At 68.0% G+C, this 57,671-nt stretch carries 37 protein-coding genes (2 of these 37 running past the window's edge); 14 read left to right on the top strand and 23 right to left on the bottom strand.

Annotated features, from left to right (window positions below):
• The 12 genes from GH681_RS09630 to GH681_RS09575 form a co-directional block, all read right to left on the bottom strand.
• Positions 1–281, bottom strand: the beginning of a protein-coding gene (locus tag GH681_RS09630; protein WP_194271194.1) for an FAD-binding oxidoreductase. 1,042 nt of this gene lie to the left of the window's left edge; the window shows 281 of its 1,323 coding nt (coding positions 1–281); its start codon is at positions 279–281; its stop codon lies beyond the left edge, outside the window.
• Complete coding sequence (locus GH681_RS09625) at positions 278–1,711, bottom strand: UbiA family prenyltransferase (protein ID WP_153161259.1); 1,434 nt, start codon at positions 1,709–1,711, stop codon at positions 278–280. Before GH681_RS09625 ends, GH681_RS09630 begins: the two co-directional genes overlap by 4 nt.
• 70 nt (positions 1,712–1,781) lie before the next feature.
• Positions 1,782–2,399, bottom strand: coding sequence for an SIS domain-containing protein (locus tag GH681_RS09620; protein ID WP_228111853.1), 618 nt, complete (start codon positions 2,397–2,399; stop codon positions 1,782–1,784).
• On the bottom strand, positions 2,392–3,393 hold the full coding sequence (gene rfaD, locus GH681_RS09615) for an ADP-glyceromanno-heptose 6-epimerase (RefSeq protein WP_153161258.1): 1,002 nt from the start codon (positions 3,391–3,393) through the stop codon (positions 2,392–2,394). The genes GH681_RS09620 and rfaD overlap by 8 nt, the downstream gene beginning before the upstream one ends.
• A gap of 9 nt (positions 3,394–3,402) precedes the next feature.
• Positions 3,403–4,341 (bottom strand): D-glycero-beta-D-manno-heptose-7-phosphate kinase, encoded by a 939-nt coding sequence (rfaE1, locus tag GH681_RS09610; RefSeq protein WP_228111852.1) that lies wholly within the window; start codon positions 4,339–4,341, stop codon positions 3,403–3,405.
• Between the two features lie 63 nt (positions 4,342–4,404).
• Positions 4,405–6,069, bottom strand: coding sequence for a hypothetical protein (locus GH681_RS09605; protein WP_153161256.1), 1,665 nt, complete (start codon positions 6,067–6,069; stop codon positions 4,405–4,407).
• A 58-nt stretch (positions 6,070–6,127) separates the two neighbouring features.
• Positions 6,128–8,836 carry an acyltransferase family protein gene (locus GH681_RS09600; protein ID WP_153161255.1) on the bottom strand — a complete coding sequence of 903 codons (2,709 nt, stop codon included), beginning with the start codon at positions 8,834–8,836 and terminating at the stop codon, positions 6,128–6,130.
• A gap of 99 nt (positions 8,837–8,935) precedes the next feature.
• A complete protein-coding gene (locus GH681_RS09595; RefSeq protein ID WP_153161254.1) occupies positions 8,936–11,632 on the bottom strand; it encodes a glycoside hydrolase family 99-like domain-containing protein in 2,697 nt (898 codons plus the stop codon).
• 46 nt (positions 11,633–11,678) lie between these two features.
• Complete coding sequence (locus tag GH681_RS09590; RefSeq protein ID WP_153161253.1) at positions 11,679–14,378, bottom strand: class I SAM-dependent methyltransferase; 2,700 nt, start codon at positions 14,376–14,378, stop codon at positions 11,679–11,681.
• A 3-nt stretch (positions 14,379–14,381) separates the two neighbouring features.
• Complete coding sequence (locus tag GH681_RS09585) at positions 14,382–15,734, bottom strand: ABC transporter ATP-binding protein (RefSeq protein ID WP_153161252.1); 1,353 nt, start codon at positions 15,732–15,734, stop codon at positions 14,382–14,384.
• Complete coding sequence (locus tag GH681_RS09580; protein WP_153161251.1) at positions 15,724–16,542, bottom strand: ABC transporter permease; 819 nt, start codon at positions 16,540–16,542, stop codon at positions 15,724–15,726. The genes GH681_RS09585 and GH681_RS09580 overlap by 11 nt, the downstream gene beginning before the upstream one ends.
• A 133-nt stretch (positions 16,543–16,675) precedes the next feature.
• Positions 16,676–17,599 carry a glycosyltransferase family 2 protein gene (locus GH681_RS09575; protein WP_153161250.1) on the bottom strand — a complete coding sequence of 308 codons (924 nt, stop codon included), beginning with the start codon at positions 17,597–17,599 and terminating at the stop codon, positions 16,676–16,678.
• Positions 17,600–17,810: 211 nt separating this feature from the next.
• Between GH681_RS09575 and mnmC the strand changes: the two genes are divergently transcribed.
• Together mnmC and GH681_RS24045 are read left to right on the top strand one after the other, a co-directional pair.
• The gene (gene mnmC, locus GH681_RS09570; RefSeq protein ID WP_153161249.1) at positions 17,811–19,724 is read left to right on the top strand and encodes a bifunctional tRNA (5-methylaminomethyl-2-thiouridine)(34)-methyltransferase MnmD/FAD-dependent 5-carboxymethylaminomethyl-2-thiouridine(34) oxidoreductase MnmC; all 1,914 of its coding nucleotides are present in this window, start codon (positions 17,811–17,813) and stop codon (positions 19,722–19,724) included.
• 99 nt (positions 19,725–19,823) lie between these two features.
• On the top strand, positions 19,824–20,642 hold the full coding sequence (locus GH681_RS24045; RefSeq protein WP_153161248.1) for a glycine zipper 2TM domain-containing protein: 819 nt from the start codon (positions 19,824–19,826) through the stop codon (positions 20,640–20,642).
• Positions 20,643–20,738: 96 nt separating this feature from the next.
• On the opposite strand, the gene gltX is transcribed toward GH681_RS24045, so the two are convergent.
• The gene (gene gltX, locus GH681_RS09560) at positions 20,739–22,136 is read right to left on the bottom strand and encodes a glutamate--tRNA ligase (protein WP_153161247.1); all 1,398 of its coding nucleotides are present in this window, start codon (positions 22,134–22,136) and stop codon (positions 20,739–20,741) included.
• A gap of 540 nt (positions 22,137–22,676) precedes the next feature.
• On the opposite strand from gltX, the gene GH681_RS09555 reads away from it, so the two are divergent.
• Together GH681_RS09555 and GH681_RS23645 are read left to right on the top strand one after the other, a co-directional pair.
• Positions 22,677–23,762, top strand: coding sequence for a hypothetical protein (locus GH681_RS09555; RefSeq protein WP_153161246.1), 1,086 nt, complete (start codon positions 22,677–22,679; stop codon positions 23,760–23,762).
• 24 nt (positions 23,763–23,786) lie between these two features.
• A complete protein-coding gene (locus GH681_RS23645; RefSeq protein ID WP_228111851.1) occupies positions 23,787–24,650 on the top strand; it encodes a peptidoglycan-binding protein in 864 nt (287 codons plus the stop codon).
• Positions 24,651–24,736: 86 nt separating this feature from the next.
• Here GH681_RS23645 and GH681_RS09545 read toward each other — a convergent pair whose 3' ends face one another.
• Positions 24,737–25,075, bottom strand: coding sequence for a P-II family nitrogen regulator (locus GH681_RS09545; RefSeq protein WP_153161245.1), 339 nt, complete (start codon positions 25,073–25,075; stop codon positions 24,737–24,739).
• Between the two features lie 91 nt (positions 25,076–25,166).
• Positions 25,167–26,786 (bottom strand): NAD+ synthase, encoded by a 1,620-nt coding sequence (locus tag GH681_RS09540; protein WP_153161244.1) that lies wholly within the window; start codon positions 26,784–26,786, stop codon positions 25,167–25,169.
• Between the two features lie 202 nt (positions 26,787–26,988).
• Between GH681_RS09540 and GH681_RS09535 the strand changes: the two genes are divergently transcribed.
• The 3 genes from GH681_RS09535 (at position 26,989) to GH681_RS09525 (ending at position 29,357) form a co-directional block, all read left to right on the top strand.
• The gene (locus GH681_RS09535) at positions 26,989–27,468 is read left to right on the top strand and encodes a M23 family metallopeptidase (protein WP_194271193.1); all 480 of its coding nucleotides are present in this window, start codon (positions 26,989–26,991) and stop codon (positions 27,466–27,468) included.
• Positions 27,469–27,710: 242 nt separating this feature from the next.
• Entirely contained in the window at positions 27,711–28,154 is a 444-nt protein-coding gene (locus GH681_RS09530) for a hypothetical protein (RefSeq protein WP_153161242.1), read from the top strand.
• Positions 28,155–28,226: 72 nt separating this feature from the next.
• A complete protein-coding gene (locus GH681_RS09525; protein WP_153161241.1) occupies positions 28,227–29,357 on the top strand; it encodes a GNAT family N-acetyltransferase in 1,131 nt (376 codons plus the stop codon).
• Here the strand turns inward: GH681_RS09525 and GH681_RS09520 are convergent, their stop codons facing one another.
• Both GH681_RS09520 and GH681_RS09515 read right to left on the bottom strand, forming a co-directional pair.
• The gene (locus tag GH681_RS09520; RefSeq protein WP_153161240.1) at positions 29,358–30,587 is read right to left on the bottom strand and encodes an MFS transporter; all 1,230 of its coding nucleotides are present in this window, start codon (positions 30,585–30,587) and stop codon (positions 29,358–29,360) included.
• A gap of 64 nt (positions 30,588–30,651) precedes the next feature.
• Positions 30,652–35,364 carry a PAS domain S-box protein gene (locus GH681_RS09515; RefSeq protein WP_153161239.1) on the bottom strand — a complete coding sequence of 1,571 codons (4,713 nt, stop codon included), beginning with the start codon at positions 35,362–35,364 and terminating at the stop codon, positions 30,652–30,654.
• Between the two features lie 301 nt (positions 35,365–35,665).
• On the opposite strand from GH681_RS09515, the gene GH681_RS09510 reads away from it, so the two are divergent.
• Both GH681_RS09510 and fusA read left to right on the top strand, forming a co-directional pair.
• The gene (locus tag GH681_RS09510) at positions 35,666–37,408 is read left to right on the top strand and encodes a SulP family inorganic anion transporter (RefSeq protein ID WP_153161238.1); all 1,743 of its coding nucleotides are present in this window, start codon (positions 35,666–35,668) and stop codon (positions 37,406–37,408) included.
• Between the two features lie 102 nt (positions 37,409–37,510).
• Positions 37,511–39,562, top strand: a complete 2,052-nt coding sequence (fusA, locus tag GH681_RS09505; RefSeq protein ID WP_153161237.1) for an elongation factor G — start codon at positions 37,511–37,513, stop codon at positions 39,560–39,562.
• A 97-nt stretch (positions 39,563–39,659) separates the two neighbouring features.
• Here fusA and GH681_RS09500 read toward each other — a convergent pair whose 3' ends face one another.
• From GH681_RS09500 to crcB, 4 genes are all read right to left on the bottom strand, one after another.
• Complete coding sequence (locus GH681_RS09500; RefSeq protein WP_153161236.1) at positions 39,660–41,387, bottom strand: bifunctional diguanylate cyclase/phosphodiesterase; 1,728 nt, start codon at positions 41,385–41,387, stop codon at positions 39,660–39,662.
• Positions 41,380–44,013 (bottom strand): ATP-binding protein, encoded by a 2,634-nt coding sequence (locus GH681_RS09495; RefSeq protein ID WP_153161235.1) that lies wholly within the window; start codon positions 44,011–44,013, stop codon positions 41,380–41,382. Before GH681_RS09495 ends, GH681_RS09500 begins: the two co-directional genes overlap by 8 nt.
• 549 nt (positions 44,014–44,562) lie before the next feature.
• Complete coding sequence (gene hrpA, locus GH681_RS09490; RefSeq protein WP_153161234.1) at positions 44,563–48,630, bottom strand: ATP-dependent RNA helicase HrpA; 4,068 nt, start codon at positions 48,628–48,630, stop codon at positions 44,563–44,565.
• 26 nt (positions 48,631–48,656) lie between these two features.
• The gene (gene crcB / locus GH681_RS09485) at positions 48,657–49,061 is read right to left on the bottom strand and encodes a fluoride efflux transporter CrcB (protein WP_153161233.1); all 405 of its coding nucleotides are present in this window, start codon (positions 49,059–49,061) and stop codon (positions 48,657–48,659) included.
• A gap of 115 nt (positions 49,062–49,176) precedes the next feature.
• Here crcB and GH681_RS09480 point away from each other — a divergent pair, with 115 nt between their 5' ends.
• From GH681_RS09480 to GH681_RS09460, 5 genes are read left to right on the top strand one after another with little or no spacing between them, the layout of a single operon-like run.
• Positions 49,177–50,721 (top strand): EAL domain-containing protein, encoded by a 1,545-nt coding sequence (locus GH681_RS09480; protein ID WP_194271192.1) that lies wholly within the window; start codon positions 49,177–49,179, stop codon positions 50,719–50,721.
• Positions 50,718–51,032: a hypothetical protein gene (locus GH681_RS09475; protein WP_153161231.1), complete on the top strand. Its 315-nt coding sequence runs from the start codon at positions 50,718–50,720 to the stop codon at positions 51,030–51,032. The genes GH681_RS09480 and GH681_RS09475 overlap by 4 nt, the downstream gene beginning before the upstream one ends.
• Positions 51,029–51,868, top strand: coding sequence for an HDOD domain-containing protein (locus GH681_RS09470; protein ID WP_153161230.1), 840 nt, complete (start codon positions 51,029–51,031; stop codon positions 51,866–51,868). The genes GH681_RS09475 and GH681_RS09470 overlap by 4 nt, the downstream gene beginning before the upstream one ends.
• Positions 51,869–51,874: 6 nt before the next feature.
• Positions 51,875–53,677 (top strand): ATP-binding protein, encoded by a 1,803-nt coding sequence (locus tag GH681_RS09465; RefSeq protein WP_153161229.1) that lies wholly within the window; start codon positions 51,875–51,877, stop codon positions 53,675–53,677.
• The gene (locus GH681_RS09460) at positions 53,674–54,996 is read left to right on the top strand and encodes an HD domain-containing phosphohydrolase (RefSeq protein ID WP_153161228.1); all 1,323 of its coding nucleotides are present in this window, start codon (positions 53,674–53,676) and stop codon (positions 54,994–54,996) included. The genes GH681_RS09465 and GH681_RS09460 overlap by 4 nt, the downstream gene beginning before the upstream one ends.
• Positions 54,997–55,008: 12 nt before the next feature.
• On the opposite strand, the gene GH681_RS09455 is transcribed toward GH681_RS09460, so the two are convergent.
• Together GH681_RS09455 and GH681_RS09450 are read right to left on the bottom strand one after the other, a co-directional pair.
• Positions 55,009–57,156: a bifunctional diguanylate cyclase/phosphodiesterase gene (locus tag GH681_RS09455; RefSeq protein WP_153161227.1), complete on the bottom strand. Its 2,148-nt coding sequence runs from the start codon at positions 57,154–57,156 to the stop codon at positions 55,009–55,011.
• Positions 57,153–57,671 carry the final stretch of a response regulator gene (locus GH681_RS09450; protein ID WP_153161226.1) on the bottom strand. 2,235 nt of this gene lie beyond the right edge of the window, so the window shows 519 of its 2,754 coding nt (coding positions 2,236–2,754); its start codon lies beyond the right edge, outside the window; its stop codon occupies positions 57,153–57,155. Before GH681_RS09450 ends, GH681_RS09455 begins: the two co-directional genes overlap by 4 nt.

Below are 57,671 nucleotides of genomic sequence, written 5' to 3'. Positions count from 1 at the left end.
CGCAGCACTTCGTCGAGCGTCACCCCGGCTTCGGCGCGGATGATGCCGGTCTGCCAGTCGGTGCTGATGAAGCGGTCGAGGGGGCGCAGATGGAGCACCTGATCGCTCGTCGCGAGGCAGCTGTCGCCGTAGCTGCGGCCGTTGCCGAAGGGTAGCAGCGTGCCGTGCTCGGCCGAGACGCGGGCAAGCTCGCCCGGCAGCTCGGACCGCCAGCCGATGCCGTGGCCGGTCTGCGGGAAGCGCGGGTAGCGGCCCCAGGAGCTCAGCTTGCCGATGCTCATCGGGCCATCCAGAAGATCACGCCGAACAGCACGCCAACCACCAGGCTCACCTTGTCCTTGATCGCGAAGACCACCGGGTCGTCGTGCATCTCGCCCCGGTGGGTGAGCATCCAGGTACGCGACACCCAGAACAGCAGCAGCGGGCAGGAGAGCCAGATGAGCTCAGGGTGGCGGTACAAGGAAATGGTGTGCGCATCCTGGATGTACAGGGCCAGCACCATCACCGACAGGTAGCCGGATGCGGCGCCGAGGGACGACAGCATCTCGAGATCGGACGGGTAGTAGCCGCGCCCGCGGGCCTTGGCCTCCTTGCCCTTCTTGCGGGCATCCACCAGCTCGGCGTAGCGCTTGACCAGCGCCAGGCTCAGGAAGATGAACATCGAGAAGGCCAAAATCCAGAAGGTCAGATCGAGCCCGAAGGCAAAGGCGCCGCCGACGATGCGGATGGTGTAGAGCATGCCGAGGGCGATCACATCGACCATCATCACGCGCTTGAGCACCAGCGAATACGCCAGGGTGAGCACGTAGTAGCAGGCCAGGGTGGCGGTGAATTTCCAGGGCAGCAGCCACAGCGCACCGCCAAAGGCGGCAATCAGCAACAGCGGCGCCACCGCCAGCCCGGCAAACACCGACAGCTTCCCGGCGGCGAAGGGCCGGTTGCGCTTGGTGGGGTGATGACGGTCGTCGGGCAGGTCGAGCAGATCGTTCAGCACATACACGCTGGACGCGCACAGGCCAAACACGAAAAAGGTGAGGATGCCCCGCAGCACCAGATCGAGGTGGCCGACCTGATGGGCGGCCAGCAGCGGCGCGAAGACCAGCAGGTTCTTCATCCACTGGTGGAAGCGCAGCGCCTTGGCCCAGGTGAGGAGCACATTGCCGCGGGTGTCGATCACCCGCTCGACATTGCCCTGCCCTTCGGCCAGCCGCACCACCGCCTTCGAGGCATTGACCACCCAGGCCTTGCGCGAATGCTTCCAGACCGGCAGATCGACCGACGAGTTGCCCATGTAGTCGAAGCCCTTGTCGCCATAGTCGGCGATCAGGCGCTCGGCCTTGCGGCGGGACGAGAGGTTTACATCTTCGGTGCCCAGCACCCGGTCGAAGATCTGCAGGTGCTCGGCGATGCGCCGGGCGTAGCTGATGTGGCTGGCGGTGGCGAGGACAACCTGCCGCCCCTTGGCCTTCTCCGCCTCGATGACCGCCAGCACCGCCTTGTTGTAGGGCAGGCAGGTGACGTCGAGGTCCACTTCACTGGCGATGCGCGCCTTCAGCCCGATCTTGCCCCCCGACGCCAGCCAGCCCACCGGCGCCAGCGCCCGCAGCGGATTGGCGCGGACGAAGGCCAGCCCGGCTTCGACCAGCAGGTCGGAGTCGAGCAGCGTGCCGTCGAGGTCGACGCAGAGGGGGATGTTCGCGTCGTCGCTCATCGCATCCCCTCGAAATCCAGCAGGCAATTCAAATGTACGGCTCTCCATACCGGTGCGGCGCCGGGCGCCGTCACGCGTAGTTCCGGGGAAAAAGCTGGCGCTCGACGATCTCGATCAGGATGTGTATCACCTTGATGTGACACTCCTGGACCCGGTCGGCAAACGCGCCAGCGGGCGTGCAGATGTCGAAGTCGCAAATCTGGGCGAGGGGCGAACCCGGCCGGCCGTGCAGGCCGATCACCTGCATGCCCCGGGCCCGCGCGGCCGCCACGGCGTTGAGCACGGAAGGGCTCGAGCCGCTGGTGCTGATGGCGAGCAGGAAATCGCCGGCGCGACCGTGGCCCTCGACGTAGCGGGCGAAGACCCGGTCGTAGCCGTAGTCGTTGCCGACGCAGGTCAGGTGGCCCACATCGCTGATCGCCGCGGCACCGAGGGCCGGGCGATCCTGCCGGTAGCGGCCGGAGAGCTCTTCGGCGAAGTGCATCGCGTCGCACATCGAGCCGCCGTTACCGCACGAATACACCCGCCCGCCAGCGTCCAGCGCCTTGGCCAGCGCCGAGCCGGCCCGGGCCACCGCGGCCACCACGGCCGGGTTGTCGAGCATTGCGTCCAGGGCCTGCCGCGCCTCGCGCAGGCTGGCCATCACCACTGATTCCATGGCTCCCATGTTGCTAGCGGCCTCAGGCATTTCGGGCGCCAAGCCAATCCACGTACTGCGCCACACCGTCTTCGACGGTGGTCATCGGCGCCTCGTAACCGGCGGCCCGCAGACGGGTGAGGTCGGCCTGGGTGAAGGCCTGGTATTTGCCCTTGAGGGCTTCGGGGAAGGCGACGTATTCGAGCACGCCCTGCTCCCGCAGCTCGACCAGCGACAGAGGTGCCTCGCCGGCGGCACGGCGGCAGCCATTGGCGGCCGCCACGGCCACATCATTGAAGCTCTGGGCGCGGCCCGAGCCCAGGTTGAAGATGCCCGACTTGCCCGGGTTGTCGAAGAAGAACAGGTTGACCTTGGCCACGTCGCCGACGAACACGAAGTCGCGCATCTGGCCGCCGTCCGGATAGCCGTGGGAACCCTCGAAGAGCTTCACCTTGCCTTCGGCGCGGAACTGGTTGAAGTTGTGGAAGGCCACCGACGCCATGCGGCCCTTGTGGGATTCCCGCGGGCCATAGACGTTGAAGTAGCGGAAGCCGACGATCTGCGAGGTGGCCCCGGCCGCCAGACGCTGGCGCACGATCTGGTCGAACAGGAACTTCGAGTAGCCATAGACGTTGAGCGGGCCTTCGTACTGGCGCTCCTCCTTGAACACCGTGCTGGCGCCGTAGGTGGCGGCACTGGAGGCATACAGGAACTGCGCGCCCTGGGCCTGGCACCAGTCGAGCAGCGCGAGGGAGTACCGGTAGTTGTTCTCCATCATGTAGCGCCCGTCGGTCTCCATGGTGTCGGAGCACGCGCCCTCATGGAAGATCGCCGAGACCTTGCCGTCGAACTCGCCGGCCTTGAGGCGGGCGAGGAAATCCTGCTTGTCCAGGTAGTCGACGATGTCGCAGTCGATGAGGTTCTTGAACTTGTCGGCCTTGGAGAGGTTGTCCACGGCGATGATCTTCGTCAGCCCGCGCTCGTTGAGGGCCTTGACGATGTTGGCGCCGATGAAGCCGGCTGCGCCGGTAACCACGATATGCATGTTGTTCCCTTACAGGGCCGCCGCGAGTTCTTCCCGCGAGACGACGGCCGTTCCCAGTTTGCCGACGACGATGCCCGCCGCGACGTTTGCCACCCGGATGGCTTCTGCCCAGTCTGCGCCCGACCCCAGCATGGCGCCGAGGGTGGCGATCACCGTATCGCCGGCGCCGGAGACGTCGAACACCTCCCGCGCCTCAGCCTTGTGGCTGACCACCTGATCGGCGGTGAAGAGCGTCATGCCCTCCTCGCTGCGGGTGAGCAGCAGCGCATCAATGCCCAGCTCGGCACGCAGCTTGTGCGACTTGGCGACGAGTTCCGCCTCGGACGACCAGTCGCCAACCACCTCGCGCAGTTCGGCGCGGTTGGGGGTGATGACGGTCGCGCCGGCGTACTTGCTGTAGTCGCCGCCCTTCGGGTCGACCAGCACCGGCTTGCCGGCGGCGCGGGCGATGCGGATCATCTCGCCGATGTGGGCGAGGCCGCCCTTGCCGTAGTCGGACAAAATCACCACATCGCTCTCGGCCACCCGCTGGGCAAACTCGGCGAGCTTGGCCTGGAGGATCTCGTGGGACGGCGTGGTCTCGAAATCGATGCGCAAGAGCTGCTGTTGCCGGCCAATGACCCGCAGCTTGACGATGGTGTCGAACTCCTGGTCTTCCTTGAGGGACGCCTCGATGCCGCCTTCGACGAGCAGCCGACGGAGGATCGACCCCGCCTCGTCGCAGCCGATCACCGACAGCAGGGTGGTCTGCGCGCCCAGGGCCGCCGCATTGCGCGCCACGTTGGCCGCCCCGCCAAGACGCTCCTCGGTGCGCCCCACCTTCACGATGGGCACCGGCGCCTCGGGGGAAATCCGGTTCACCTCGCCAAACCAGTAGCGGTCCAGCATCACGTCGCCAACCACCAGCACCCGGCAGTTGCGCGGCTCAAATTTTGAACAGGTCTGCACCCCTATCCTTTCGAATTGCATACATGCCGGAGTTCCGCATCAGCGGAACCGACCATAGCGTCATTATTTTACAGACTTCCGCGCATCCTCGGCCTTGTGCATGGCCTCGAAGTCCGCCGCGAAATCCTTGAGGTGGGCACTCAGGTAGTGGTCGCCATCCCGCGATGCGCCGTAGGACCACCCCATCAGGCGCTCGGCGAAATCGCCCGCCATCGGGTCAAAAGCCCGGCGCAGGTCGTTGCCGATCTGATACACCCACCAGACTCGGACGATGGCCGCCTTTCGATCCGGATAGCGCTCCTGCCACGCCAGGAGCGTCGGCGGCATGTCGACGTAAGGCTTGACCGCCTCGGGCACCGCGTGAGGATCACCAAACACGCCGAGGCGGTTCGATTCGAGAAACTCGGCATTCCTGCGGACCAGCCCCGCGTCACCGAACAGCAGGCTGGCGAGGACGAAGTCCGGCGCATCACGGAACTTAAGCAGCGTCGCGGCCGACAGGCCCTGGCTGCGCCGCCAGTCGATGCCCTTGAGCACGGCGTCGTAGGTGGATGCGAAGGTGGCCACCACGACCATCGCCGGGAACAGCGCGGCACCGAGCCCGATCAGGCCCCGGCCCGCCACGGCGGCGTCCCGGCGCAGGAAGATCGTCAGCGCGCCGAAGAAGGTCATCAGCGAATAGGCGGTGTAGTGGGGATCGCGGGCTGCGCCAGTGCCGAACTTGGCGCGGCCGATGGCCACCAGCAGCACGAACACCAGCCCGAAGACGATCAGCGCCACCGGCAGCGCGTAGCCCGCCTTGTCCTGGGCGGCCAGCGCCTTGATGAGGGCGAGGCCCACGAAGACCAGCATCACCGCCCCGAAGCCAGCCACGCCCAGCACGCCCACATCGCCCAGGAAGGCGCCGTGGATGCCCACGAAGATGTAGCCGAAGGCACGCATCGAGAATTCACCGCCGCCGCCCGCACCGCCGCCGCCCTTGAGCAGCCAGACGGACACGAAGGCGCCACCGGCCAGCACCGCCGCCACCATCCACAGACGGCTGATGCGGCTGCGGAAGAAGGCGCCGAGCTGATAGCTCTCGCGCACCAGCAGATACACCGCTGCCGCCAGCCACACGATCACCCCCTGGGTGGACGTGAAGCTCGCCAGCAGCGCACTGGCCGCCGCCAGGGCCACCCACTGCCCGGCGCCGGCACGGCCTTCAAGGTTCTTGGCCCGATGCAGGCACGCCAGGGTGATCGCCAGCAGCAGGGTGACCAGGAACCACGCGGTCTGAAACCCCCACAGCAGGTTCTTGTGCTGGGACAGGGAGAACCAGATCAGCGACGACAGGGCCAGCCACAGCGGCCGGCGGTCTTCCGGCACGCTGCGCCACAGCGCGGCGGCCATGATGCCGAAGGCCAGGGCCTGGATCAGCACGCCCGACACCAGCTGCAGCTTTGAATCGAAACCGCTCAGCAGCAGTTGCAGGCTGCCCACCAGGAAGGCGAAGCCGATGAGGTGCTCGTTGTGCTTGCTGAGGGCGAGATCCCACCAGTTCATCCGTCCGGCGTAGATCTCGCGGAAGCGAGCCAGCAGCTCCCATTCATCCCAGAACGGAACATTCACCCCGAAGGCCAGCACGAAGTACAGGCACAGCAGGAAGGCCAGCCCGACAACGGCGCCAGCGCCGACCCATTGTGCACGACCGGGATAAGCGGTCACAGCCAGGTTGTTTTCAGTCATCAATTCACCTCACCACGATTTGCCCGGTGGAAGCCTGCCGGTTCATTCATCAGCACCATCACTTGGCGTCGTGCAGCCGGACGTAAAGGTCTGCATGGGGCCCAAGGATGTCCTTCTCGTACTGGCTGCCAGTCAGCGCGTTGTTGCGTGCAAACATGAGCAGGTTCTTGCCCACGTCCGGCTGGCTCGGCGGGAAAGCCCGCTGCAGGTCGCCGTGGGTCTGGTAGATCCGCCACAGGGCGGTCAGGCCGTCGGCGGTGGCCGGCTCGCGGCTGATCCAGCCAGCGAAGTCGTCCGGCAGCTTCAGCAACGCACGGGCGTCGACCGGCAGCCGGTCGGTACACAGGGGCGCCAGGACGTCACGGTTCTTGGTCAGCAGGAAGAAGCTCCAGTCGGCCAGGCCGCTGGCCGAGGTTTCAAGGTAAGGGTCGTCCTGCTGATCACACGCCACGGCCATGCCGAAGCCCCGGGCGGTGATCTGCTCGTTGAAACGCCCCGTGGCGTACGGAACCGCCATCACCACGCTTGCCACGACACCGGTCTGGGCGAACAAGGCAAGGCCGCGCGCCGCGAGGGATGCGCCCGTCTCGAAATAGCGGGACGCGAGCAGCACGATGCCCGCCAGCACCGGCACCAGCAGCGGCGCTGCGTGGAAACGGTCGAGCGCCCACACGATGCCGAACTTGTAGCGCGCCAGCGTGAAACCGACCGCCATCAGCAAGGCGCCTGCCACCAGCACCACGCCCGCCCGCTCGATCGGCCGGGCTGCCTGCCGACGAACGATGGCGGCCACTGCCAGGCCAAGGGCGACAGCCAGCACCAGCGCGCCGAGCACCCAGGTGCTGCGCGTGCCGCGCACACCGAAGACGCCACCGAACAGCTGCGCGAAGTAAAGGATCAAGCCGCCTACCCCATCGTTCATCAGCCCGCTCACTTCACCGGTGCTGGACGTCAGGTAGGCCGAAACCACCGCGAATGCCATCAGGAAGCCGCCGGCCCGGCCATAACGCCCGGGGCCGCCGAAGAGCAGGAAGTGCAGGCCGGCCAGCACCCACAGGAAACCGCCTTGTCCGGTGGACATCGTGCCCAGCAGGCACACCGCGGCGACCCACGGAACCGCCCGGACACCACGGAATTCCACCAGCGCCACGTTCGCCACCAGGGCCAGGCTGACCATGAACAACCCGAGCTCGAAAGGCCACACCAGGTGGTTCATCTGGATCGGATGCAGGAAGACGACCATCAGCAAGACGGGCGCAACCCATCTCACGAGACGGCTGTTGCTGTCGGACAGCACGAGGGCCGAGAGGAGCAGCCCGCAGGCGGCCGCGATGAGCAGGTTGAGCCCCACCAGCAGGTTGAAGCTGACCCCGAAGACCTTGAAGAGCAGCACCGTGACGAGGGCCTGGAAGCCGACCGGGTGCGGTCCGTTCTTGAGCGTCAGCACGTCACCAATGCCCAGTTCGCCGGTGATGAAGAGCCGACGAAACCAGTCAACGAGGAGGAAATCGTCCGCCTGAGGCCAGTCGAAGGCGCGGGAGATGACCCACGCCAGGAAGACCCCGACCAGCAGGACGGGCAGCGCGAGCGGCTTCCAGTCGAGCCGGAGCGGCAGACGACGCTCATCGACAACCACCGGCTTGCGGACGCGCGGCGGTGCGGCAACGGGCTCTGGCTTGGGCGCGGCAACAGCCGGCACGACCGGCGACGGAGCAGGCTCGGGGAGCACGTCCGCGGGCGCCTCCGCCACCGGCAGGACGGCCTCGACATCGGCAACCGGCGTCTTCAACCGCTCACCGCCGAGCAGCACGCGGCGCAGGTATTCGAGAAGAGGCTGTTCCACGAATCGGTGAACCATCACGCCGACAGCCACCGACGCCCCCACCAGCACCAACAGCGTGAGCGGCCACTGTGCCTTGATCGCCTCAGCGGAGACGTCGTTACGCTTGAGCGTCTCGAGGATGAACTCGATGACAGTGATATGCACGAGATAGACGGAGTAGCTGGCGTCCCCCAGGATCACGGCAAAACGACGACGGAAGAAAGGCGAGCGCTCGTGGGCGAACAGACCGATCACGAGCAGCAGGCTCGGCACGCCCCAGGCAAGCACGCGGTCGATCCCGTTCGAGGTGTAGTTGAGGCTGAAGATGACGAGCGCCGCCACGGCGCTGGCCGTCCCGAGCTTCGGATCGATGACCATCCGGCGCTTCAGGAACAGGTGGGCAAAGATCAGACCAAACACGAACTCGAAGCACAGACGGCTATCGAAATGGACACCCGTCTTGCCCGGCACCGGGATCAGCACCAGCGACACGCAGCACATCACCAGCGCACAGAGGGCGGCGGCGTTCTTTCGGGCAAAGGTGAAGATCGTGCCAAAGACCAGATAGAAGAACAGCTCATAGCCCAGCGTCCAACCCGGGTAGTAGATCGGGTGCCAGCCGGTCCCGAAATCCGGCCACAGCAGCATTGAGCGCCAGAATGTCTCGGACTGGGGCAGGTCGTTCCACTCGAGGAACTTGAAGCCCAGGTAGGCAAAGGTCGCCAGCCAGTACAAGGGCAGAACCCGGATGAAACGCTTGGCGAAGAACGCATAGGGGGTCGTCTTTTCTCCGGTGGAGAAACCGATGACGATCCCGCTGATGATGAAGAACACATCCACGCCGGCCGCACCCACGCTGATCTGGGTGCCCGTAAAGCCGAGGGCGTGGTGGATCACCACGCCCACGCTGGCGATGAACCGGAGGAAGTTGATGGAATAGAACATGGCCGATCCTGTCTCTGCAGTGCCTTCAGGCGACCCCGCCACGTCCGGCTGGGGGCCGTGGCGGGAAACCTCGAACGGGGAAAATGGCGTCCTCGCCGCTCAGCGGCCCAGAGGATGGCCCACCGCTCGGGCAGTCGCCTCCAGATAGGCCCGGCCAAACTTCAGGTCGGGTTCCAGATACGAACCTTCGGCCCACTCGTTCCAGGCGTTCACGAACACCAGCCGCTCCTCGCCGACAAACTTGCGGCGGGCATCTTCATAGCAGTCGCGCATCCAGCGCTCGTAGAGCTCCGGCGTCACGTTGTGGTAGATCGTGGCGCGGTTGCCGTGGCGCGGGGTGTTGTCCCAGGCCAGCATCGGGTCGCGGTAGCGCTTGTACGGAACCGGCGGGCGGTTGCAGTAGTAATCGACGATCTTGCGATAGTCGAAGATGCGGCCGACGAAATCCGGCGACACCTTGAGCGGGCCCAGGTCGTCGAGCTTGAGCTCGTCCGGCAGGATGAAGGTCGGCACCTCGTAGGAGGCGTCGAAGCCGATGGAGTCCGGCGTGGTGAAGGGGTCGTTGCTCTCGCAGCGCAGCAGGTACAGATCGCCGAAGCCGGCCTTGCGGGCTTCGTTGCGCCACAGCTCGGCGGTCATCGCCGGATCGGGGAACAGATCGGTGCGATAGACGATCAACAGCGGCTTGCCGTCGACGCGGATGTAGCGCGGGTCTTCGAAGGCCGGGAAGAGGTTGCGGATGAAGGCGAGGTCGTCTTCCGGGCAGTGGTTCTGCGGGACGATGATCTCCTTCGACATGCCGTCCCAGCGGCGGGTCCAGTTTTCGTTGGCCCAGCAGAAGCAGAAGGGCATGTCCGGCTTGCGGCTGCGCAGCATCTGGTCGAGGGGCTTGTTGAGCAGGCGCCGGCCGTTGAACCAGTAGTAGTAGTAGCAGAAGCCATGGATGCCGTGGGCCTTGGCCAGCTCGGCCTGGTGCTCCATGACTTCCGGCAGGCGCAGGTCGTAGTAGCCGAGCTCGCCCGGCAGGCGCGGCTGGTACTGGCCTTCGTAGAAGGCACCGGACTTGCCCACGTTGCGCCACTCGGTGAAGCCCTTGCCCCAGGCGTGGTCGTTCTCGGGGATCGGGTGGTACTGGGGCAGGTAGAAGGCGATCAGGCGCGGATCGACATCCTGGCTCGCCGTCGGCTTAACAGGGTCAACCACCGAGACGGACGCGACGGGCGCAGCGGCGCCCTCGCCCAGCCCCTTCACCACCGCGTCGCGCACCGGCTCGTAGCCCAGCGCAGCGGCTGGGCCATCGGAGTTGCGGGCGAAGATGATGTTCTTTTCCTTGCCGAAATCGCCGCTGTAGGGGTTGTAGGTCTTGAAGCGCTGGAGCTGGCCGATGAGGATCACCGAGCGGGTGCCCACCGCGTTGGCGAAGTGGCCGGGGCCGCTCTCGACGCCGACGAACAGCGCGGCGCGGCGGATGATCTCGGCGGCCTCCAGCAGCGTCGTGCGGCCGCAGAAATTGTGGTAGCCCTTGGGCACGTCGTGGATGTTCGGCGACAGGCCGATCTCGACCACGTCGTAGCCCATCTCGATGACTTCGAGGGCGAGGCGCTTCCAGTTGGCGAAGTTCCAGTCCTTCTCGTCGGCGTTCGACTTGGTGTGGAAGACCACGTAACGCTCGGGCAGGCCCAGGCCGTCGACGGTGGTGCGGGCCACCTCCGGGATGTAGATGCGCGGCGCGTCGTCGGGCACCTCGAGGCCGGCGCCCTTGGTCATGGCCTGCAGCAGGTTGCCGTGAACAAAATGGGTGTCGCCGGTGATGGTGAGATCACCCTCGGTCTTGTTGAGGGGAATCCGGCAGCTCTGGCAGATGCGGCCGTTCACATGCAGGTCGACGATCTTGTCGAACGCCCCGTGGGAGCGCCACTTGATCCAGTCGGTCAGGCAGTCGACGGCGATGGTGTTGTCGATCTCGGGATGGTTGTCGATCAGCTCGCGGAAGATGTCGCGCACGACCCACGAGATCTCGGCATCCGGGTACTGCTTGCGCAGGTGACGCACCACCGGCTCGCAGGCCACGATGTCGCCGAAGTGCTCGACGAGGCCGATGCCGATGTGCATGCGTTCGCTCTTGCCGGCGCTCTTCATCCGGCCGTGGCCGAAGCTCACCGCCCCGCCGCCGCTGCGCCCTTCGGACTTGCTGCGGCCGATGCCCTGACGGGCGAAGGCCAGCTGGGTGCCCACGTACTGGCGCATCTGGGCGCCGCTCTGGGTGGAGATGAGCTCCTGCACCGCCAGGCGCACCGAGTGCGAGCCCTTCAGGCGCCACAGTTCGGCCACGTCGCGGCCGAAGCGCCAGTACAGGCCCGGGTTCTTGATCGCCCGGCGCACGTAAGGCCGCGCCGCCGAGGCAGCGGCCGCCACCCGCGAGGTGCGCCGCAGCTTGAGGGCGCCAAGACGGAACTTCGCCTCGCAGTTGGTCGGATCGACCCGCAGCGCGCGTAGCGGGTAGTGGAAGAACAGGAACAGGCTGCTGCGCCCGCCCACGGGCAGCGGCATCAGGCAGGTCTTGCTCTCGCTGAAGCCCGAACCGTCGTCCCAGAACAGCTGGGGCCGGCGGGCGTTCTCGATGAACTCGAGTTCAAGCTCGATGTGCACCCAGCCCTGCAGGCCGCCCTGGCCATTGGCTTCGAGATCCACGTAAAGCTGGGGATCGTCACCGACCGACGTCCAGGTGCCCGACGCCTCGTCCTTGACGAGGTCGTTGGTCGGTGTCAGCGGAAGGTTCATCCAGACTTGGGACATTTTGCGACTCTTGAAGAATTGAATGGGGTGATCGGTCGGGCCGCGCTCAGCGCCCACCGGAAGGTTTGGGCGTCAGGCCGAGCGCGGAAGCGGCGCGCCAGACGCGGGAGTTGACCACTTCGGCGTGTCGGCCCTGCCAGACGCGGGTTTCCTCGTCGGCGGCGGCAACAGCCGCCGTGAGCGCGTCGATGTGCGCAGCCTGATCGGCAAGACGCATGTCCCGCTCTGCGGCTGCAACATCCAGGCGGCCGATGCTCGCGTCCCGCTCGGTGATTGCGGCCTCGAGGGTGCGGATCGTTGCGTCCCGCTCGGCCACGAGGCCTTGCAGGAACTCGACGGCCGCCTGCAGTTTCTGGGCCTCGGCGGCACGCTCCACGGCGAGCCGCTGGGTTTCCTCCAGCGCTGCCTGGGTCTGATCGAGCCGGGTCGACAGCGCGGCGGTCTCATCGACGCGGGTTGCGGCAAGCCGCTGGGCATCCTCGAGGGCTGCCTGGGTCTGATCCAGCCGCGCCGCAACGGCAGCGGTTTCGGCGTTGCGGGCGGCCGCCAGCGCCTGGGCTTCTTCCAGCGCCGCCTGGGTGCGATCCAGGCGGCCCGTCAGATCGGCGATCTCGTCGGCCCGCAACCGGGCGAGGTTCTGGATCTCTTCGAGCGCCGCCTGGGTCTGATCGAGCCGGGCGATCAGTTCGTGCTGGTCGCCACCGCGCTGACGGGCCAGCGCCTGGGCGTCGTCGAGGGCGGCCTGCAGATGTTCGACCTGAGCGCCCCGCGCCTCTGCCAGCGACTGGGCCGTGGCGAGGGCCTCGCCGTGACGGTCGAGATCGGCCGAGAGCTGACTGACGCGGGCCTGGAGCTCGCCCAGGGCGCTGCGCAGGGAGCGCTGGGTGACCCCGCCAAGCAGACGTGCAACGGTCATCCGCTCGTCCGGCCGGTGGCTGGTCACCGCGCGGATGGCGTTGCCCAGGCGGGTGGCGCCGTCGGCGATCTCGACGAGATCGTTCATCGCAAAAATGAAGGGCTTGCTGCGGTTGCCGACAAACTCCAGCGCATCGGCCTGCAGGCAGCGGAAGGCGGCATCGAGCCCGGCCTGCCAGCGGGCCACGGCCTGGTCGGCGCGCCCTTCGCGGAAGGCCAGCACACCGGCGCGCAGGGCGGCGTCGGCCTGCTTGGTACCAAGAGTGGGCGTGATGTGCAGCACGTCGGCGTCCACTACCGCCTGATAGGCGGCATCGGCGCCGGCCGCATCGCCTCGGGCTTCGAGGAAGCGCGCGCGCAGGTAATCCAGCGACACGCACCAGCGACGCACGTGGGGGTTGGCGTCGGCGTGGCCGGCGTCGAGATAGGCACCGACCCGGGCGAGCCAGGCGTCGGCAGCCGCGCCTGCCGGGCCGGCGTCTTCGAGAATCCGCCAGCCGGTGACAGTGAGCCCGGCGCCCAGATCGGCGGAGCCAGCGCGGGCGCCGGCCACCACGGCCTGCGCGAGGGCCAGCAGCGCGGATTTGTCGCGGATGCGCCAGGGCAGCTCGACCATCGCGTGGACCAGCCACGGGCGGTCGTAGTGCTCGGCAAAATCGACGAGGTGAGTCTTGCCTTCGAAGCCGGCGTGGATGCTTGCGTCGTAGGGCCGCGGAGTGTCGGCCAGGGGCGACTTGCTGGCGCACACCAGCCACCATTCGCCTTCGGTGGCGGCAGCGGCATCCAGCCCGACGGCGTCGAGCTTGCGGGGCTGGGGGCGCCAGACGCGGTCAGCGCCGGTCTTGCAGCCGCTGGCGGTGAGGCTCCAGGCGGATTCGACCACGAAGTGCGCGGCGAGCTCGTCACGCACCCGCGCCCAGTCGTACACGTGCAGGTGATGGGGGTTCGGGTCTTCACCCGTCTCGTCGGCCCAGTCGTTGGGCACGCTGACGAAGATCCGCCCACCGGGCTTGAGCACGCGGTCGAAGGCCGCCAGCAGGGCTTGCGGGTCGGTCACGTGCTCCAGCGTTTCGAGGGACACCACGAAATCGACGGAGGCGTCCGCCACCTCGTCCAGCGCTTCGGGCAGCGAGCCGCAGCGGAAGTCGACGCGATCACTGGCGTAGTTGCGCCGGGCGAAATCCACGGCCCAGTCGGAGAGATCGATGCCGGTGATCCGCGCCGCCGGCGACAGGCTGGCCAGCACGTGGCTGCCGTAGCCGAGGCCGCAGGCGGCGTCGAGCACGGTGTCGCCCGGACGGACCAGTGTTGCCGCCAGCTGGTAGCGCACCACGTGGGCGTCAGAGCGCACGCCGGCTTCGCGGAGCATGTCGCTGTGCAGGTCACGCTCGCGCTTCGCGCGGTCGGGCGTGTCGCCGTCGGCAAACACCGGCGGCCGGAAATCGAACAGTGCCCAACATTCGGTGTTGCTGGCGTCGAGCCGGGCGTAGCCGAAGAGTTCGGTGGTGGCCGGGTGCTTGATGTAGCCATGGCCGATCATCGCCGCCTCGACCCGTGCCCGCAGTGGCGCGGCGCCGTCGGTGGCGGCATCGCGACACACCACGAAGGCCGGATGGGTGCCGGCATCGGCGGGGATCACCTCGCCACGGACCAGCTCATCGAGCGTGGTGACGATCACCCACGCATCCCGCGGGCCGTCGCTCGGGCAGGCCATGCCGCGGGCGGCGAGGCGTCCGGCGAGCGCAGCAGCATCGCCCGCCAGCCCGACGCGGCACACGCCCAGCGCGTTGAAGACCGCTTCGCCCAGCGAATCAAGGTAATCGGCAGTCATCATCTACTTGGAAAACGCGTAGTTGAGCTGGATGTCGCAGACACCGCCATACCAGCGCTTCAGTCGGTCCATCGCCACGTTGAAGAAGGCTGCTTCGTCCTTCCAGTGCAGCATGCGCTGGTAGCCGGGCATGAACATCTCTTCCTCGCAGACGTAGGCCTGCACCTCGTAAAAACCTTCGCCCAGCAGGCAGCGGAAGCTCATGTCCACGACGAACACCTCGCCCGCCTCGAACTGCTTGTGCCACACGCCCTCGTAACCCGGGTTGCCCTGGGCGGCATTGAGATCAGCCGCGAAGGTGCCACCGGAATACACCTTGACGCCCTCGCGGTTGCGCAGGCGGATGCCGAAGGACAGGCGGGTCTGGGGCTTCACGAAGTGATAGGTGACGCTGACCCGGATCTCGTCGTCGGGGTGCACGGTGCCAAGCGAAGGGCTGCCGTTCACGAAGACATCCACACGCTTGATGTAGGCGTCGAAATCGCCAAAGGAGGATTTGTCCTCCACCACCTCGGGCACCGGCGCCACGGCATCGGCGGATTCGGCCGGCGCTTCGGGCGGCGGCTTGTGGGTGCTGGCGTAGCGGACTTCCTCTTCGTGGAGGCGCCGGCGATATTCGAGGACGATCTCGGACGACGGCCCGATGGCCCGGCAATGGCCGCCATCGAGCAGCACCGAACGGGACGTGAGGGTGCGCACCACTTCCTGGTCGTGGGAGACGAACAGCAGCGTGCCACCACTCGACAGGAAGCGTTCGAGCCGCTGGTAGCAGCGCTTCTGGAACAGCGCGTCGCCCACCGCAAGGGCTTCGTCGACGATCAGGATGTCCGGCTCCAGCTGCACCTGCACCGCAAAGGCGAGACGCACGAACATCCCGCTGGAGTAAGTCTTGACCGGCTGGTCGATGAACTCCCCGATGTCGGCAAAGCCGGCGATGTCGTCGAAGCGGGCCTCGATCTCGGCCTGGCTGAAACCCAGCAGGGCGCCGTTGAGGAAGACGTTCTCGCGGCCGGTGAACTCGTGGTTGAAGCCGGAGCCGAGCTCAAGCAGCGCGGCGATCCGCCCGCGAGTCTCGACCCGCCCTTCCGTGGGCGACAGCACGCCGGTGACGATCTGGAGCAAGGTGCTCTTGCCGCTGCCGTTCTTGCCGACGATGCCCACCGACTCGCCCTTTTCAAGCTCCAGCGAGATGTGGCGCAGGGCCCAGAAGTCGTGGGCGTAGTGCTTCGGGTGCAGGCCCAGCAGGCGATGGGCCTGGGGCAGGATGAACTGCTTGAGGCGGTCCCGCGGATTGGCGTAGGTCTGGTAGCACTTGCCCACGTCGTCGAGGGTCAGGACGACGGATCTAGATGACATCGGCGAACCCCTTCCGCGTCTTCTGGAACCACGCAAAACCCAGCCACGCCACCAGCGTGCTCGCCGTCAGGCTGGCGCCGAGCAGCGCCCAATCGGGCTCGCGCCCCCAGATCAGCACATCCCGGGCACTCTCGATGGCCGGCGTGAGCGGATTGAGGTTGAGCAGCGGACGGAACTCCTCGGGCAGGGCGGTGACCGGAAAGAAGATCGGCGACAGGAACATCAGCGCGGTGGTGAGGATGCCGATCAGCTGCGACACGTCACGCAGGTACACCCCCAGCGAGGCGAGGAACCACGACAGGCCCAGCGTGAGCAGCACCAACGGCAGCAGCACCACGGGAAACAGCAGCGCCGTGATGCCAGGCACCCCGAACAGCGGCACGTAGAACAGCAGCCACACGCCGAGGCTGATGAGCATGTGAAAGACCGATGAGCCCAACGCCACCCACGGCAAGATCTCCAGCGGAAAGATCACCTTCTTGACGTAATTGGCATTGGCGAGGATCAGACCCGGCGCGCGCGTCACGCACTCGGAGAACAGGCCGAACACCAGCATCCCGGTGAACAGCACCAGCGCGAACTCGGTCTTCGAGTCGCTGCCCGCCCCCCAGCGCGCCTTGAACACCACGCTGAAGACGAAGGTGTACACCGCCAGCATGAACACCGGATTGAAGAAGGACCACAGGATGCCGAGCATCGAGCCCCGATAACGGCCGATGACTTCCCGCTTCACCAGCGCGGCAATGAGGGCCCGGTTTCGGACCACGGAGGCGATCAACTCGCCCGGACTGATCGAGAAAGCCCGCATCAGCAGCACGCCTCCGCAGCGCTTCCCGACAACGCGCTATTTACCAAAATCAAACCCACAGCAAGAATCCGTTTTCTTTCTTGTATCGCAGCAGCCCGCATCAGGCCGCGCGTCCCTTCAATTCGTACGGCGCTCAGAGCCGCCCCAGCAGTGCCAGCGCAAACAGGCTGAGGCTTCCGCGCCATGTCTGGCGATACACGCCCGCGCGCAAAAACCCAGCCACACGCGGCACCAGCCACCGGCCGCGCCCCCCCTCGAATGCCGCCAGGCAAGCCCGACTGTCGGGCGTGAGGCTATCGGACAGCCTCGCCAGCGCCCGCAGGTTGCCGTCGTGCCATTTCTGCTGCCCACCGCCCAGTGCCCGGAGCATCCGGCTCGCCATGGCACCCCAGGTGAAATTGCCACCGATGACATTGCCTTCATGCTGACGGTAAGACAGTGATGGGCAGGCATCATACCTGACCACACCGCCACACCCCGAGACGACGAGGTAGATCCACCAATCGTGCACTGCCACATTCACGTCGGCGCCGGCCTTCATCAGAAGGCGCCGCGCGGCCGCATTGAAGACCATCGTGTTGCCCCCCGCAATGCTCTGCACAAGGGCATTGCGGAAGGCCGGCGGCCTTGCAAACAGCGGCGACAGACCCAGCTCGCGGCCATCCCGATCCACCAGCCGGACCCGCCCGCAGTAAAGCGCGGGCACCGACTCCGGCACGGTTTCGAGCCAAGCCAGGGCACGCTCGAGCTTGTCCGCATCCCAGATGTCGTCCTGATCGGCGAAGGCGAAGTAACGCGCGTCGATATCGGCACGGCACGCCAAGTGCAGGAAGTTCGCCACGAACCCACCCTTCGGCCCCGCATCGCACTGCACGCGCCCGGAAAGCGCTCCCGCGTAATCACAGAGCGCATCGCGCATGACAGTCGAGGAGGAATCGTCGGAAATCCAGAGTTTCCAGCCGGTGACGGTCTGGGCAATAATGGATTCGAGTTGGCGCCCGAAGAATTCCGGCCCCTCGTAGGTGCCCATCAGGATGGCCACGTCGGGCCGGGTCATGCCGGCATCCTTTCGCGCAACGTCCGAACGCTCAACCCACCGAAGCAAGCACAAACAACCAACGCCAGAGCCCCCGAGTTCCAGATTCCTCCGGCACTGATGGCCGGCCGCATGCAGCCTTGCAAAAACCTGTCAAATTTATCACGAACCAGCCTGCTGCGGCGCACCAAAAGCGTACCCGCCGCCCGACCCTCCTCCCCAAAGACTGCTCATGTTTCACCCCATCGTCCCCGCCCGGATCGTCCTGACCGACGACAACACACCTTACTCGCCCACCTATGACGACGTCTATCACACCACCTCGGGCGGACTCGGGCAGGCGCGACAGGTCTTCCTGGATGGCAACAGGCTTCCTTTGCGCTGGATCGGGCGCGAGCGCTTCACCATCATCGAGACGGGCTTTGGCCTCGGCCTGAACTTCCTCGCCACCTGGGACGCCTGGCGCAGCGATCCGGCGCATTGCGCGCAGCTCCATTTCGTTTCGGTGGAGAAGCACCCCTTCTGCGCCGACGACCTGGCACGCCTGCACGCTGCCTGGCCCGAACTCGCCCCGCTGGCCGGCGAACTGCACCGCCACTGGCCGGCGCTAACGCCGGGCGTACACCGGCTGCATCTGGACGGCGGACGGGTCGTGCTGACGCTCATTTTTGGCGATGCCGTCGACGCGCTGCCCCAGTTGCACGCGGCAGCCGACGCCTTCTTTCTCGACGGCTTCTCACCCGCGCGCAATCCAGACCTGTGGTCGCCGACCGTGTTTGCCCAGCTCGCCCGACTGGCCGCATCGGGAGCCACGCTGGCAACCTGGTCGGTTAGCGGCAATGTCCGCCGTGGTCTTGAGACCGCCGGCTTCGCGCTGGAGCGGCGCCCGGGCTTTGGCGGCAAGCGCGAGATGCTCACCGGCCACCGCGCGGATGCCCCCGCCGCCGACATGATTCAGCCCCGCCGGGCGCTGGTGATCGGTGCCGGAGTCGCCGGAACATCGGTAGCCGAACGCCTCGCCGCCCGCAGATGGCAGATCACCGTGATCGACGAAGCCGACGGCCCCGGACAGGGCGCCTCGGGCAACCGGGCCGGCGTGTTCCGCCCCCTGCCCAGCCTCGACGACAACCGCCTCGCCCGCATCACCCGGGCCGGATTCCTGTACGGCCGGCATCACCTCGCCCGCCTCGCCGAGGCCGGCCACCCGGTGCGCTGGGCGCCCACCGGCGTGCTCCATCTGGCCCGCGACGACAAGCAGGCCGCCAAGATGCAGGCCGTCGTCGACACCCACCAGTACCCCACCGACTACCTGCGCTTCGCCGATCGGGACGAGGCCTCGCGCCTCGCCAACTGGCCGGTGGCGCAGGGTGGCTGGTGGTTCCCGCAGGGCGGCTGGATCCAGCCGCCGACCCTGTGCGCGGCCAATCTGGCGGCGGGCGGCGACCGCATCACCCCCCTGTTCGGGCGCCGTCTGGCCCGGCTCGAACGGCGCGGCGACGACTGGCTCGCCCTCGACGAATCCGGCGCCGAGATCGCCCGGGCGCCGGTGATGGTGCTCGCCAACGGCGTCGGTATCCGTGCCATCCCCGAAGCCGCCAGCCTGCCCGTTCGGCCGGCCCGCGGCCAGGTATCGCATCTGCCCGCCACGCCCGGCAGCGCGCCGGAGGTCGTGGTGTGCCGGCTGGGCTACGTGAGCCCCGAGGTGGACGGCATCCGCTGCGCCGGCGCCACCTTCATCGCCGACGACGATGGCACCGAACTGCGTGAGGCCGAGCACCGGGAGAACCTCACCAAGCTGGACTTCATCCTGCCCGGCTTCTCCGCCCCCTTCGATCCGGCCAGCCTCGACGGCCGGGTGGGCTTCCGCCCCGCCTCTCCGGATCGCCTGCCGATGGTCGGCGCGGTGCCGGCGGTGGCAAACGCCGAACGGACCACGCCACTGGCCGACATCCCCCGCCAGCCCGGGCTGTTTGCCGCGACCGGCTTTGGCGCCCGCGGGCTGGTGTGGGCAAGTCTGGTGGGCGAGCTGCTGGCCAGCCAGATCAATGGCGATCCGCTGCCCCTGGAGCGGGATCTCGTCGATGCGCTGGACCCGGCCCGCTACCTGCTCAAGCCGCCGCGCCCTGGCGCCGGCAGCGAGGAATAGGCCCCGCGTCATTCCGGATGATTTTGTAAGCGGCCATTGCCGCGGTGCGCCATCCCCGGGCTGCAGCGTTAAGCTGTGAACTCGAACGGAGAACCCACCATGAGCACGACCCCGAACAAACCCGGCCTGCACCCGATGCTGTGGGTGGCCGCCGCATCCGTCACCGCCGTCAGCCTGGCCGGCGTCGCCAAGCTGGCGGGCGTCCTGCCTGATTTCAGCAAGCCCGCCGCGCCCGAAAGCGTGGCGACCGCCCCGGCGCAGCCCATCAAGCCGATCGAGGCGCCCCCGCCCATCGCCGCCGCCGAGCCCGCTCCGGCGCCGGCGCCCGTGGTCGAGACCAAGCCCGAGCCGCCCGCGGCCAAGGCAGAGCACGTCGCGCCCGCCCCGGCCAAGACGGCGCCCCCTAAACCCAAGCCCCATCCCAAGCCAGCCCAGGCCGCCGTCATCGGCGATCCGCCGCCGGCCGACGCAGTGCCTGCACCTCGCGACGCACCGCCGCCGGGTGAACACGCCGGCCGCCGGGTGGCGGATGCGCCTCCTGCGCCGCCCCCCGTCTGCCGCGACTGTGGCGTGATCGAGCACATCGAGGCGATCCAGCAGAAGGGTGAAGGCAGCGGCATCGGCGCGATCGGCGGGGCGATCCTCGGCGGCGTGCTGGGCCATCAGGTGGGTGAAGGCTCCGGCAAGCAGATCGCCCGCATCGGCGGTGCGGTGCTGGGCGGCCTGGCCGGCAACGAGGCCGAGCGCCGCTACCGCACAATCAGCCACTACCAGATCACCGTGAAGCTCGAAGACGGCACCCGCCGGGTGATCGAGCAGCAGAGCGCGCCGGTGTGGCGCGTGGGCGACCCGGTGCGGGTGCGCAACGGCCAGATCGTCGCCGGCGCAGAGCAACCCCGCCGCAGCACGGACTTCTGATCCTCCCCCGGCCAGCTCGCAAAGCGGCCGCCCGAAGTAAAAAGCGCGACCCGAGGGCCGCGCTTTTTACTTGTCGAACGCCTGCCGACGCCGGGCTTACAGCACCCGATCCAGCCGCGCCAGCACCAGCTCGCGGCCCATGGTTTCGAGCACCGCGTCGATGGACGGCGTCTGGGGCTGACCCAGCAGCGCGACACGCAGCGGAATCGCCACCTGGGGCATCTTCATGCCGTGGGCGGTGCAGGTTTCCTTGATCGCGCCGCTCAGCAGCGCCTTCTCCCAGGCCACGTCGGCCAGCTTGCCGCGCAGGGTGGCGAGCGCGGTGCGGGCGGCGTCGGTGAGATGCTGGGCGATGAGCTCGGGCGCCGGGTGCAGGTCGATGTAGAAGGGCTCGGCGGCGTCGGCGAGTTCGACGAGGGTGGACACGCGATCCTTGTACAGGGCGATCAGCGCCTCGAGCGCCGGGCCGGTTTCCGGATCGACACCGCGCTGGGCGAGCCGGCGCGACACATCCGCGGCCAGCCGGGCGTTGTCGGTCTGCTTGATGTAGTGGGCGTTGAGCCACTTGAGCTTTTCGGTGTTGAACTGGGCGGCGGACGGGGTGATGTGGTCCAGGCCGAACCATTCCACCAGCTGCTCGCGGGAGAAGATCTCGTCGTCGCCGTGGCTCCAGCCCAGGCGGGCCAGGTAGTTGATGACGGCTTCGGGCAGGTAGCCGTCGTCGTCGTACTGGGTGACGCTCACCGCGCCGTGGCGCTTGGAGAGCTTCTGGCCGTCGTCGCCGAGGATCATCGACAGGTGGGCGTACTGGGGCACAGTGGCGCCCAGGGCCTTGAGGATGTTGATCTGGCGCGGGGTGTTGTTCACGTGATCGTCGCCGCGGATGACCTGGGTGATGCCCATGTCCCAGTCGTCCACCACCACGCAGAAATTGTAGGTGGGCGTGCCGTCGGCGCGGGCGATGATGAGGTCGTCCATCTCGGCGTTGCCGATCTCGATGCGGCCTTTCACCAGATCGTCCCAGGCGACCACACCGTCAGTCGGGTTCTTGAAGCGGATCACGGGCGACACGCCGGCGGGCGGCTCGGGCAGCTCCTTGCCCGCCTCGGGACGCCAGCGGCCGTCGTAACGGGGCTTCTCGCCGCGGGCGCGCTGGGCCTCCCGCAGGGCGTCGAGCTCTTCGGGCGGCATGTAGCAGGGGTAGGCGGTGCCGGCGGCCAGCATCTGCTGGATGACTTCCTTGTACCGGTCCATCCGCTGCATCTGGTAGAACGGGCCTTCGTCCCAGTTCAGGTCGAGCCAGCTCATGCCGTCGAGGATGGCCTGGACGGCTTCGGGCGTGGAGCGGGCTACGTCGGTGTCCTCGATGCGCAGGATGAAGGTGCCGCCGTGACGACGGGCGTAGGCCCACGAGAACAGCGCCGTGCGCGCCCCCCCGATGTGCAGGTAGCCGGTGGGGCTGGGGGCGAAGCGGGTGCGGACGGTAGAAGCCATGGCGGAGATCCGGGTGAAGACGAAAGCCGCGATTCTATCAAAAGCCCTCACTCGCAGAGGACTCCAGCCCGGCAGACCCGGAACCACGTGCCTCAAAAAATTAGGATGCGATTAGCGTATCCGACATCTATATTCAAAACACCTCACTAATTCCAAACCGCTAGAGGGAGACTCGCAGGATGTACAGGCTTGTGTTACCCCTACTCGTCGCATTTATCACCGCTGGCTGTGCGAGTGTCCGTATTGACTCCCCTTCAGGTGAAGTCCGGCTTGAGCATCGGTGGGGCGTTTTGAGCGTGGTCGTAGACGGGCCTACAACGAGCCATGTCGCCGAAATACAAGGCTTGGGCATCACCTCGACACCGATGGGCTGGAGCGCTGGTATCACGCGGCAGAGCTGGGCTTCCCTCGGGCCGGAATGCAGGCTGGTGATCTGGGTTAGCGAGGCCGAACATCTCGAAGCAGCCAGACGTCTGCAAGCGTCCACCAACGGGGTCTGTGTCGTGAGCCCCAACACCCACTGACAGGAGGAAACACATCATGAACACAGCCCCACGTCTGATCGCACTCTTGCCCGTTCTCGGTCTATGCGCCTGCGCTTCATCGGGAACGCCACTGATCTTCGGCAGTGCCACAACCTTCGGCATGTCAGTCAACGCCACGCCCGACACCCAGGGCTTCGATTTCACGCTCGGATACAAGGACAAGAATCTCGCCATCGTCCCGGTGGCCGTAACGACGGATGGATCGGTTCAGGAGATCACCGCATGGTCCAAGACCTGCAGCGACAAGCGCGATGCGCTTTCTGTCTTCGGCCAGTTCACCAGCAAGGGCGACTGGGCGCTCCTCGGCGGGAGCAGCACCGACGCGACTGCAGCAAAGAGCCAGAAAGGCCATGTCAAGCTCGATCGCTTCTTCGCGACCGGCATCGCGGCGTCGCACTTGGCCAACGGCTATCGGAGGGGCTTGGCAAACACAGTCCCGGCGGACAACGACGAATGTGACAAGAAGGAAACGGCCAACTCAGCCCCTGCGCCGGCCGCAAAGCCCAAGAACACCTCAACAACCGAGCACACCGCCAACAAGCAAACCAACGCCACAAACGAGGGCCAGAAACCGCAGCCACCCTCAGCCCTGGGAAAGCCTCCAGAACAACACCATGTCCGCCGCCTCGTCTATGGCCAGAGCATGACCGTGGGGATCGGCATCAGCGTTCAGACGACAACATCCGAGCAGGGGCCGAACTTCACCATTGGCTACTCGGGTCGCGACATCGCAATCATTCCGACAATGGACTGGAACGCCAGCGGTGGCAGTGCGCGACTCACGGCGCGTGACCAGACCGGCGTCGACGGGCAGTCGACTACAAGCAACGGAGTCGATGGCAAGCCGATGGAAAACCCGGAGGATTCGCGGGAAGTGGACGCGTACTCGGTCTTTGGTCAGTTCAGCGCATCCACCCAGACGCAGTCAATCGACTACGGCCTGAGCCGCTTCTTCTCGACCGGCCTTGCCGCACGCAACCTAGCCGACGGATTTGAGGCGCTCATTGAGCGGCAATTGAAGACCGACAGCGCAACCGCCAAAGCCAAGGACGACAAGAAGCCTGCCGACACCCAAAAGTAGCAATCCACCCTTGAGGAGCGAGCCATGAAAAAACAGAAAACCACGCTGGCCACCGCCGAAAGCAGCGCAGGCTGGCCTAGCCAGGCCGGATGGCCGCAACAACCCGGTTTTCCAAGCCAGCCGAGCTGGCCCAAGAACATCAACAGTACCCTCAGTCCGATCGAAATACCCGTCGCCCTGCAGAAAGACGGTCAGGAGATCACCGGCACTGACATTCTCGAACTCGCCTTCAAGCACGAAGGCGAGCAATACATCCTCGGCGCCCGCGCGCCAATGAGCGACGCCGGCTGGAAGGGGCCGTGGGATTGCGCCGAGTTCGTATCGTGGTGCGTTTACCAGCGGGCGGGCATCCTGTTCGGCACCGAGCCCCGTCACGACCCCCTCCACGCCGACGCCTACACCGGCTACTGGGCGCAACAGGCCAGAGCAGCCGGCATCACGGTGCCGGTCGCCGACGCGCTGGTCACCGCTGGCGCGATCCTGCTGCGCTACCCGCTGCCCGGCGCCATCGGCCACATCGCCTTTTCCGATGGCGCGGGCGGCACGATCGAGGCCCACAGCAGCAAGACTGGCGTGATCCGTGGCACGGCCAGCGGCCGGCGCTGGGACGTGGGGGTGATGATTCCGGGCATCCGCTACTACCGCGGCGACGAGGACATTTCGCCCACACCACCCGCCAAGGTGATCCGCCTAACCCAGCCGCTGACGCGCGCGCCTCGGGTCACGCAGGTCCAGGAACGCCTAAACGTACTTGGCTACGCCGTGGGGCCGGCGGACGGCATCTACGGGCCCCAGACGGCCCATGCGGTGGCACGCTTCCAGGCCGACCAAGGACTCGTCGCCGACGGCGAAGTCGGTCCGACGACTTGGAAGGCGCTCAAGCTCTAGGCTCCGGCGCGCCCTCGCGGGGCGCCGGAAAGCAGAAGGCCCGGTGCATGACCGGGCCTTCTGCCTTGGGCTGATCTGTGTGCAGATCAGATCGCCGATTCGTTGGTCTCACCGGTGCGGATGCGGACGACCTGCTCGACCGGCATCACGAAGATCTTGCCGTCGCCGATCTTGCCGGTGCGGGCGGCCTTGACGATGGCGTCCACGGCCTGCTCGACCACGTCACCGGCAACCACCACCTCGATCTTGATCTTGGGCAGGAAATCCACGACGTATTCGGCGCCGCGGTAGAGCTCGGTGTGACCCTTCTGCCGGCCAAAACCCTTCACTTCGGTGACGGTCAGGCCGGTGATGCCGACTTCGGACAGGGCCTCGCGGACTTCATCCAGCTTGAAGGGCTTGATCACGGCTTCGATTTTTTTCATTGGCGGTCTCCAGGAAACGATTCTGCATTCTAGCCCGAAAGGCCGGCCCGGGGCGTGCCTGGCCGGGCCATCGGGATGCGACGGGGAAGGCTCACGCGTCGCGGTAGCGGGACGTGATCGGGTAACGCCAGTCCTTGCCGAAGCCGCGCTGGGTGACGCGCACCCCCGGCGGCGACTGGCGGCGCTTGTACTCGTTGCGGCGGAGCATCGCCACGGCGCGGTACACGTCCACTTCCGGGTAGCCCTGGGCGACGATCTCGCGGGGCGAGAGGTCGTCTTCCATGTAGGCCGCGATGATGGCGTCGAGCACCTCGTAAGGCGGCAGGGAATCCTGGTCGCACTGGTCGGGCTTGAGCTCGGCCGAAGGCGGACGGGTGAGGATGTTCTCGGGGATCACCGGACCGCCGGGCTGGGCGTTGCGCCAGGCGCACAGGCGATAGACGAAGGTCTTGTAGATGTCCTTGATGACCGCGAAACCACCCGCCATGTCGCCGTAGAGCGTGGCGTAGCCGGTGGCCATCTCGCTCTTGTTGCCGGTGGTGAGCACGATGGCGCCGGTCTTGTTGGAGAGCGCCATCAGGATCATCCCGCGGATGCGCGACTGGAGGTTCTCCTCGGTCGTATCCTCGGGGAGGCCGGCAAACTGCGGCGCCAGCATCGCGGCAAAGGTCTTCATCGCGGGCTCGATGGCGATCTCGTCGTAGCGCACGCCGATGCGGCGGACCATCTCGCGGGAATCGTCCAGGCTCATCTGGGCCGTATAAGGCGACGGCATCATCACCGCGCGCACCTTGTCGGCGCCCAGGGCATCGACGGCGATGGCCAGGGTGAGCGCCGAATCCACGCCACCGGAAAGGCCGATCAGCGCGCCGGGAAAACCGTTCTTGCCCAGATAATCGCGCACGCCGAGCACCAGCGCCTGATACACGTCAGCCTCGACGGGGCGCACGTCCGGCAACCTGCAATCCTGCCAGGCGCCGTCGGCAAAGCGGAGCAGCGAAAGCTCTTCGGCAAACATCGCGCCCTGCCAGGCAAGGCTGCCGTCCTGGTCGAGGGCGAAGGAGCCGCCATCGAAGACCAGTTCGTCCTGCCCGCCCACCAGATTGCAGTAGGCCACCGGCAGGCCGGTGTCGGCGATGCGTTCGCGCAGCACGTCGTAGCGCAGCTGCTGCTTGTTCATGTGGAAGGGCGAGGCGTTGAGCACCAGCAGCAGCTCGGCGCCGGCTTCGCGGGCACCGTCGGCGGCGCCGGCTTCCCACACGTCGGCGCAGATGTTCACGCCGATCTTCACGCCCTTCAGCTCGAACACGCAGGCTTCAGTGCCGGGCTCGAAGTAGCGCTCTTCGTCGAACACCTCGTAGTTGGGCAGGCGATGCTTGAAGTAGGTGTGGGTGATGCGCCCGTCGCGGATCACCGCGGCGGCGTTGTAGCGCTCGCCGCCGTAAAGGGCCGGATAGCCGACCAGCACGGTGATGCCCTGCACCTGGGTGGCGAGGGCCGCCAGCTCATCGGCGCAGGTGTCGATGAAGGCCGGCCGCAGGAGCAGATCCTCGGCCGGGTAGCCGCACAGGGCGAGTTCAGGGGTGAGGACCACATCGGCGCCCGCGGCCTTGGCCCGGGTCACCGCTTCCAGTATCCGGCGCGCATTGCCGGAGATGTCGCCCACGACGGCATTGATCTGGGCGACAGCGACGCAAAGTGGGGTTTTCATGGGGCGACACTATACCGCAGGCGCCCAGTCACGATCCGCCCCGCACGCAGCAGCCAGCGCCCAGGCCCCGCTCGCGCACATCGATCAACGGGCGGATCCCCGCAATCCGGACATGGAATTCGCACGCGATATGACATAAATTGATTGCATGCACTCATCCCGGGGAAAGCCATCCCCGCCATCACTCCAAAAGGAGCAGGACATGACGACGATCTTCTGGCCGCTGCAAAGCAACATCATCCGTCGATGCTCGACCAACAACACCTTCGGCATGGTGCGCAAGTTCGCTGACGGCACGCCCAAACCGCATCAAGGCTGGGATTTTGCGGCCAGAGTCCAGACCCCCGTTTACGCCATCGCCGACGGACGCGTGGCTTTCGTGCGGGACAAAGGCGACTACGGCCTGCAGTTATGCCTCGAGTTCGAGTTCGAGGAGGCCACGCTGTACGCGTTTTATGCCCATTTGTTCAAGGTATTCGTGCGTGAGGACGATGCCGTCAAAGGTAACGATCAAATCGCGGCATCGGGGGAAAGCGGAAACGCCAAGGGGATGCCCGCGAACGACCAGCACCTCCACTTTGAAATCCGCACCAAAGCCCAGGCGGGGCTCGGCCTGGCAAACCGGCTGAGCCCCCTCCGCGTATTTGGTGAATGCCCACTCCACAAAGAGATCGCCGGATGAGCCCGCACTCGATGAATCGCCTTGCCTCCCTGTTAGGCGTGATCATTGCCACAAGCCTTTCCGCGGAAGACGCACGGCCCGACGCTCCGCCTGCGCCCGCCCGTCCCATCACCGCTCCGGCCGCCCGACTAGCACCGGCCGACGCAGTGGGTTTTGATGGCAGCCGCCTAGGCCTAACCGACTGCCGGGTCGCACGCCAAGCAGTTCAAGGCCTGATCCTGGCCATCTGCCGGGATCCGGAGATGGATCGCGGCAAGAACCCGGGGCTGCGCCTGATCGCCGTGCATCACGATCCGAACGGCGAGCACATTCGCTTCCGCAGCCCGTTCGGCGGCGGCGACGCGTACACCGCGAACCTCACCGTCTTCGCCCTACCCCGCTCCGGCAGCCAGGTCATCCTGGTGGATTTCGCTGCCGAGTTTCACTACGGAACACAGGTATTCTTCCTGCGCGAGCACGGCCTGCCGCGTCTGGTCGGCAATATCGACGGCGTGGCGCTCGACGACGACGACGACGCTGCCGCACCGAGCCGCTACGTCAGCGTCCTCGGCACGTCGGCCGGCTTTCAACTGCGCTTCAGCCGCCCGCTGATCAGGCTCGACCGCAATGGACTGCCGGGCAGAGCCCGCCCCACCACCTACCACTACGACATCGGCACGGAGCGCTGGACGCAATCAGGCAACTAAGACGTCTGCAACCCGACGACGGGCCACCATTGGCAACAGTAAGCGCCTGTCTTTACCGACCGCGACACCACGGTGCTCCACGATTTCCGCCTCCACCCCGCCATCGCCGAGATCCCCGCCGATCAGTGGGATGCCCTCGCTGGCGATCAGCCCTGCCTGTCCCACGCCTTTCTGGCGGCGCTGGAAACCAGCGGCTGCGTGGCGCCGGGCACCGGATGGGTGCCGCAGCACGCGGCGCTGTGGGACGGCCCGCGGCTGCTGGCGGCGATGCCGTTGTACCTCAAGCACCATTCCTACGGCGAATACGTGTTCGACTGGGCGTGGGCGGATGCCTACCGACGCCACGGGCTGGATTACTACCCCAAGTGGCTGTCGGCCCTGCCCTTCACGCCGGTGCCGGGCCTGCGGGTGCTGGGGGTGGATGAGGCGAGCCGGCGGACGCTGATCAGCCGGGTGATCGCCCAGGTGCGCGATTCCGGCGCGTCGTCGCTGCACGTGCTGTTCCCCACCGAAGAGGAAACCGGCTGGCTCGCCGAGGCCGGGCTGGAGATCCGTCACGGGGTGCAGTTTCACTGGCAGAACGCCGGCTACCGGGATTTCGACGACTTCCTCGCCCGCCTCGCCCAGCCCAAGCGCAAGAAGATCCGCCAGGAGCGGCGCAAGGTGGCGGATGCGGGGGTGACTTTCCGGGTGCTGCGGGGCGCGGCCATCGGCGCGGACGACTGGGCGTTCTTCCACGCCTGCTACTGCCGCACCTACGCCGAGCACCGCTCGTCGCCCTATCTCACGCTGCGCTTCTTCGAGGATTTCCACCACGCCCGGCCCGAGTCCTGCGTGCTGATGATCGCCGAACGCGTTGGCCAGCCGGTGGCAGCCAGCCTCTTTCTACAGGATGCCGAGGCGCTCTACGGCCGCTACTGGGGCGCGACCGAATTCATCCCCTGCCTGCACTTCGAGGCCTGCTACTACCAGGCCATCGACTACGCGATCCGTCAGGGCCTCGCCCGCTTCGAGGGCGGCGCCCAGGGCGAGCACAAGCTCTCGCGCGGGCTGGAGCCGGTGCGCACGACCTCCGCCCACTGGATCGCCGATCCACGCTTCCGGGATGCTGTTCGGCGCTTTCTGGCCCAGGAACGGGACGGCGTAGATGGCTATCTGGACGAGCTCACCGAGCACCTGCCGTTCAAGCGGCAGGACGGGTGATCAGCGGGCGCCGCAGGCGGCGGGCTGCAGTTTTTCCTCGCGGATTGGCAGATTGACCAGCGCGGCGAGGCCCGCCAGTACCATGTCGGCGTACCACATCCAGTCGTAGTTGCCGGATTCCACCAGCGCGATGCCGCCCAGCCAGGCGCCAAAGAAGGCGCCGATCTGGTGGGACAGCAGCGTGAGCCCGAACAGCGTGCCCAGGTAGCGCAGGCCGAACAGCTTGCCCACCAGCCCGGCGGTGGGCGGCACGGTGGCGAGCCAGGTGAGGCCCAGGCCAATGGCGAAGACGTAGAAGGTCAGGTCGGTCTTGGGAGAGACGAGGTAGATGCCCACCATTGCCGCCCGCGAGCCGTACATCCACACCAGCAGCCACTTCATCCGGTAACGCTGCCCGAGCGCCCCCGCCGACAGGCTGCCGACGATGTTGGCGAGTCCGATCAGCGCCAGCGACAGGGCCGACACGCTGGCCGGCAGGCCGCACAGGTCCACCGCGCCGGGCAGGTGGGTGACGAGGAAGGCGATGTGGAAGCCGCAGGTGAAGAAGCCCGCGTGCAGGCACCAGTAGCTGCGGTCGCGGAAGGCGACGCGCAACTGTTCGGTGAGGCTCATGCTCACCGCCGCGCCGCCCGCCGGGTGCTCGGCCTTGTGACGCAGTGGCCACGACAGCGGAATCGTCAGCAGGGTGACCGCGGCGAGACTGAACAGGGCCGTCACCCAGCCGTAGGCGCCGATCAAAAACTGCGACAGGGGCGCAAAGACAAACTGCCCGAACGACCCGCCGGCGTTGATGAAGCCCGACGCAAACGCCCGCTTGTCAGCCGGCAGGCGCTGGGACACCGCGCCCAGCAGGATCGAGAAGCTGCCCGCCCCGGCGCCAGCGGCCACCAGCAGGCCGACGGTGACGGTGAGCGCGAACTCGCTCTCGACGAAGGGCGTAAGCGCCAGCCCCAGGGCCATCAGCACCGCGCCACCAAACAGCGATCCGGCCGGGCCGTAGCGGTCGGCGATGGCGCCGAATACCGGCTGGGACGCCCCCCACACGAACTGCGACACCGCCATCGCGAAGCTGATGCCGGTGATGCCGATGCCGGTGGCGGTGTTGATCGGCGACACGTAGAGCCCGAGGGACAGACGCACGCCCACGGTCACCATCAGAACCGCAGAGGCGGCCAGGATGAGGGTCCAGTACGACGCTGGCGTCGGCGGATTGGCTTGGGACGAAGTCATCGGAAAACGCGGGGGCTGACGAAAAACGGCCGGCCAGCATCCACCGAAAGCCCGGCCCGGTCAATCAGGGCTTGTGAGCATCCAGGATCGCCCGGGCTGCAACGAAGTCATAGCCTTCAATCGCCTGCTCGAAGCGGCCCATGTCGGCCCCCAGGCGGGCCGCCAGCAGCGCGGCGGAATCGCGCACCATGCGCTGTACGGCCACGTTGCCGTCGGCCAGGAGCGCGTCGATCCGCACCACGGCCTGCTCGACCGCAGCAGGGTCGGGGGCGACGGCCTCGGGCGGCACGTCGGCCGGCAGGGCCCGGATGGCTGCCACGAGGGCGGACTGGGCAAGGGCCACGTCGTCAAGCCGGGCAGTCACCACAGCGAGGTCATGCTCTTCGCGGATCGCGGCTTCCAGCTCCGCGGCCAGCTGCTGGACGCCCACCGCGCCGATCATGCCGGCCACGCCCTTGAGGGAGTGGGCGAGGCGCCGGAGCTCCGGCTGGTTGCCCGCAGCCAGCACGGCGCGGATGCGCTCGGGGTCGTCGACGTGACCGTCGGCAAACTTGTGCAGGAGGCGCAGGTAGTTGGGAATCCGCCCGCGCAGGTTCTTGAGACCGTAGGCCACGTCGAGGCCGGGCACCCGCTCCAGACGGGTGCGGATGTCGGGTTCGGGGCCGTCGGGGGCGGCCGGCGCCGGGGCGAAGGCGGGTTCGGGCGCAGGCGCTGGCTCGGGCTGCGCGGCCGGGCTGGGCGCCGGAGTACGCCGGGGCAGCCACTGGATCAGCGTGGCGTATAGGGCAGCGGGGTCCACCGGCTTGGAGAGGTGGTCATTCATGCCGGCATCCAGGCAGCGCTGGCGATCCTCGCCGAAGGCGTTGGCGGTCATCGCGACGATGGGCACATCCCGGTAACCCGCGCCGCGGATCGTCCGGGTGGCCTCGACGCCGTCCATCACCGGCATCTGCATGTCCATCAGGATCAGGTCGTAGGCGTCCCGGCCGACCTTGGCCACGGCCTCGGCGCCGTTGCAGGCCACATCCACCTTCAGGCCGACGCCTTCGAGGAGCGACAGGGCGACCTCCTGGTTGATCAGGCTGTCTTCCACCAGCAGCACGTGGGCACCCGCGTGATCCCGGGCGATGGCAGTCTCACCGGGGAGTTGATCGAGGGGCATCGCTTCCTGGGCCGAGACCTGATTGAAGCGCGACTGGATCGCGTCGTGAAGATCGGAGAGGCTGACCGGCTTGGCGATCACCCCGCTCGCCCCGCAGGCCCGGGCTTCCTCGCGCTTGCCAGGGCTGTCGCCAACGGTGAGCAGGATGCAGCGGGGCGCCGGGCTGAGCCCCAGCTGACCGATCTGCGCCACGACCATGCTGCCGTCCATGCCCGGCATGCCGTCGTCTACCAGCACCAGATCGTAGGGGTCGCCAGCGGCCACCGCGCTCTTGACCTGCGTCAGCGCGTCGGCGCCGCAATCGGTGCTGGCAACGCGCATCCCCAGGGTGGTGAGCATCGAGCCCAGCACCTGGCGGGATGCGGCCAGGTCGTCCACCACCAGCGCGTGGAGCGCCGGCAGCGGACGGGTGCGCCACACGCTGCTGGCGCCCTTGACGAGGCGGGCGGTGAGCCAGAAGTTGCTGCCCCGGCCGGGTTCGCTATCCACGCCGGCCTGACCGCCCATCAGGCGGGCCAGGTGACTGGTGATCGCCAGCCCCAGCCCGGTGCCACCGAAGCGCCGGGTGGTGGAGCCGTCGGCCTGCTCGAAGGGTTTGAACAGGCGCTGCCGGACTTCCGGCTCGATGCCGATGCCGGTATCGATGACCTCGAAGCGCAGCAGCACCGAATCGTCGTTTTCTTCCTCGATCCGGGCGCTGAGCAGGATCACCCCCTGCTCGGTGAACTTGACCGCGTTACCCAGGTAGTTGAGCAGCATCTGCCCCAGGCGGGTGGCGTCGCCGCGCAGCCGGTCGGGCACGTCGCCCATGTCCACCACCAGCTCGAGCCCCTTCTGGTAGGCCCGGTCGGCCACCAGGGCACAGGCCTTGCGCACCACGTCCTCGAGGCGGAAGTTCACGTCGTCGAGGGTCAGCTTGCCGGCCTCGATCTTCGACAGATCGAGGATGTCGTTGATGATCGTCAGCAGGTGGCCGGCCGCGTCGCTCACCTTCTGCAGGCGAACCTGGGCTTCCTGGTCGGCCACGCTGCGGCGCAGCAGATGGGTCAGGCCGATGATGGCGTTCATCGGGGTACGGATCTCGTGGCTCATGTTGGCGAGGAAGGCACTCTTCGCCCGGTTGGCCGCATCGGACTGCTCCTTTGCCTCTTCGAGTTCGGCGGAACGCTGGGAGAGGATCAGATTCGTCTCTTCGAGCTGGCGGGTGCGCTCGGCGACCCGCTGTTCGAGCTGGTCGTGGTAGCGGGCCAGCTCCGCCTCCACCTGCTTGCGCTCGGTGATGTCCTGCTGGATGCTGAGATAGTGGGTCACCTCGCCGCCGTCCCGGAAGATCGGCGAGACGCGTGCAAACTCCACCCTCTCCTCGCCATTCTTGCGGCGGTTGATGAACTCGCCCTCCCACGGCTGGCCGGCCTTCAGCGCCGCCCACAGCGCGGTGTAGGTTTCGGGCGGCGTGAGGCCGGACTTCACGAAGCCCACCTGGCGCCCGATGGCCTCGTCGCAGGTGTAGCCGCTGGTCCGCTCGAAGGCGCGATTCACGTACTCGATGCAGCCGCGGGTGTCGGTGATGATCACGCTGGCCGGGCTCTGCTCCACCGCCAGCGACAGCTTGACCAGCTGCTCGGCGGCATGGCGCTTCTCGGTGGTGTCGCGCCACACGCCGGCCAGATACTGCCGACCGCGGATCTCGATGGGCCGGTAGCTCAGCTCCACTTCGCGGCAGCTCCCGTCGGCGCAGCGATGCTGGTGATCGACGTTGAGCCCCCCCTTGTGCTCGACGAGGTCACGGATCACGCTCTTCACCTGCTCGGGGGTCAGCGTCGCCTGGATGTCGAGCGCCGTGAGCGCAGCGAAGGCCTCGCGCGAATACCCCAGCCCCTGACAGGCCGCGTCGTTGAACTCGACGAAGCGCAGGGTCTCGGTATCCAGCAGCACGATGCCGTCGGCCGCCTGGCTGACGATGGCGCTGAAGATCTCCTCCCGCTCCCGCAGGGCCTGCTCGTCGTGGCGCAGCTCGGTGATGTCGCGGGCGATGCCGAACACCCCCAGCACCTTGCCGGTCTCGTCATGGAGCGGGCCCTTGGTGGTCTGGAAGATCAGCGTGCCGTGGGCGGTGGTCAGCGCCTCTTCCCAGGTCGCAACCGAATCGGTCTCCATCACCACGCGGTCCTGCCGACGGATGGCGGCGGATTCGGCGGGCGGAAAGAACGTGTCGTCGATCTGCCCCACCAGCCCGGCCGGCGTGGTGCCCATGATCCGGGCCACCTCGCGGTTGGCAAACAGGTAGCGGCCCTCCACATCCTTGGCGAAGATCGCATCGGTGGAGCCGTTGGCGATCGCGTCGAGCAGGCGCAACTCGCGCAGCTGACGGGTCTGGCGTTCATCCCGCTCCCGGGCAATCACCAGCGCCCGGCGCTGGGACAGCAGCACCGCCGCCACGCCGATGCTGAGCAGTGCAAAGCCGGCAGCCAGGGCGATGGACCAGATGTAGCCGCTGGTCGGCGCCTTGATCTCGCTGACGTCGATCTTCACCACCAGCACCCAGTCGGTTCCTGGCACTTCGCGGGCCATGCCGACCACCGGAACGCCCCGGTAATCCTCGGCCTCGATGGGCACCCCCAGCGCCGCCGGCCCGCTGGCGATGCGCGCCGACAGGGTGTCCCGGTCATCGAGGGGCATCTGCTGGCCAAAAGGCGGCGAAGGCGGGTGACGCAGCGGCGAAACCAGCCGCAGCTTGCCGTTCTCCCGCTGAAGCAGCAGGGTTTCGGCCGAGTCGCTGGGCACCGGCCAGCGCTTCAGGCTTTCGTAGAGGAAAACGGCCGGATCGGCCTGCAGGATCACCGCCACCGCGCGGCCGGCTTCAGGCATGCTCAGACGGGCGAGGAAATCCAGGGTCACCGGCACGGAGCCCTGGTCGCCTGGATCACCCAAAAAACGGATCGGCGCAGGCCCATCGGGGCGGGTCGCCACCCGCCGCGCCGCATCCAGCAACTGCGGGGCGGGCACGAGCTCGCCCCCCGTCTTCAGCACCACCTTGCCGTCGGCGTCCACCAGCGCCGCCTGGGCGTAGCGGTACGTGTCGCGGATCGCTTCGATGGCAGACAGCAGCGACGCCTTGGCCCGCCCGTCGTTATCCCGCTGCCACCGGGCAAGCAGCTCCCGCAGCCCTGCGTTGCGCTCGATCACCAGGGCGTCGCTCTGCCGCTCGTTAACCCACATCGCCAGTTGCCCGACCTTCAGGTCGGCAATCGCCTCGATGCGACGGTATTCCTCGGCCCGATGCTGCTTCACGATGAAGAGGACGCTCAGGTAACCCAGCGCGACCACGCCGATGGACAGAAGCACCAGCGGCAGCACCAGTGATCGCCAGCGTGCCAGCCCCGGCAGCGGTTCGGCCGGCGCGACGCCCGCGGCCCCCGACTGCGTGAGCCGCCGCAGCAGGCCCCACAGGAGCAGCGAGGTCACCCCCACGAAAACCCAGCCCTTGACCGTACTGGCCCGGTGGATTGCCTGGGGATCGGACAGCACGCTCGTCACCAGCAGATCCGAGAACAGGATCCACCCCGACGCGAACACCGCGTAGATCAGGACAACCCGGATGATCCGGCTATCCACGGGCGCGCACCCTCGCAGCGGATATCGCGCCAGCGACCTGCGGGCAGACGGCGGCAACATGGGGCAGGTTCGGCATCAGGTGGATCACCGGGAGAGTCATTCCAGTTGCGGGGGTCATGGAGAAGCGGAAATCCGACGTACGCGTCACGTTGATCTGTCGGGTTATCGTCCCGGCAGGTGCCTTTCTTTAACGTGGCACCGAAGGCCGACACGGTCAAGGCATCCGCCCGCGTGACCGGCGCCATGCCAGCACGCTAAACTTTTGGATTCCCGCCGATCCGCCCGAACCGGAACGCCCGCCATGCCCCCTGCCCTGCCCCCGCTGCTGCGCCGTCTGCTGCCCTTTCTCGCCTGGCGCAGCCAGCTCGACGCGGCCACCGTGCGCAACGATCTGGTGGTCGGCTTCACGGTGGCCCTGGTGGCGATCCCCCAGGCCCTGGCCTACGCCCAGCTCGCCGGTCTGCCCGCCTACGTGGGGCTGTACGCCTCCCTGCTGCCGTCCATCGTCGGCGCCCTGTGGGGCTCGTCCGCCCAGCTCAACACCGGCCCGGTGGCCCTCACCAGCCTGCTCACCGCCGCCGCCCTCTCGCCCCTGGCCCTGCCCGGCTCCGAAACCTGGCTGCTGCTGGCCGTCCAACTGGCCTTGCTGGCGGGCATCCTGCAGCTGGCCTTCGGGCTGCTGCGCCTCGCCCACTTCGCCGACCTGCTGTCGCACCCGGTGCTCCACGGCTTCATCAACGCCTGCTCGCTGCTCATCATCACCGCCCAGCTGCCCACCCTGCTGGGCCTGCCCTCGGCGGGGCAGAAGCCCTTCGTCGAGGCGATCGTCGACATCGCGTGCACCATGCCCGACGTGCATCTGCCCTCCGCCGCCCTGGGCGGGCTGGCGGTGGTGCTGCTGCTGGTGCTCCAGCGCTTCAAGGTTGGCGGCCCCGGCGTGCTGGCGGTGGTGGCCGGGCTGGCCGCGGTGGGCTGGCTGACGGATTTCGAAGCCACCGGCGGACGGGTGGTCGGCCGGCTGCCGGAGCAGACCCTCGCCTTCGCCCTGCCCAAGGCCGACTGGGCGCAGATCACCGACCTCCTGCCCTCGGCCTTCGTGCTGGCGCTGGTGAGCTTCATCGAGGCCATGTCGAGCTGCAAGCTGGCCTCGGCGCGCACCGGCCAGCGCTGGGATGGCAACCAGGAGCTCATCGGCCAGGGCCTGGCCAAGCTCACCGCCTCGGTGTGCCAGGCCTATCCGGTAAGCGGATCGTTCGGCCGTTCGGCCTTCCTGCTGGCAGCCGGCGCCCGCACCGGGCTCGCCTCGGTGGTGGGCGCGCTGGTGGTGCTGGGCGCGCTGCTGCTGGTGCCCGAACCCATCGCCCACGTGCCCCGGCCGGTGCTGGCGGCGGTGATCCTCGTCACCCTGGCCAAGCTGCTGTCCGTCGCCCAGCTGCGCGAAGCCTGGCAGGCCGGGCGCGACGACGGGCTGGCCGGCACGGTGGCCTTCGTGGCGACGCTGGCCTTCGCGCCCCACGTGGAGATCGGCATCCTCGCCGGGCTTTTCCTGTCGCTGGCGCTGCTGATCTACCGCAGCATGACGCCACGGGTCGCCCTGCTCGGCCGCCACCCGGACGGCACCTGGCGCGACGCGGCGCGTTTCGGCCTGCCGCCGCCCCACCCGCAGGTGGCGATCCTGCGCTTCGACGGCCCGCTGCACTTCGTCAACGCCGCCACCTTTGAAGACGCCGTGCTCGCCGCCTGCCGCGGGCAGCCGCAGATGGCGGTGCTGGTGCTCTCCTGCGCCGGCATCAACGCCATCGACGCCAGCGGAGTCGAGGCCCTGCGCCGCGTCCGCCGCCAGCTGCTGGCCGATGGCCGCCAGCTTGCCTGCTGCGGCCTCAAGAAGCAGGTCATCGACGTGCTGGAGCGCACCGGCCTGTGGAACGACCTCGCTCCCCACGCCGCCTACCGCACCGAGGACGACGCCCTGCGCGAGTTTCTCCCGGGTCTGAGCAGCGGCGATGCAGCACCCGCCCCCCAGCGCCGCGGCTTCGAGTGGTAGCGCCGCTTTGTTGACCTGGATCGTTGTTCTGCGGGCCTTGCAGGCAGATACTTCCGGAATCTCGTGTTTCGGCTTTCAAAAATAACTGCAAAGGGAGCAAGCATGACACCCACCTCGGTCCGCGACATCCGCAACCTCACCCTCCTCGGCCAGTCCGGCAGCGGCAAGACCACGCTGCTGGAAAAACTGCTGGCCGCCGCAGGTGCCATCAGTGCCGCCGGGTCTGTCGAAAAGGGCGACACCGTCAGCGACTACGATCCGCAGGAAAAAGCCTTCGGTCATTCCCTCAACAGCGCCCTCGCCCACCTGGAATGGGCCGAACACTGGGTCAACGTGCTTGATACCCCGGGCCTGCCCGATTTCCTCGGCCGCGCGCTGGCCACCCTGCCGGCGGTCGAGACCGCGGTGGTGGTCATCAACGCCGCCGCCGGTGTCGAGACCGTCACCCGCAAGGTGATGGACGCCGCCGCCGACAAGTGCCGGATGATCGTCGTCAATCGCATCGACGCCCCGGGCGTCGACTTTGCCGCCCTGATGGAGCGCATCACCGCCACCTTCGGCCGTGAATGCCTGCCGATCAACCTGCCCACCGCCGACGGCAGCCGCGTCATCGACTGCTTCTTCAAGCCCGACTACGACGCCCAGCCGGCCTTCTCCACCGTCCGCGCCGCCCACGACAACATCGTCGACCAGGTGGTCGAGGTCGATGAAGACCTGATGGCCCTCTACCTAGAGCAGGGGGAATCCCTCCAGCCCGAGCAGCTCCACGACCCGTTCGAGATCGCCCTGCGCGAAGGCCACCTGATTCCCGTGTGCTTCACCTCCGCCCGCAGCGGCGCCGGCGTCACCGAGCTCCTCGACATCATGGGCCGTCTGCTGCCCGACCCGACCGAAGGCAACCCGCCGCGCTTCCTGAAGGGTGAAGGCCCGGCCGCCGAAGCGGTCACCGCCACCACCGACGCCGACAAGCACGTCATCGCCCACGTCTTCCAGGTGAGCAACGACCCCTTCCGCGGCAAGCTCGGCCTGTTCCGCATCCACCAGGGCACGGTCACCCCGAGCACCCAGCTGTTCATCGGCGACGCCCGCAAGCCTTTCAAGGTCGGCCACCTGCTGCGCATCCAGGGCAAGACCCAGACCGAGATCGACGTGGGCATTCCCGGCGACATCTGCGCCGTGGCGCGGGTGGACGACATCCACCGGGACGCCGTGCTGCACGACTCCCACGACGAAGACCACTTCCACCTCGCCCCGCCGCGCTACCCGCAGGCCGTGTTCGGCCTCGCGCTGCAGCCCGAGAAGCACGGCGACGAGCAGAAACTCTCCGAAGCCCTGCACCGCCTGCTCGACGAAGACCCCTGCCTCACCGTCGAGCACAACATCCAGGCCAAGGAAACCGTCATCCGCGGCCTCGGCGACGTGCACCTCAAGACCGTGCTCGAAGCCCTCAAGACCCGCTGGAACCTCAGCCTCGGCACCCGCCCGCCGGCGATCCCCTACCGCGAGACCATCGCCGGCAGCGCCGAAGCCCGCTATCGCCACAAAAAGCAGAGCGGCGGCGCCGGCCAGTTTGGCGAGGTCGCCCTGCGCGTCGAGACCCTCGAACGGGGCGCGGGCCTTGAGCTTGCCGACGAAGTGAAGGGCGGCACCATCCCCTACAACTTCATGCCGGCCGTCGAGAAGGGCGTCCGCCAGGCCATCGCCGAAGGCGTGATGGCGGGCTTCCCGCTGCAGGATCTGAAGGTGACGGTGTTCGACGGCAAGCACCACGCGGTCGACTCCAACGAAATCTCCTTCGTCACCGCTGCCCGCCACGCGGTGCAGGAAGCCGTCCAGGGCGCCCGCCCGGTGGTGCTGGAGCCGCTCATCACCCTCACGGTGCGGGTGGCGGACGAGCACTTCGGCGGCATCAGCGCCGAGCTCTCCGGCCGCCGCGGCCGCGTCACCGGCACCGACAGCCCGCAGCCGGGCTGGACGGAAATCACCAGCCAGGTGCCGATGGCCGAGATGGAAGGCTTCGAGTCACGCCTCAAGTCGATCAGCGGTGGCGACGGCAGCTGCAGCATCGCCTTCAGCCACTACGAGCCGGCCCCCAACGAGGTTCAGCAGCGCCTCGCCCGCGAGCATCAGGGCAAGCGCGGCGGCGAGCAGTAAGCCTCACCCGGGGCGCCAGCCGGCGCCCTGTTCAAACAAAAACAGCAACAATGAGCCGATCATTGTTGCTGTTTTTGCATCAAATCAGCCCCGGCGACTACAGCATGCGGCCGAAGTCCTCCACCGACACCGGCGGCGAGAACAGGTAGCCCTGCCCCTGGTCGCAGCCCAGCCGGCGCAGCACCTCCAGCTGCGCCTCGGTCTCGATCCCCTCGGCCACCACCGAGCAGCCGAACAGGTGGGCGATCACGATGATCGTCTCCACCAGCTTCTGGTCGTCGGCGTCGTGGCCGATCTCGCGCACGAAGCTGCGGTCGATCTTCAGCTCCGACACCGGCAGCGACTTGAGATACGACAGCGACGAATAGCCGGTGCCGAAATCGTCGATCGACACGCCGATGCCCGCCGCCCGCAGCGCACCCAGGCGCGCCTGCGCTTCCTTCAGGTCGTGGATGAAGCCGGATTCGGTCACCTCGATCTTGATCCGCGCCGGCGGCAGGCCCGACTCGGCCACGCGGCGCAGCACGCCGTCCACAAAGCCGTCGTGCTGCAGTTGCCGGCTCGACACGTTGAGGGCCAGCGCGAAATCGTCGGCCAGCCGGCCGGCCTCGTGCCACCCGCTCAGATGGCGGATGCCCTCGTCCAGCACCCAGTCGCCGATTGCGAGGATGTCGCCGGTCTCTTCGGCCAGCGGGATGAACAGGTCCGGCCGCACCGCCCCGACGCTGGCCGAGTGCCAGCGCAGCAGCGCCTCGGCGCCGATCAGGCGGCGGCTGGCGAGGTCGATCTTGGGCTGGAAGACCAGCGCCAGCTCGTTGCCGGACACCGCCTGCTTGAGCGCCTGACGCAGCTGCCGGCGACGCGCCAGCGCTTCGTCCAGCCCTGGCCCGTAACGCCCCACCACGCCCGCAAAGCGCGCCGGAATCGCCGCCGCGGCCTTGCGCAGCAGATCCATGGAGCCGGTGATGCCGTCGCTGGAATGGGCGATCCCGATGCGGATCGGCGTGGCGAGCAGCAGGTCGTCCACCCGGTGGTCGCCTTCGAGCAGGCGCAGCAGGCGCTGGGCGGTCTTCTCCAGCGCGGCCGGGTCGTCGGACGGCTGGACGAGCACCAGCTCGCTGCTGCCCCAGCAGCCGACGATGCCGCCCTGCGCCACCGGGCTGCCGCCCGCCAGCTCGCCCAGCGACTGGAGCAGCCGCTCTGCCGCCGGGTAGCCTTGCAGACGGGCGATGTCCTCCACCTCGTCGGCCACGATGAAGAACACCGCCACCTGCCGTGCGATGGCCAGCAGGCCATCCACCTTGGCCAGCACCGCCCGCCGGTTGGGCAGGCCGGTGGCGCTGTCGGTGAGGGCGATGCTGCGCAGCTCGGCGGTCTGGCGATCCACCAGGGTCTGGAGGAGTTCGGTCTGGCCGCGCAGATCGCGGGACTGGCAGTGGGCCACCAGGATGTTGTGGATGCGCTGCTGCACCTCGCCCTGGTCGAAGGGCTTGTTGAGGAAGTCGATGGCGCCCAGCTCGAGGGATTCTGAGCGGGTCTCCCGGTCGGTCTGGGCGGTGAGCACCACCACCGGCGGCGCCATCACCCCCAGCTGCCAGCGGATCTGGCGCAGCACGTCGAAGCCCGACAGGTGCGGCATGCGGATATCGAGCAGCACCAGATCGGGCGGGCAACGTTTGATCTCCGGCGCCACCTCGCGGGGGTCGGTGAGCCCCAGGGTGTTGCGATAGCCGGCGTCGTCGAGGATGTCCAGCAGCAGCTCGACGTTGGCCGGGGTGTCGTCCACCACCAGGATGCGGGCGTCGGCGAGGTAGTCTTCAAGCATCGGGCGGGTTTCCCAGGTGGTGTTCGAGCACCGCGTACAGACGGCTGAAGTCCAGCGGCTTGGTGAGGTAGTCGGCAAAACCGGCGGCGAGGCCCCGCTCCACGTCGGCGGGCAGGGCGTTGGCCGAGAGGGCGACCACCGGGATGTGGCGGGTCGCGGCGTCGGCCTTGAGGGCGGCCAGCGCGGCGTAGCCGTCCATGCCCGGCAGGTTGATGTCCATCAGGATCAGCGCCGGCTGTTCGGCGCGGGCCAGCTCGATGCCCAGCGCGGCCTCGTGGGCGCAGCTGAGCTGGGCCCGGCCGAAGTCCTCGAAGATGTCGGTCATCAGGCGCTGGTTGGCCGGGTTGTCCTCGACATAGAGCACCCGCGGGCGCAGGGCCTCGTCGTCGTCGGGCAGGGGCTGGGCTGCCGCCGGCGCCACCGTTGGCACCGCCTCGTCGCCAGCCGCCAGGGGCAGCTCGAACCAGAAGCAGCTGCCTTCGCCCTGTACGCTCTCCACCCCCACCCGGCCGGACATCTGCTCGACCAGCTGCTTGGTGAGGGCGAGGCCCACCCCGGCGCCCTCGACCCCGGAATGTTCGGCACCGATGCGATTGAAGGGCTGGAACAGTTCGCCGATCCGGTCGGCCGGGATGCCGATGCCGGTGTCGCGCACCTCGACCCGCAGGCCCCCATCTTCCACCGGCGCCCAGCCCAGCTCGACGCGGCCGCCGTCGCGGTTGTACTTGATGGCGTTGGACAGGAAGTTGATCAGCACCTGCTTGGTACGGGTGAAATCCGCGAGCACCCGATGGCGCCCGGGCACCGCGGGCAGGCGGATGTCGATGCCGCGCGCCTCGGCCAGGGCGCTCACCGAGGCCACGGATTCCTCGATCGCCGCGGCGATCTCCACCGGCTCGATGGAAAACACCAGCCGGCCGGCCTCGATGCGGGCCAGGTCGAGGATGTCGTTGATCAGCGTGAGCAGATGCTGGCCGCTCTTCAGGATCTGCTCCACCTGCCCGGCCTGGCGCTCGGGCAGGGGCTGGCGGCGGTTGTTGAGGAGCAGCTGCGAGAAGCCGATGATCGAGTTCATCGGCGTGCGCAGCTCGTGGCTCATGGACGACAGGAATTCGGTCTTGGCGCGGCTGGCCTGGGCCTGTTTCGCGTGGGCGATCTCCAGCTCGCGGGTGAAACGGGCCTGCTCGTTGATCCGGCGGTAAAGGTTGATGAGCAGCGCGCAGGTGGCGGTAAAGGGTTCCAGCCAGGCCAGCAGCTCTTCATCCACCCTGTTGCGGGAGTTGGAGATGGCGTACATGCCGATCACCTGCCCCTGATCGACGATGGGCACACCCAGGTAGTTGTGCAGCGGCGGATGGCCGTGGGGAAAGCCCGTGCGGCGGGTCTCGGCGCCGAGGTCGTTGGTCATCACCACCTCGCCGCCGGCAAACACCCGGCCGAGCATGGAGTCCGGGTTGGTGAGCATCATGTCGCCGGAGCTGAGGCGCTCCATCAGCCGGCGGGAATCCTCGTTCCAGGAAAGATCGGTGATGGCGTGGATCTTCAGTCCGGGCTTGCCCTCCACCGGCACCACCTCGCCGATCAGCGCGTAGTCGCTGCTGGTCAGGTCGCACAGGGCGTCCTTCAGGAAGGACCACAGCTGGTCGCTGGACATCAGCGTGGCGAAGTCGGTCATGCCCCGGTGCAGCACGTGCAGCAGGCGGTGCTGGGCCTGCTCGCGCTCGCGGGCGCGGTAGAGCTCGGAGAGGTCGGAGAGGATGCCGATGAACTCCACCTCCTCCTGGCCGGGAATCGTCACCTCGCTCACCGCCAGGTGCACCGGGATCGTCCGCCCCGACTTGTGCAGGGCCTGCACCTCCCGGCCGATGCCGATCACGCTGGGCGGGCGGCCCTTGAGGTAGCTGGCGAGATATTCGTCGTGGTGGTCGGCCCAGCGGCTGGGCATGATCACGCGCACGTTGCGGCCCAGCAGCTCTTCGGCCGTGTAACCGAGGATCTGCTGGGCGAAGGGATTGACCTGCTCGATGATGCCCCGCGAGGTGATGCGGATGATCCCCACCGCTGCGCGGTTGAGCACCGCCTGCTTGCGGGCGATGGCGCGTTCGAGGGCGTCGTGCTCGCGCCGGGCCTCCAGCGCCGCCTGATGATGGCGGATCAGCGCCTCCGCCTGGCGAGCGAAGCGGATCAGCCGGTCATGCTCGGCCGCGGTCAGCACACGCGGCGCGGCATCGGCGATGAACAGCGCCCCCACCGCCCGCCCATCCACCGGCCGCAGGGGCAAGCCGGCGTAGAAGCGGATGCCCGGCGCGCCGCAGACCAGCGGATTGCCTGCAAAGCGCGGGTCGGTTGTCGCATCCCTCACCAGCAGCGGGCCGTCCTGGCAGATGGCGTGGGCGCAGAAGGCGTCGCACCGGGGCGTCTCGCGCACGTCGATGCCCAGGGCGGCCTTGAGCCACTGCCGCTCGGCATCCACCAGCGAAATGGCCACGATGGATGCGTCAAAGACCGAGCGGATCAGTTCGACCAGATTGTCGAAGGCGGGATCGGCCGGGGTGTCGAGCAAGCCGATGGCGCGAAGCGCGTGCAGCCGGGCGGCTTCGTCGGCCGGAACGGGGGAAGATTGCATCGGGGCAGACCAGTGGAGATTGGCGGTGGCGCGTCTTGCAGCCCCCACCGGTGTCCTCGGGCGCGCGGGACGGCCGGTAGCGGCCTCCCCGTCTTATCGACGGCGGGCGCGTTCTCTTGAGTGAAACACGCCAGCCGCATGCGTCCGGGCAACGTGGAAAGGAAAACGGGGAGGCAAAAGCCTCCCCGTTTTCCTCGCCCCCACTGCAAGCCGAATTTCTCCGGCTGTGCCAGCGGAATCCCTTGCCCCAAGAAGCCCGGCCTGGCGGCCTGCTCCCTGAAAAATCCGTATCCTGGCCCTTGATAACGTCCGCCTCAGGCCAAGCTTGAACAGCGCTTGAACAGCGCGGCGGCACGTTCTGGGTTGCCCATGGAACCCTGCCCGTCAAAGTCGCGGCCACATGGCCCGACCGGACAGCGCCATGTCGTTCACAATATTTAATAAATTATAAGATGTCGATCGGCAGCGCAAGACCCGGTCGCCCTCCGCGCTGCCAACTTCATCACACCCTGGCATCACGGATGCGTACCCGCCGGAGAAAACCGCCCCTCAGCGCGGCCGGCTTTCCCAGATCTTTTGCAGGCGCTTGACCGACACCGGCATGGGCGTCCGGAGTTCCTGGGCAAACAGGCCCACGCGCAGCTCTTCCAGCAGCCAGCGGAACTCCTCCAGCTGCGGGTCGGTGACGCCGGCCTTGGCCTTGGCGAGCCATTCCCGCTCGAAGGGCTGGGCGAGCTTCTTCCAGTCGGCCATCAGCTCGGCGTCGCGGGCGGGGTTGTTGCGCAGCTTGTCGATGCGCACCGTGGCGCCCTTGAGATAGCGCGGGATCTGGGCGATGCGCTCGTAGGGCAGCGCGACGAGGAAGTGCTTCGGCATCAGCTTGGCCACCTGGGCGTTGATGTCGGCCACCACGTCCGGAAAGGTCTTGAGGCCGGCGAGGCGCTTGGTGAGCGTGGCGTGCTCGACGATCAGCTGGCCGGTGAGGCGCATGAGCTCCTGGGCCACCAGGGTGATGCGCGGCTTGGCTTCCTGGCAGCGCTTGCCGAAACTGTCGGCATCCGTCGGCAGCGGTTCGAGCAGGCAGCAGCGCTCCAGCGTGGCGGTGACGAGCTGGGCCTTGAGCTCCGCCTCGGAACCGTAGCTGATGAACTGCAGCGCCAGTTCGCGGATGCCCGGCAGCTTCTCGATGGCCTTCACCTGGGCCGACAGCGCCAGCGCAAAGAGCCGCGCGAGGCCGCCGCGGTGCACCTTGGCGGCTTCTTCCGGCGTGTCGTAGGGGCGCAGCGAGACGCTGGCGCCGTCGTCGTGGAGCGCCGGAAAGCCGACGATCTCGCGGCCGGCGACCTTCACCTCCAGCAACTCGGGCAGCGGCCCGAAGGTCCAGTCGGTGAAGCCGGCAAGCTGCTTGTCGGCCGCAGGCGCGGGCGCGGCGGCCTTGGGGGCATCGCCACCCTTCTTCGGGGCCGGGGCGGCGGGTTCGGCCGCCGGCACGATGCGGGCGCTCTGGAAGCGCTGTGCCACCTGGTCGCGGAACTTCGTGCGCAGCTCGGCCAGGTTGCGCGATTGGCCAAGGATGCGGCCGTGCTCGTCCTGCACCCGGAAGTTCATGAAGCAGTGCGGGTTGAGGTTCTCGGGCCGGAAGCTCTCCATCGGCAGCTTGAGGGACACCCGCTCTTCTACAAAACGCTGCAGCGCCTTGATGAGCGGGTCGTCCAGGTCGAACTCGCCCGCCTCGAACTTTGCCATGAAGTCCGCCGCGCTGTCGGCCATCGGCTGCAGGCGGTGGCGGTGCTTTTGCGGCACGGTGCGCAGGAGCGCGGTGACCTTTTCTTCGAGCAGACCGGGCACCAGCCATTCGCAGCGGTTGGCAGGAATCTGGTTGAGCATCGCCATCGGCACGGTGAGCGTCACGCCGTCGTCGGCCTCGCCGGGTTCGTGCAGGTAAGCGAGCTTGAGCTTCTGGCCGAGCACCTCGAGGCTGGACGGGAAGCGATCGGTGGTGATGCCTTCCGCGTCGTGGCGCATCAGCTGGTCGCGGGTGAGCTGCAGCACCTTGGGCGCCTTCTTCTCGGCGGCCTTGCGCCAGGCCTCGAAGCTGGCCAGGTCGAGCACCTCGGGCGGCAGCTTGGCGTCGTAGAAGGCGTAGATGAGCTCCTCATCCACCAGCACGTCGGGGCGGCGGGACTTGTGCTCCAGCCGTTCGATCTCGGCCATCAGCCGGCGGTTGTGGCCGAGGAAAGCCATGCCCCGGGCCGGCCCTTCGGCGATCTCGCCCTGCACCAGCCCTTCGCGGATGAACAGCTCGCGGCACAGGGCCGGGTCGATCTCCCGGTAGCTCACGCCGCGACGCGGATACACCGTGAGGCCGTACAGCGCGCCCCGCTCCCAGCCGCGCACCGCGCCGCTGGCCTTCGACCAGTGGGGCTCGGAGATGTGGCGCTTGAGCAGGTGGCCGCCCACTTCCTCCAGCCACTCGGGCTCGATGCGGGCAAGGCAGCGGCCGAACAGCCGCGAGGTATCCACCAGCTCGGCGCACATGATCCACTTGCCGGCCTTCTTGGCGATAGCGGAACCCGGATGCGGCCAGAACTTGATGCCGCGGGCGCCCAGATAGCTGCCGGCGGCGGGGCCCGAGGCGTCCTCGATCTTGCAGCCCACATGACCCAGCAGGCCGGTGAGCAGCGCCTTGTGGATGTCCTCGAAGCTCGCCGGCTTGTCATTCTCCTTCCAGCTGTGCTCGGCGCACAGGGTGTGGAGCTGGGTGAACACGTCGCGCCATTCGCGCAGACGCAGCCACGACAGGAAGTTGCTCTTGCACCACGCCTTCTGCTTGCTGGAGGTCTCGTGGCGCTGGACTTCCTCCCAGGCTTTCCAGAGGTTCCAGTACCACAGGAACTCGGATTTATGCTCCTGCTCCGGGCCGCGGAAGCGGGCGTGGGCCTGGTCGGCGGCGGCCTGACGCTCGGGCGGGCGTTCGCGCACGTCCTGGGTCGAGAGCGCCGCGGCGATCACCAGCACCTCGGCGAGGCTGCCGCGATCCCGCGCGGCGAGGATCATCCGGCCGATCTTCGGGTCGAGGGGCAGCTTGGCGAGCTCGCGGCCGATGGGGGTGAGGTTCATCACCGCCTCGCCCTCGGTCTCTTCGACGGCACCGAGCTCGGCCAGCAGCTGGTAGCCGTCGGCCACCATGCGCGGCAGGGGCGCGTCGATGAACGGGAACTCGGCCACCTCGCCCAACTTGAGGGACTTCATCCGCAGGATCACCCCGGCCAGGGACGAGCGCAGGATTTCCGGATCGGTGTGGGCCGGGCGCTTGTTGAAGTCGTCCTCGTCGTAGAGCCGGAAGCAGATACCGTCGCTCACCCGGCCGCAGCGGCCGGCGCGCTGACGGGCCGCCGACTGGGCGATCTTCTCGATCTGCAGTTGCTCGACCTTGTTGCGGTGGCTGTAGCGCTTGACCCGCGCGAGGCCGGTATCCACCACGTAGCGGATGCCCGGCACGGTGAGCGAGGTTTCGGCCACGTTGGTGGCGAGCACCACCCGGCGGCCTCTGGAGGGCGCGAACACCCGCGCCTGCTCCTGGGCCGACTGGCGGGCGAAGAGCGGCAGGATCTCGGTGCCGGCGGCGTGGTGGGCCTTGCGCAGGGCTTCGGCGGCCTCGCGGATCTCGCGCTCGCCGGGCAGGAAGACCAACACGTCGCCGGGGCCGCTGCGCTGGGCTTCGTCCACCGCATCGACCAGCGCGTCGTAGAGGTCGCGGTCGGGGCCGCGGCTGTCCTGGCGCGGGGTGGGTTCGCCCGGGCGGGCGGGCTTGGGCTCGTCGCGCTCGACGGGCCGGTAGCGCATCTCGATGGGGTAGAGCCGGCCGGAGACTTCGATCACCGGCGCGGGCTTGTCGGCGGTGCCAAAGTGGCGGGCGAAGCGCTCGGCGTCGAGCGTGGCCGAGGTGACGATCAGCTTCATGTCCGGCCGCTTGACGAGCAGCTGGCGCAGGTAGCCGAGCAAAAAATCAATGTTGAGGCTGCGCTCGTGGGCCTCGTCGATGATCAGCGTGTCGTAGGCCGACAGCAGCGGGTCGCCCTGGGTTTCGGCGAGCAGGATGCCGTCGGTCATCAGCTTGATGTAGCTCTGGGGGCCGATGCGGTCGGTGAAGCGGATCTTGAAGCCGACGGTGGCGCCGAGCTCGCTCTTCAGCTCTTGCGCGATGCGGGTGGCGGTGGCCCGGGCGGCGATCCGCCGGGGCTGGGTGTGGCCGATGAGGCCGGACACGCCACGGCCGAGCTCCAGGCAGATCTTGGGTAGCTGGGTGGTCTTACCCGAGCCGGTCTCGCCGCAGACGATCACCACCTGATTGTCGCGGATCGCCGCGGCGATCTCGTCCTTGCGCTGATTGACGGGCAGATCCGGCGGGAAATCCGGCTTCGGCAGCGCCTCGCGGCGGGCGATCAGCTTCGCGGCGGAATCGGCGATGGCGAGGCGCAGGGCCTCCGGCACGTCAGCCAGGGTGCGCGGCCGGCGGGCGAGCTTGCGCAGATCCCGGCGCAGGCGCGGGCGGTCGGCCGACAGGCAGTGTTCGAGCAGGCGATAGGGATCTTGGGAGTCTTGCGGAGAAGCCATTCGGAGGTGCTGCAGGAAAGCGGGGGTCAAGCGCGCAGGACGTGGACGGTCCACATCCCGAGGGCGGTCATGCACAGGGAGCCGCCCAGGTGCAGCGCGGCGGCGCCCAGAGCCCAGGCGTAGCGGGCGGTATCGATGAGATGGACGACCTCCGCCGAGAAGGACGAGAAGGTGGTCAGCCCGCCAAGAAAGCCGGTCACGATGAAAAGGCGCGCCTCGGGCGGCAGATCGGTGCGCAGGGCAAACCACGCCACCGCCACGCCGATGAGGTAGCCCCCCAGCAGGTTGGCCGCGAGGGTGCCCAGTGGCATGTGGGCGAACAGGGGGTTGAGCCGCAGACCCAGCCACCAGCGCAGCCAGGCGCCGAGGGCGGCGCCGACACCGATGGCGACGAGGGCAAGGACCGGGAAATGGTGGGCGTGATCGGACATGGGCCGGGATTTTACCCCGCCCGCCCCGTCGTTGCCCGCTAAAGACCGCGCGACTTCGGCCGATAGCCTGTCAGCTGGCGTGGCGGCCGGCACCGCCACGTACTCTGGAGGAAAGATGGAACACCTCAGCCAAATCCCCGAATCGCCCGACCCGCTGGCCTACCAGCCCCGCTTCGAATGCAGCAGCGGCGAGCTTGCGGGAGCCCGGCTCCACGTCACCGGGCCGGCGGGCCCTGTCGATGCGGCGATCGCCTCGGCCGGGGATGTGCTGGCCCTGCGCGCCGCCTGCGCCCAGGTGGTCGCCTGGACCCGCGGCCGCACGCGGCCTTTCGTGCTGTCGCTGGGCGCCCGTCTCGACGCCCTGTGCGATCCGGCCTTCGCCCAGGAACTCTCCCGCGTGCTGCTGGACACCCAGCTCACGCCCTGCTCCCTCGAATTCGCGATCATCACCAGCGGCGACACCCTCACCGACGCCGAGGAGGCCGCCCTCCAGCACCTCAAGCGCTTCGGCATCCGCCTGTCCATCGACGCCGCCAGCCCGGCCAACGCCCATCTGGCGTGGGCCCGCCGCCTGCCCCTCGACAGCCTCGACGTGCCCTCGCGGCTGGTGCATGACGTGGTGGTCGACCCGGAAGGCGTGGCCATCGTGCGGGCGCTGGTCAACCGCGCCCACAAGATGGGGCTGTCGGTGTGCGCCGCGGGCATCGTGGACGCCCACACCGCCTCGGTGATGACCGCCGCCGGCTGCGACGAGACCCGCGGCCCGCTGTTCGGCGCACCCGAACCCGCAGCGCGCTTCGAGGCGCTGATGAAAGCCGGCCTGCGCATCGAGGGCAACCTCCAGCGCGCCGCCGAAACCGAACGCACCCTGCTGCTGGTGGACGACGAGAGCAACATCCTCGCCTCCCTGCGCCGCCTGCTGCGCCGCGAGGGCTACACCATCCTCACCGCCACCAGCGGCAAGGAAGGCCTCGAACTGCTGGCCACCCACAGCGTGGACGTGATCATCTCCGACCAGCGCATGCCGGGCATGACCGGCGTGGAGTTCCTGCGCAAGGCCAAGGACATGGCGCCCGACACCGTGCGCATGGTGCTCTCCGGCTACACCGATCTCCAGTCGGTCACCGACGCCATCAACGAAGGCGCGATCTACAAGTTCCTCACCAAGCCGTGGGACGACGCGATGCTCGTCGCCAACATCGACGAAGCCTTCCGCCGCAAGCTGCTGTCCGACGAGAACCGCCGCCTCTCGGCCGAGCTCTCCCGGGCCAACAGCGAGCTCGAACGCATCAACGCCCAGCTCAAGTGCGTGCTGGCCGACCGGGAGCGTCGCCTCGGCATGGGCGAAGCCTCCCTCGGGCTGGCCCAGGAAGCCCTCGCCACCATCCCGCTGCCGCTGATGGGCCTCGACCCGACGGGCATGATCGCCCTGGCCAACGGCGCCGCCGAGCGGCTGTTCCCCGGACGGGCACCGCTCATCGGCCTGGATGCCGTCGAGGTGCTGCCCGCGGGCCTGCTCGAACAGATCAGCGCCGCCAGCGATGGCGACGGGGTCGACTGCCCGGAGCTGGGCGGCCGCATCGAAGTTCATCCCCTCGGCGGCAGCCGCAGCACCCGCGGCACGCTGCTGACCTTCAACCGGACGACCAGGTCCCCATGAGCGACGCCCTCGAACGCCCCCTCGACGAAGTCCAGCCCGGCATGGCGCTGGCGGCTGCGGTGGTGGACCGCAACGGCCAGGTGCTGCTGCCGGCCGGGCTCACCCTGGCCGAAAACCACATCGAAAGCCTGCGCCGGCGCGGCATCGACAAGCTCTCCATCACGCCGCCCGAGGCGCCGGACGCCAAGGCCCGCCAGCGGGAAGCCGCGCGGGCGCGGGTGATGCACATCTTCCGCCACACCGCCGACGACCCGGCCGCCCAGCCCCTGCTGCACGCGGTGCTGGCCTTCCGCGAGGAGCAACTGAAGTGAGCCAGCCGAGCCTCGCCGACATCGTCAGCCACATCCACAGCCTGCCGGCCATGCCGGCAGTGGCGCTGGAGCTGCTCCAGACCCTCTCCGGCGGCGACCCCGACGTGGACGCCCTGGCCAGCCGCATCGCCCGCGACCAGGCCATCACCGCCCGCGTGCTGCGGGTGGCCAACTCACCCTTCTACGGCCTGCAGATGCGCGTCGGCTCGATCCACGACGCCATCGTCGTGCTCGGCTTCTCGGCGGTGCGCTCGCTGGTGCTGACCAGCGCGGTGGTCACCACCCTGCCGGCCGGCAAGTGCGCCGGATTCTCCGCCGACCGCTTCTGGCGCCACGTGCTGGGCACCGCCGTCGCCGCCCAGGCCCTGGCCCGCCCCCTGCGCCGCAAGCCCGAGAGCCTGTTCATCGCCGGCCTGCTCCACGACATCGGCCGGCTGGTGATGCTGTCGGCCAACCCCGAGGGCTTCGCCCGGGTCATCCAGATCGCCACCGAACGGGACTGCCATCTGGTGGACGTGGAGGCCGAGATTTTCGGCTGCGACCACACCGCGGTCGGCGCCGCCATCGCCCAGCACTGGAACTTCCCGGCCGAGATCGTCGAAGCCCTGGCCTTCCACCACAACCCGGCGCAGACCGCACCGGGCAGCCTCGCGGCGATCATCCACTACGCTGACGGCATCGCCAAGGCGCTCGACCTGGAAGGCGCCGAGAACACCCAGATGGCCCGGCTGCAGCTCGCCGCCATCGACGCCCTCGGGCTCGACTGGCAAACCCTCACCGCCGTGCTGGCCGAAACCCACGGGCGCTTCGAGGCCCACCTTCCCCTGCTCGGCTGAACACCGATGAGCGCGCCCACCTACCCCCTCCAGGCCAGCCTGTTCCCCCTCGCCGAATGCGTGGCGACAGCCCTTGCCCTGCACCGGGGCGGCACCATCCTGTTCGCCAATCAGGCCTTCACCCGGCTCACCGGCTACGAAGAGGCCGAACTCGCCCGGATGCCCTTCTCGCGGCTGTTCCCGGCAGGCGTCCGGGACTGCGTCTGCGAGCTGGCGCGGAGCGCCATCAAGGACGCCCCGCCGAACCGCCACGAAACCGGCATCGTCACCCGCACCGGCGAGACGCGCTGGGTCGAGCTGTCCATCGCCCGCACCGACATCGACGGCCAATGCACGGCCGTGTGCAGCCTGGTGGACATCACCGACCGCAAGCTCGCCGAAGCCGCCCAGAAGCAGGCCAAGCAGCGGCTCGCCCAGATCATCGACGGCGACCCGGTGCCCACCCTGGTGATCGACGCCAGCCACGTGGTCACCCACTGGAACCGCGCCTGCGAGCAGATCCTCGGGCAGCCCGCCGCGGCGATGGTCGGCACCCGCCGCCAGTGGGAAGCCTTCTACGACAGCGAACGCCCGATCCTCGCCGACCTCATCGTGTCGGGCACCGTGGACGAGATCATCGGGTTGTACGGCACCAAGAACCTGCGCCGCTCCCAGGTCATCACCGGCGCCTACGAGGCCGAGGACTTCTTCCCCCGCGTGGGCGGCTCCGGGCGCTGGCTGTACTTCACCGCGGCCCCGCTCCACAACGCCGAAGGCACCATGATCGGCGCCATCGAAACCCTGCAGGACATCACCGAACGCAAGAACGCCGAAAACGCCCTGCTGCAGATGCGCGCCGACCTGGAAGCCACCGTCGTCCAGCGCACCCGCGACCTGCAGGACGCCAAGGCCACCCTCGAGGAGGACATCGCCCGCCGCGAGATGGCCGAGACCGAGCTCCTCAAGCGCTATGTCGAACTCACCGATCTCAACTGCCGGCTCCACGACACCCAGCAGCAGCTTGTCCAGTCCGAAAAGATGGCCTCCATCGGCCAGCTCGCCGCCGGCGTCGCCCACGAGATCAACAACCCCATCGGCTACGTCAATTCCAACCTGCACAGCCTGAAGACCTACGTCGGCCAGCTGCTGGAGGTGCTCGACACCTACGAAGCCCACCGAGGCGCCCTGCCGCCCGCCGACGCCGACGCCATCGAAACCGTGAAGCGCGCGGTGGATTTCACCTACCTGCGCGACGACATCGGCGAGCTCATCAGCGAATCTGCCGAAGGCACCGCCCGGGTCCGCAAGATCGTCCAGGACCTGCGCGATTTCTCGCGCACCGACGCCAGCCAGGACTGGCAGCCAGCCGACATCCACCAGGGCCTCGACAGCACCCTCAACATCGCCAGCAACGAGATCAAGTACAAGGCTGAAGTGGTGCGCGAATACGGCACGCTGCCCGTGGTGGAGTGCCTGCCCTCCCAGCTCAATCAGGTGTTCATGAACCTCTTCGTGAACGCCGCCCAGGCCATGCCGGACAACCGGCGCGGCACGATCCACGTCCGTACCGGCCAAGACGGCGACACGGTGTGGATCGAGATCGCCGACGACGGCAGCGGCATCCCGCCGGATGTCCTCGACCGCATCTTCGACCCCTTCTTCACCACCAAGCCCGTGGGCAAGGGCACCGGCCTCGGCCTGTCACTCTCCTACGGCATCGTGCAGAAGCACCACGGCCACATCACCGCCAGCAGCTCGCCGGAAACCGGCACCTGCTTCCGTATCACCCTGCCCGTCCATCACATGGCCGTACCGGGAGTATCCCCATGACCCTTGCCACCGCCCCCGCCACGCCCGACCGGAGCGCGGCGCCCGCCCCCGCCTTCTCGATCCTGTGCGTAGATGACGAAGCCAACATCCTGTCGGCCCTGCGCCGGCTGTTCCGCCCCCACGGCTACACCGTGCATGTGGCCAACAGCGGCGCGGAAGGCCTCGAGCTGCTCGACCGCGAGCACGTGGATCTGATCATCTCCGACATGCGCATGCCGGTGATGGACGGCGCCGCCTTCCTGGCCGAAGCCCGCAAGCGCCACCCGGACACCGTGCGCCTGCTGCTCACCGGCTACGCCGACATGGAATCGACCGTCGCGGCCATCAACAGCGGCCAGATCACCCGTTACATCTCCAAGCCCTGGAACGACCAGGACGTGCTGCTCACCGTCCGCGAGGCCCTCGAACGCCAGGCCCTGACCCGCGAGAAGGCCCGCCTCGAAGCCCTCACCCAGAAGCAGAATGACGAGCTGAAATCGCTCAACGCCAGCCTCGAGCAAAAGGTCGAAGCCCGCACCGCCGAACTCAAGAGCGCCCATGAGAAGCTCAAGCAGAACTTCCTCACCTCGATCCGCGTGTTCTCGAATCTCATCGAGCTGCGCGAAGGCAGCAACGCCGGCCACGCCAAGCGGGTCGCCGATCTGGCGCGCAAGGTCGCCGTCCGCCTGAATTTTGCACCGGCCGAAGTCCAGGACGTGATGCTGGCCGGCCTGCTCCACGACATCGGCAAGATCGGCCTGCCCGACGATCTGCTCGCCAAACCGGTCTCCCACATGACCGGCGACGAGCTCGGGGTGATGCGCAAGCACCCGATCACCGGCCAGGCCGCCCTGATGGGCCTCGAGAACATGCGCGGCGCCGCCACCCTGATCCGCAGCCACCACGAACGCTGGGACGGCCAGGGCTACCCGGATCACCTCTCAGGGCTGGCGATCCCGTACGGCGCACGGGTGATCGCGGTGGTGAACGACTACGACGACATGCAGAGCGGCACCCTCTCGCCGCGCAAGCTCAAGCCCGCCGAGGCGATCGCCCTGATCCAGCAGAACCGCGGCAAGCGCTACTGCCCGCAGGTGGTGGATGCCTTCCTCGACGTGATCGGCTCCAGCACCGAGAACATGCCGCCGCCGATGAACGAAGTCACCGCCGCATCGCTGCGGCCGGGCATGGTGCTGGCGCGGGATCTGGTGACCCGCGACGGGGTGATGCTGCTGGCGGCGGATTTCGTGCTCGACGAGAACCTGATCCGCCAGCTGCGCGAACTGGAAGCCTCGGAAGGCGTGCGCCTCAAGATCGCCATCCAGCCCGAACGGCGCTGAGGCGCCGCCCGCTCAGTCCTCGGCCGGCGCCGGGATCTCCGGCAGGGTCACGCTGGCACAGGCGAGGGACTGGGCCAGCGCCCGGATCGACATGGGCCGGGCGAACAGATAACCCTGGATCAGGTTGCAGCCCTGCTGGCGCAGGGCCCCCAGCTGGGCGGCCGTCTCGACGCCCTCGGCCACCACCTCCAGCCCCAGGCTGTGGGCCAGCCCGATCACCGCCTTGACGATCGCCACGCCCTGGCCGTCGTCCAGCTCGCCCACGAAGGAGCGATCGATCTTGAGGGTGTTCACCGCCAGCCGGCGCAGGTAGGCCAGCGACGAATAACCCGTGCCGAAATCATCCACCGCCACCCGGATGCCCATCTCCCGCAGCTGGGCGAGGATCACCGTGGCGTAGTCGAGATCGCGCATCAGCACCGTCTCGGTCAGCTCGAACTCGATCCTTGAGGCCGGCACGCCGGCCCCGTCGAGCACCGCCCGCACGGTGGGGATGAGCTGCGCGTCCATGAAGTTCACGCCCGACAGGTTGATGCTGATCCGGAAATCCGGCGGCAGCGCCGAACCCAGCTCGGCGATGTCGTTGCACACCCGCTCCATCACCGCGCGGGTGAGGGGCACGATCATCCCGGTCTCCTCGGCCAGGGAGATGAACTCCGGCGGTGGCACCGAACCCCGCGCCAGATGCGGCCAGCGGACCAGCGCCTCGGCCTTCACGATGGCCTTGCGCGCCACATCCACGATGGGCTGGTAGAGCACCTGCAGCTCCTCTTCGCCGATGGCCCGACGCAGGTCGCCCTCCAGCGTGAAACGCAGGAAGGCCGCCACCTTCATCTCTTCCGAGAACAGCGCCACCGATTCGCGGGTGACCCGCTTGGCCCGGTTGAGCGCCGTCTCGGCGGCCTTCAGGATCGCCTCGGCCTCGGTGGCGTGGTCGGGCATCACCGCCACGCCCACCCGGGCCGACAGGGTGATGTCCTGCCCCGGCACGCGGATCGGCGCCTGCACCACCTGGAGCAGCTCGTGGGCGGTGGCCAGCACCTCGTCCACCGAACCCGCATCGCTCACCAGGATGCCGAACTCGTCGGCCGCCAGGCGGGCCACCTTGAGCCGCGGCAGCCCGCCGCCACCCGCCGGCTCGGCAGGCGTGCGGTCGCCCATGCGTTCGCGCAGGCGATGACCGATCACCTGCAGCACCTGGTCGCCCCGCTCGGGGCCCAGGCTGTCGTTGATCCGCGCGAAGCGGTCGATATCCACCACCATCACCGCGCAGCGGCTGTCGTTGCGCAGGCAGCGGGCGGCGGCGGAGAGCAGGCTCTCCCGGAAGAACTCGCGGTTCGGCAGGCCGGTGAGCGGATCGAAATAGGCCAGCTGGCGGATGCGCCGCTGGGCCTCGACCTGCTCGGTGATGTCCTGCACGCTGCCCTCCATGAGGATGGACTGGGGATCGCCGGCTTCGTCGGTGCGCTCCGCCGTCTCGAGGAGGGTGCGCACGCTGCCGTCGGGCCATACGACGCGGTAGGTCAGCTGGTAGCCCACGCCCTTGCGCGCGCCGGCCAGGGCCGCGCCGACCATCTGCCGGTCGGGGCCATAGACGTGGTTCACCAGCGATTCCATGCCGTCGCCGAAGGTTTCGACCTGCTGGCCGAACAGCCGGTAATACTGGGCCGAACGCTGCACCTCGTCGGCGGGCACGTACCACTCCCAGCTCCCCAGACGGGCGATGCGCTGGGCGCTGGAGAGGCTCTCCTTGTTGCGCACGAGCTCCTTCAGCAGCTGGGCCGAGCGCAGCACGTAGCGGATGCGGAAACGCAGCAGCGTCCAGTTGATCGGCTTGGAGATGAAGTCGGTGGCGCCCGCGTCGAAGGCCTGCTCCACCGATTCGCTGTCGTCGAGGCCGGTGAGCATGATGATCGGCACCAGCTCGCCGGCCGGGGTGGCGCGCACGCGGCGGCACACCTCGAAGCCCGTGAGGCCCGGCATCATCACGTCGAGGAGGACCAGATCCGGGTGCAATGCCTCGAAGGCCGCCAGCGCCCGCACGCCGTCTTCGGCCTCGGAGGTGGCAAAGCCGCCTTCGCGGAGGGCCTCGGTGGCCATCATGCGGGTCAGGGGGTCGTCGTCCACGACCAGGATGTGGGGATTGGGTGTCGCCGTCATGGGTTGATCGGGCCTTCCACCCGGGTAATCTCGTCCAGGCTCGCAAGCCCTTCCTCCACCAGGCGCCGCTTGCAGGCGTCCCAGGCGTCGGTGAGCCGTGCGGCGTCGGTGGCGTCGGGCTGCACGCCAGCCTTCGTCCGTTCATCCAGGGCCCGGGCGCGCACGCCCAGCTGCACCGCCCCCATCGCCAGGCAGGCGGATTTCATCTTGTGGGCGAGGCGCTGCACGGCGGCGGTGTCGCCGGCCGCAGCGCCATCGACGATACCACCCACGTTGCGGTCGGTTTCGCTGATGAACAGCGTCAGGATGCGCTTGAGCATCGGCGCGTCCCGCCGTCCATTGACGCCGGGCAGGCCCATCAGCATGTTCATGTCGAGCACCGGCTCGGCGTTCGGGCTGGCTGCAGGGGCCGCGGGGGCCGCCGGAGCGGGCGGGGGATCGGGCGGCAGGGTTGCCCGCAGCCAGCGGCTCAGCACCACCCACAGCTGTTCGCCGGAAACCGGCTTCACCACGTA

Origin of the sequence: Zoogloea sp. 1C4 (assembly GCF_009469605.1) — a bacterium.
GTDB classification, from domain to species: domain Bacteria; phylum Pseudomonadota; class Gammaproteobacteria; order Burkholderiales; family Rhodocyclaceae; genus Zoogloea; species Zoogloea oryzae.
The sequence above is the reverse complement of the archived record's forward strand: the minus strand, read 5'-3'. Positions and strand labels throughout refer to the sequence as shown.

Coding starts and splice junctions, on each gene's coding strand:
- GH681_RS09625 (WP_153161259.1), bottom strand. CDS start 1,711: ATGAGCGACGACGCGAACATCCCCCTCTGCGTCGACCTCGACGGCACG.
- GH681_RS09620 (WP_228111853.1), bottom strand. CDS start 2,399: ATGCCTGAGGCCGCTAGCAACATGGGAGCCATGGAATCAGTGGTGATG.
- rfaD (WP_153161258.1), bottom strand. CDS start 3,393: ATGCATATCGTGGTTACCGGCGCAGCCGGCTTCATCGGCGCCAACATC.
- GH681_RS09605 (WP_153161256.1), bottom strand. CDS start 6,069: ATGACTGAAAACAACCTGGCTGTGACCGCTTATCCCGGTCGTGCACAA.
- GH681_RS09600 (WP_153161255.1), bottom strand. CDS start 8,836: ATGTTCTATTCCATCAACTTCCTCCGGTTCATCGCCAGCGTGGGCGTG.
- GH681_RS09595 (WP_153161254.1), bottom strand. CDS start 11,632: ATGTCCCAAGTCTGGATGAACCTTCCGCTGACACCGACCAACGACCTC.
- GH681_RS09590 (WP_153161253.1), bottom strand. CDS start 14,378: ATGACTGCCGATTACCTTGATTCGCTGGGCGAAGCGGTCTTCAACGCG.
- GH681_RS09585 (WP_153161252.1), bottom strand. CDS start 15,734: ATGTCATCTAGATCCGTCGTCCTGACCCTCGACGACGTGGGCAAGTGC.
- GH681_RS09580 (WP_153161251.1), bottom strand. CDS start 16,542: ATGCGGGCTTTCTCGATCAGTCCGGGCGAGTTGATCGCCTCCGTGGTC.
- GH681_RS09575 (WP_153161250.1), bottom strand. CDS start 17,599: ATGACCCGGCCCGACGTGGCCATCCTGATGGGCACCTACGAGGGGCCG.
- mnmC (WP_153161249.1), top strand. CDS start 17,811: ATGTTTCACCCCATCGTCCCCGCCCGGATCGTCCTGACCGACGACAAC.
- GH681_RS24045 (WP_153161248.1), top strand. CDS start 19,824: ATGAGCACGACCCCGAACAAACCCGGCCTGCACCCGATGCTGTGGGTG.
- gltX (WP_153161247.1), bottom strand. CDS start 22,136: ATGGCTTCTACCGTCCGCACCCGCTTCGCCCCCAGCCCCACCGGCTAC.
- GH681_RS09555 (WP_153161246.1), top strand. CDS start 22,677: ATGAACACAGCCCCACGTCTGATCGCACTCTTGCCCGTTCTCGGTCTA.
- GH681_RS23645 (WP_228111851.1), top strand. CDS start 23,787: ATGAAAAAACAGAAAACCACGCTGGCCACCGCCGAAAGCAGCGCAGGC.
- GH681_RS09545 (WP_153161245.1), bottom strand. CDS start 25,075: ATGAAAAAAATCGAAGCCGTGATCAAGCCCTTCAAGCTGGATGAAGTC.
- GH681_RS09540 (WP_153161244.1), bottom strand. CDS start 26,786: ATGAAAACCCCACTTTGCGTCGCTGTCGCCCAGATCAATGCCGTCGTG.
- GH681_RS09535 (WP_194271193.1), top strand. CDS start 26,989: ATGACGACGATCTTCTGGCCGCTGCAAAGCAACATCATCCGTCGATGC.
- GH681_RS09530 (WP_153161242.1), top strand. CDS start 27,711: ATGGATCGCGGCAAGAACCCGGGGCTGCGCCTGATCGCCGTGCATCAC.
- GH681_RS09520 (WP_153161240.1), bottom strand. CDS start 30,587: ATGACTTCGTCCCAAGCCAATCCGCCGACGCCAGCGTCGTACTGGACC.
- GH681_RS09510 (WP_153161238.1), top strand. CDS start 35,666: ATGCCCCCTGCCCTGCCCCCGCTGCTGCGCCGTCTGCTGCCCTTTCTC.
- fusA (WP_153161237.1), top strand. CDS start 37,511: ATGACACCCACCTCGGTCCGCGACATCCGCAACCTCACCCTCCTCGGC.
- GH681_RS09500 (WP_153161236.1), bottom strand. CDS start 41,387: ATGCTTGAAGACTACCTCGCCGACGCCCGCATCCTGGTGGTGGACGAC.
- GH681_RS09495 (WP_153161235.1), bottom strand. CDS start 44,013: ATGCAATCTTCCCCCGTTCCGGCCGACGAAGCCGCCCGGCTGCACGCG.
- hrpA (WP_153161234.1), bottom strand. CDS start 48,630: ATGGCTTCTCCGCAAGACTCCCAAGATCCCTATCGCCTGCTCGAACAC.
- crcB (WP_153161233.1), bottom strand. CDS start 49,061: ATGTCCGATCACGCCCACCATTTCCCGGTCCTTGCCCTCGTCGCCATC.
- GH681_RS09480 (WP_194271192.1), top strand. CDS start 49,177: ATGGAACACCTCAGCCAAATCCCCGAATCGCCCGACCCGCTGGCCTAC.
- GH681_RS09475 (WP_153161231.1), top strand. CDS start 50,718: ATGAGCGACGCCCTCGAACGCCCCCTCGACGAAGTCCAGCCCGGCATG.
- GH681_RS09465 (WP_153161229.1), top strand. CDS start 51,875: ATGAGCGCGCCCACCTACCCCCTCCAGGCCAGCCTGTTCCCCCTCGCC.
- GH681_RS09460 (WP_153161228.1), top strand. CDS start 53,674: ATGACCCTTGCCACCGCCCCCGCCACGCCCGACCGGAGCGCGGCGCCC.
- GH681_RS09455 (WP_153161227.1), bottom strand. CDS start 57,156: ATGACGGCGACACCCAATCCCCACATCCTGGTCGTGGACGACGACCCC.